The sequence below is a fragment of the Allobosea sp. genome (assembly GCF_017308075.1).
Classification (GTDB): domain Bacteria; phylum Pseudomonadota; class Alphaproteobacteria; order Rhizobiales; family Beijerinckiaceae; genus Allobosea.
On the sequence record NZ_JAFKFX010000033.1, the window covers coordinates 110,288 to 165,749 of the forward strand.

Here is a 55,462-nt window from a genome sequence, read left to right on the forward strand (position 1 = left end):
TACCCGAAACAGGGGAAGAAGCCTGCATGCCGGCGTTCGACGAGATGACGGGGGGAGAAGGCGGATTGCGCTCGGCCTATGTCGAGCTCGACCGCTGGCTGAAGGAAGCGCCGCCCGAGATGCTGGCCCTGCGCCGCTCCCAGGCCGAATTGTTCTTCCGGCGCATCGGCATCACCTTCGCCGTCTATGGCGACGAGGAATCGACCGAGCGGCTGATTCCCTTCGACATCATCCCGCGCGTGCTGACCAAGCCGGAATGGACCAAGCTCGAGAAAGGGCTGCGCCAGCGCGTCACCGCGCTGAACATGTTCCTCGCCGATGTCTACGGCAAGAAGGAGTGCCTGAAGGCCGGCATCATCCCGGCCGATCTGGTCTACCGCAATGCCTGCTACCAGCTGCAGATGGTCGATTTCCAGGTGCCGCACGGCATCTACTGCCACATCGCCGGCATCGACATCGTCCGCGTCGACGCCGACACCTTCTATGTGCTGGAGGATAATGCCCGCACCCCGTCCGGCGTCTCCTACATGATGGAGAACCGCGAGGTGATGCTGCGGCTCTTCCCGGAGCTGTTCGCCACCCACCGCGTCGCGCCGGTCGACAATTACCCCGACCAGCTGCTGGCGACGCTGCGCTCGGTCGCGCCGCGCAGCGCTTCCTCCGACCCGACGATCTGCCTTCTGACGCCGGGCCAGTACAATTCGGCCTTCTACGAGCACTCGTTCCTGGCCGACAAGCTCGGCGTCGAGCTGGTCGAGGGCTCGGACCTGCTGGTCAAGGACGATATCGTCTACATGCGCACGACCCAGGGGCCGAAGCGTGTCGACGTGATCTACCGGCGCATCGACGACGACTTCATCGACCCTCTGGTCTTCCGCGGCGATTCCGTGCTCGGCGTGCCCGGCATCATCGGTGCCTACAAGGCCGGCAACGTCACCCTCGCCAATGCGGTCGGCACCGGCGTCGCCGACGATAAGGCGGTCTACAGCTACATGCCTGAGATCGTGAAGTTCTTCACCGGCGAGGAGCCGATCCTGAAGAACGTCCCGACCCATCGCTGCCGCGAGCCCGAGGCCAACGCCTATGTGCTCGACAATCTCGAAAAGCTGGTGGTCAAGGAGGTCAACGGCTCCGGCGGCTACGGCATGCTGGTCGGCCCCCATGCCAGCAAGGCCCAGATCGAGACCTTCCGGCAGAAGCTCAAGCTCCAGCCCGAGGGCTTCATCGCCCAGCCGACGCTGGCGCTCTCGACCTGCCCGACCTTCGTCGCCTCCGGCGTCGCGCCGCGCCATGTCGACCTGCGGCCTTACGTGCTCTCGGGCGCCAACGGCATTTCCTGCGTGCCCGGCGGGCTGACCCGCGTCGCGCTGCAGGAGGGCTCTCTGGTGGTCAATTCGAGCCAGGGCGGCGGCACCAAGGACACCTGGGTGCTCGACGCATGAGGATGCCCGCTTTCACCTGCCTTCGAATCCTCCCGGAATCCCGGACCTGACCATGCTTTCGCGCACCGCCGACAGCCTCTACTGGGTCTCGCGCTATGTCGAACGGGCCGAGTATCTCGCCCGCATCCTCGACGCCACGACCCGCCTGACCAACCTGCCCTCCGCCTATGGCGGCGCCGGCACCGAATGGCAGAGCGCGGTCGCCACCGCCGGTTGCGAGGATGCCTTCGCCCTCGCCTATGACGAGGCAAACGAGCGCAATGTCTGCGAGTTCCTCACCTTCAACCCGGATAATCCGTCCTCGATCCGCAACTGCTTCGCCCTCGCCCGCTCGAACGCCCGTGCGGTGCGCACCGCGCTGACCTCGGAAATGTGGGACGCACTCAACGGCGCCTGGCTCGAACTCCAGCGCTTCGAACGCAAGCGCATGGACCGCGAGGAGTTCGCCCGCTTCCTCGACTGGGTGAAGAACGTCTCGCTGGTCTTCGACGGCTCAGCCTACCGCACCATGCTGCGCGATGACGGCTACTGGTTCTCGCGACTCGGCGTGCATCTCGAGCGGGCCGACAACACCGCCCGTATCCTCGACGTGAAGTATCATCTGCTTCTGCCGGAGACCGAGCAGGTCGGCGGCTCGCTCGACTATTTCCAGTGGACGACGATGCTGCGCGAGGTCTCGGCGCTGACCGCCTATCATTGGGTCTATCGCGAAGCGGTGAAGCCGGTGCTGATCGCCGATCTCCTGATCCTCAACAAGCGCATGCCGCGCTCGCTGGCGAGCTGCTATGAGAGCATCTCGCGCTTCCTCGACCAGATCGGCGATGCCTATGACCGGCACGGCCCGGCCCAGCGCCAGGCCCGCAAAACCCTGGCCAGCCTGTCGAACATGCCGATCGACGCGGTGATCCGGCGCGGGCTGCACGAGTTCATCGAGGACTTCATCACAGAGAACAACCGCCTTGGTGCGATCATCGTCGACCAATATCTGCAATAGGCCATTGGCCACCGACGGAACCGAGGACCTCAAGCAGCCGCCATGCGTATCCGGATCTCGCACAGCATCGCCTATGCCTATGCCGAGCCGGTGCGCCAGCTCCGGCAGGTGTTGCGGCTGACGCCCCGCGACCATGACGGCCAGCATGTCATGTCCTGGCGGATCACACCGAACATCGACGGCCGGCTGCGTTCCAGCCAGGATCCGTTCGGCAATCTCGTCCATGATTTCTCGGCCGACGGGCCGATCGAGAATTATGCGATCGAAGTCAACGGCATGGTCGAAACCGTCAATCTCGCTGGGGTCATCCGGGGCGTGGTCGAGAAGGTGCCGCCGGCCGTGTTCATGCGCGACACCAGGCTGACCGAGCCGAGCGCCGCTCTGCGCGACCTCGCGACCGAGGCGGCGGCCAGGGGCGGCAGCGAGCTCTCGCGCCTGCACGCATTGATGGAGACGCTACACGAAAGAATCGCCTGCGTGCCGACCGGCGAGCGCCTCGGCATCGGCGCCGGCGCCTGCCTCGAAGCGGGCGAAGGCATCCCGCAGGATGTCGCACATGTCTTCATGACCTGCGCCCGCTCGCTCGGTGCGCCCGCCCGCTATGTCTCCGGCTATGTCGCGGAATCGCAGACGCTGCCGCATGCCGGCGGGGCCCATGCCTGGGCCGAGGCGTATTTGCCGGATTATGGCTGGATCGGCTTCGACTGCGCCAACGGGCTCTGCCCGATCGACACCCATATCCGCGTCGCGACCGGTCTCGACTATGCCGACGCGGCGCCGGTCCGCGGCGCCCGCACCGGCGGCAATGGCGAGAGCCTGCTGGTCGAGGTCCGCGCCCAGGCCGCCCGGCCGCGCCAGCAGGGGCAGTAGCGGCGCGGGGCCCGGCGTCGTCGACCTCCCCCCTCATTCCCGGGCATTGCTGCGCTAGACCCGCGAATGACGGACAACTCATTGTCCTCGCCATGAGCGCCTGATACCAGCCATACGCGCCCCGCTCCGGAGACCCGTCACGTGACCTATTGCGCCGGCATCCTCGTCCAGGACGGTCTCGTGATGATCGCCGACACGCGCACCAATGCCGGGCTCGACGACATCTCGACCTTCCGCAAGCTCCACGTCTTCTCCTGGCCGGGCGAGCGCACGCTGACGCTCGCCACCGCCGGCAACCTCTCCCTCACCCAGTCGGTCGTCAGCCTGCTGCATGAGGGCGTGCCGAATCCGGAGACCGGCGAACCCGAAACGCTGCAGAATGCGCCCTCGATGTTCCGCGCCGCCCAGCTCGTCGGCCGGGCGGTCCGCCGCGTGCGCGAGACCGATGGCGATGCATTGCGCGATGCCGGCGTCAAATACGACATGTCGCTGCTGTTCGGCGGCCAGATCATCGGCCAGCCGATGCGGCTGTTCATGATCTACTCGGCCGGCAACTTCATCGAATGCGGCATGGATTCGCCCTTCCTGCAGATCGGCGAGCACAAATACGGCAAGCCCATCCTCGACCGCGCCGTGACCTTCAGGACCGATCTCTATGACGCATTGAAGGTCGGTCTGATCTCGATGGATTCGACCATGCGCTCGAATCTCGGCGTCGGCCTGCCGATCGACCTGATCATGCTCCGCCGCGACGCGGAAGCACCGGAACTCAACCGCCGGATCGAGGCCGGCGAGCCCTATTTCCACGATCTGCGCGAGCGTTGGTCGGCTGCGCTGCGCGCCGCGCATATGGCGATTCCGCGCCCACCCTACGAACCGACGGAGAGCTGAGCGCGAGCCGCCAGGCGGCTCCGGACGCTCATTCTCGGCAGCGCGACAACGATTTCGTGCACTTCGTCAGCATCGCTGGAAACCGGATGGCAAGATTCGCCTGTCAGGATGGATCATCTGCGCGCCCGGACAGGTGGAGCATTTTGCAGCTTTCTGCTCGTTTGCCCAACATGAATTCGTCGGCTCGGATGCTGACGAGCACGGTGGCAACCCTGGCCTGTGCCTTCGCATTCGTCAGCGCGGCCGCCGTGGGCGTCATCGTCGCGATCATGCTCAATGCGAACCGCGTCGAGGCGGAAAGACAATATGATCGCGTCGAAGCGGCGATCGAAAGCCAGGTTCGGCTGCGCCGCCATCGCCTCGAAAACCTGGCCGATGCCGGGCTGCTTCAGCCGATCTTCGATGCGAGCCTGCCGCGCCCGGCCCTGCAATGGGGTTTCGCGCGATTTGCCAGCCGCTTCCTCGATTTCGACGGCGCCTATCTCGTCACCGCCTCGGGCAAGGTTCTCGCCGGCGTCGAAGGCGGCCAGGCCGCCGGCCAGGCCGGCTATGAAGGCTTGCGCCATTTCGCCGCCGAACTGCCTGGCGCGATGGCCACGACCACGCATGCAGCCCCAACCACGACGAGCGGACCGCTGAACGCCTTTCTCAGGTCTGATGGCCAGGAGACCTTGGGCGTCGTGATCGCTGATCTGAGAGCGGCCAGCATGGCTGGCGCGAGGACCCCCTCCCCTGCCGGTCCCGCCTATCTCGTCGGCTATCGCCGCACCACCGCGTCACTCCTCGAAGATCTGGCCCAGCGCTACCGTGTCCCGAATGTGCGGATCGTCGGCGAGCGTCCTCCCGACCGCTTGACTCGCCGCGATATCGTTTCGGCGGACGGCGCCATCAGAGCATGGCTGACCTGGACGCCGGACCGGCCTGGCGACGCGATGATGCGGCAGTTCTTCTGGGCCCTTGCCGGGGTCGGGCTGCTCTTCATCGCGATCTTCGCCTATGTTTTCCATCGCCTGCGCCATGCGGGTACCCAGATCACCCTTCGAGAGCAGCAAATCCAGCGTCTGGCCGGCCAGGACGAGCTATCTCACCTCCCCAACCGCCGCACCTTCGATCTCAGACTCGACCAGGAACTCGCCCAGCTCGGCCGTACCAAGAGCGGGCTCGCAGTCCTGATGCTCGACCTCGACCGCTTCAAGGCCGTCAACGACACCTATGGCCACAATGCCGGCGACGAGCTGATCCGGCAGGTCGCGAAACGCCTGACCACCATCCTGCGCGTCGGCGACACGGTCGCCCGTCTCGGCGGCGACGAGTTCGGCATCATCCAGACCCATATGAACGAGCCCGGCGCCAGCGCTGCGCTCGGCCAGCGAATCCTCGATTCGCTCACGGAGCCTTTCGAGATCGCCGGCGTCGCCGTCACCATCGGCTGCTCCATCGGAATCGCCCACGGCCCGCAGGACGGCGCTGACCGTGGCACGCTGATGCGCCTCGCCGACACCGCCCTCTACCAGGCCAAGAACGAGGGACGGAACCGCTACTCCTTCTTCGAACCGCAGATGAACCGGGCGCTCCAGGTCAAGCGCATGGTCGAGGAGGACCTGCGCAACGCGATCAACCGCGACGAGCTTCTGCTGCACTACCAGCCTCAGGTCTCGATCGACGGCGCGACCATCATCGGCGTCGAGGCGCTGGTGCGCTGGCCGCACCCGGTGCACGGCATGATCCCGCCCTCGGAGTTCATCGGCATCGCCGAGGAGCGCGGCCTGATCATGCCGCTGAGCGAATGGGTGCTGCGCCGCGCCTGCGAGCAGGCGCTGAAATGGCCGGGGATCAAGCTCGCCGTCAACGTCTCGCCGATCCAGTTCCGCCACAAGGACTTCGTCGCCAGCGTCATCCGCATCCTCGACGAAACCGGTTTCGACCCTGGCCGGCTCGAACTCGAATTGACCGAGGGCGTCGTGGTCGAGGACGCCGACGCCGCCGAGAACGCGATGATGGACCTGCGGGCGCATGGCATCGGCCTGGCGCTCGACGATTTCGGCACCGGCTATTCCAGCCTGATCTATCTGCGCCGCTTCGCCTTCGACAAGATCAAGATCGACCGCTCCTTCCTCGAATACATGGAGACGACCGGGGAATCCGCCATTCTCGTGCATTCCGTCGTGCATCTCGGCCGCGCGCTCGGCCTGCGCGTCTGTGCCGAGGGCGTCGAGACCACCGAGCAGCACCGCTTCCTTCAGGCGGTCGGCTGCCACGAACTGCAGGGCTTCCTGTTCTCCAAGGGCGTCCCGCCCCGCGAGATCGACCGGCTGCTGGCGCTCGACCAGCCCTTCGAGAAGCAGCTTGCCGCCTGAGCGGCGCTCGAGGCTCTCAGAACAGGCTGGCGATCGAGCTCACCAGCGCATAGGCGAACCCTGCCGAGAGTGCGAGGCCGATTGCCCCGACCACGGCTCCGCCGACGATCAGCACGCCGTCACGCTCGACCAGCCCGAGCCCGACCAGGCAGACCGCGAGGCCGAGCGGAATCTGGCCGATGAAGGGCGCCGCGACCACCAGCCCGAGCGCCAGGACGAGCAGCAGCACGCCGAGCAGCGCCAGCGCGAACGGCCCCCTCAGCATCATCAGGCGCGGCTTCGAGAAGCGCTCGAGCCGGATCAGCGGCGGCAGCGCGCGTGAAACCGCCCGCGCCAGATCGGCCTGGGCGATGCTGCGCCGGAGCAGGCGCTGCGGCAGCCAGGGCGTGGTGCGACCCATCAGCATCTGCATCGCGATGAAGGCCAGGACCAGGCCGCAGACCAGCGGGATCGGCGGCGGCATCGGCAGGCAGTTCGGCAGGCCGAGCAGCACGATGAGCAAAGCATAGGCCCGGTCGCGCAGCGCCGCGACGATGTCGCCGACTGCGATGCGCGGGCCGGGAAGGCTCGCGAGCGCATGCAGCAGGCCGGAAGTGCGCAGGGGAGAGGACAAGCTGTATCGCCGGGCGAAGGGCTGGAGCTGCGCCCTAGCATGGCGGGCGCAGGACCAACAACCCCGCCGCGGCGCACGGCGTCAATGCAGGGTCAGCACGCCGTTGACGCTGACGATCTCGGCCGGACGGATCAGGCGCGAATGCGCCACCGTCACCGAATGCAGCGGTCCCTCGAGCTCGCGCCGCCAGAAATCCAGGAAGGCACGCAGCTCGGGGAAGCGTGGCGCCAGATCGTATTCCTGCCAGACGTAACTCTGCAGGAAAGTCGGATGATCCGGCAGGCGGTAGAGGATATTGGCCGTTGTCAGACCGTAGCCGGCGAGCTGGCGGATGAAATCTTTCGATGCCATGACACGATGCGCTCCTCTGCGAGAAGAAGGCTGGCCGATGCCATCAGGCTGCGCCGCCATGGTTAACAAAAACTTGCAAGAATTTCATCTGCTGCCAGACTTCCTCTCCGTAGCGTGATCGGCCGTTTTCAAGAGCCGAGGGGGCGTAGGCGTGGCGTGGGGCGTCGCCGAGCGGGCGAAAGGGCTTGCAGGGTCCGTCATCATTGCGACGGCAGCCCTCGCTTCCGCTCCGGCTTCGGCCGACAGCACCCTGCATGAGCGTACGCCGCTCTCGATGGTGATCTTCGCCTCACTCGACACCGACCGCAGCAAGACGCACGGCTCCGTCGGCTTCAAGCGCGCCTTCGGGCAAGGCGGGCTCGACGCCAGCGGCTTCCGGCTCGGGCTGAAATGGGGCGAGAGCATCGAGCCGGCCGAGCACAGCCCGGCGCGCGGACGCATGGTCAAGACCGAGCTCCACGCGCTGCTCGGCTATGAATGGCGCATCGGCGACCTTTTCCTGGCGCTATCGGCCGGACCGGAGCTGGAGGCAGTCTTCAGCGAGACGAGGGCCCGCACCAGCTTCAGCGACCGCATCGGCGGCCGGCTGCAATTCGATCTCTGGGCGACCCCGCTGGAGAACCTGCTGCTCCAGGCCAATGCCTATGCCGCGACGCTGGACCAGCGCTTCTGGCTCAGGCTCTCGCCGGGCTGGAAGCTCGCCCCCGGCCTCTATCTCGGCCCCGAGATCGAGTTCTACCGGCAGCAGGACTATCACAAGCTCAGACTGGGCCTGCACCTCACCGGTTTCAGGCTGTTCGGCCTGAACTGGCGCCTCGCCGCCGGGGCGCAGCAGACCAGCGACCAGCCGAATGCGGCCTATGCGACGCTCGGAGTCTATTGGAAGCGCTGAAGCGCCTGCAAAACCGCACGAAACGCCTCCGATAGCCTGGCCGGCTCGAGCCTCCCGCGCGTCGAACTAGGAGCGCAGAGGCGCACCGGTCAGGGCCTTCAGCGCCTCGGGCGTATCGACATCGATCGCGATGGCGGGGTCGTCGAGCGGGACCTCCTCGACGGCGTCTCCGGCCTCCTCCAGCAGGCGCCGGGCGCCCTCGTCGCCCGACAGCCGGGCAACCGCGGCGAAGAGCCCCCGCGACAGCAGCACCGGATTGCCGCGATGCCCGAGCAGCGTCGGCACCACCGCGACCGCGTCCGGCCTGTCGGCGAATGCCTGGGCCAGCCGGTCGATCACGCCGGGCGTGACGTTGGGCATGTCGCCGAGCGAGACCACGACGCCCTGCGCATCGGATGGCAGCGCCGCGAGCCCCGCCTTGAGCGAGCTGGAGAGGCCGTCGGCGAAGCCGGGATTGCGGACGAAGCGGACCTCGAGCCCTTCCAGTGCCGCCCGGATTTCAGCCTCCTGATGGCCGACCACGACGAAGACCGGCGCAGCCCGCGAGGCAATCTGTGCCTTGACGGCATGGCGCACCAACGCCTCGCCGCGCACCTGCTGGAGCAGCTTGTTGTCTGCCCCCATACGGGTCGAGCGACCGGCGGCGAGCACCAGCCCGGCGACGGGCGCGACCGCGGCATGGCCCGGCGCGCGCGGCTGCGGCCGCGAGATGATCTCCATCAGCAGCCCGCCGACCCCCATGCCCTGGATCTCGGCACGGCGCACCGGCAGGCCGGCGAGGCAGCGCTGCAGCACCCAGTCGAAGCCGTTCTCCTTCGGCGAGCGGGCGCAACCCGGCGCGCCGATCACCGGCTTGCCGTCGAGCGCGCCGATCAGCATGAGGTTGCCGGGATCGACCGGCATGCCGAGATGCTCGATACGCCCGCCGGCCAGGGCCAGCGCCTGCGGCACCACATCGCGCCGGTCGGTGATCGCCGAAGCGCCGAAGACCACGACGAGCTCGGCCGGCCCGTCGGCGGCCTCGCGGATCGCCGTAGCGAGCGCCGCGCCCTCATGCGGTACACGCCGCTCCAGCACGATCTCGCCGCCCGCCGGCGCCAGGCGTTCGGCCATCACCCGCAAGGTCTTGTCGACGACCGAGGGCTTGAGGCCGGGCAGCAGGGTCGAGACCACGGCCACGGATTTCAGCTTGTATTCGGTGATCGCGATCGGCCGGGCGCTGCCGAGCCGCGTGAGCGCCTCGGCGATCTGGCGTTCCTGCACGGCATAGGGGATGATCTTCACCGTGCCGACCATCTCGCCGGCGACCACCGCCTTCAGCGCCGGCAAGGTCGCGACCGTGATCGCCTCGTCGATGCCGTTCAGCATGTCGATCAGCGCGGTGTCGATGGTCAGCACGCCGGCCGCCGCCGCGAACAGGTTGACCCGCCCGGTGAACGGCGCCTCGGTCACCACCGCCTGCCCGGCCAGCGCCCGCGCCAGCTGTTCGGCTGCGGTGTTCTCGTCGATATCGCCGGGCTCGAGCTGGACGGCGACGATCTCGGTCAGCCCGCCCGCCGCCAGCCGCTCGGCATCCTGCGCGCTGATCGTCGCGCCCTTGCGGACGATGGCGTCGCCGGCACGCACGGTGTGGGCCGCGACGCTGCCCGCCGCTTCGGCGATCGGAATGGGACCGAACTTCATGGGCAGACACTCATACGGGCACTCATGCAGGCTCTGTTGCAGGCTTGCGGCGCGGGCCGCGCAGAGTGGAGACGATCTCGCCGAGGATCGCGAGCGCGATCTCGGCCGGCGAGACCGCGCCGATGTCGAGCCCGATCGGGGCGTGGATGCGCGCGGTCTGCGCCTCGTCGAAACCAGCCGCCGCCAGACGCTCCAGGCGCCGGCCATGCGTCTTCCGGCTGCCGAGCGCGCCGATATAGAAGCAGTCCGAGTTCAGCGCCGCGACGAGCCCGGGATCGTCGATCTTCGGGTCATGCGTCAGCGCGACGAACGCCGTGTAGGCGTCGAGCGGCTGGCGCTTCAGCACCTCGTCCGGCCACTCCGGCAGCAGCGTCACCTCGGGAAAGCGCTCCGGTGTCGCAAAAGCGGTACGCGGATCGATGACGGTGACGTCGAGATCGAGCAGCTTCGCCATCGGCGCCATGGCCTGCGAGATATGCACCGCGCCGGTGACGATCAGGCGCGGCGGCGGCGCCTGCACCGTCAGGAAATAGGCCTTGCCGTCGACCTCGACCGAACCGCTCTTGCCGGTGCGCAACTGCCTGTCGATCAGCTCGGCGAGCGGGTCCTGCTGCAGCTCCGCCGCCTTGACCACTCTTTGCGCAGCCGTACCGATATCGGTGACCAGCACCGCGGCGCGGCGCGCCGCACGCTCGGCATTGAGCGCCGAAAGCAGCGACAGTTCCATGGCCTAGCCCTTGTCCACCGCGAGCTTGACCCCGAGCCCGATCATCATGCCGCCGCCGAGCCAGCGCCCGATGCCGAAACCGGCGCGGCTCGCCTTCATCGTCTTCATCACCAGGGTAGCGCCGAACACGGTGACGAGATCGGCCGAGGAGAAGGAGAAGTTGACGATCGTGCCGAGGATCAGGAACTGCGCCCAGACCGGCAGCGAAGCCGAGGGATCGACGAACTGCGGCAGGAGCGCGATGAAGAACAGCGCGACCTTGGGGTTCAGTATCTCGACGATGAAGGAATCGACCAGCGCCCGCTTCACCGTCTTCGGCGGCGCGACCGGGCGCTCCTCGGACGAGCCGAGCTTGGAACGGATCATGCCGATGCCGAGCCAGACCAGATAGAGCGCGCCGGCGATCTTCACCGCGAAATAGAGCTCGGGCACATGCTTGAACACCGCCGACAGGCCGAAGGCCGCGGCGAAGACATGGACATAGCAGCCGAGATGGATGCCGAGCATCGCCATCAGCCCGGCCTTGCGGCCATGGGCGATGGTCTGCGCCGCCGTGTAGAGCAGCGCCGGACCGGGGAAGTAAGCCACCAGCAAGGTCAGCGTCGCGAAGGCGACGAGGGTTTCCCAGGAGGCCATCAGTTCGTTTCCTTGCCGCGGACCGGCTCTACATAGACTCTGATCCGACCGCCGCAGGAAAGCCCGACCTTCCAGGCGGCCTCGTCGGCGACACCGAATTCGAGCGTACGCGCCCTGCCCTGCGCGATCACCTCGCCGGCCTCCTCGACGACGGCGCCCTCGACGCAGCCGCCCGAGACCGAGCCGAGGAAGTTCCCTTCCCCGTCGATGACGAGATGCGAACCGACCGGACGCGGGGCCGAGCCCCAGGTCTCGATCACGGTGGCGAGCGCGACGCCGCGCCCGGCCTTTGCCCAGGCCTCGGCGGTGGCGAGGATGTCGGTGTCGGTGCTGATCATGACTGTCGCCTCCCTCTCAGCCGTCGCGCAGAGCAGCCGCGCAACGGCGTTGCAAAGGATGGCTCCAGTATACTCTGGAACATCCTTCGAGACGCGATCTGCGATCGCTCCTCAGGATGAGGGCTGGTCTGGAAGACATCATGCCTCAACCCGCCTTCTTCAACCACTGGCGCGGATCGCCTGCCTGCCGTGCATCGGGCGAAAGCGCGGCGCAAAGATCGGCCATCGCCGCGAGATTGTGGATCGGCCGGAACGAATCGACATGGGGCAGCATCGCCCTGATGCCGCTCGCCCGCGCCTCGAAGGCATCATAGCGCAGGAGCGGGTTGAGCCACACCAGCTGGCGGCAGGAGCGCTGCAGCCGGTCCATCTCGAAGCCGAGCTCGTCATCGAGATGACGCTCCAGCCCGTCGGTGAAGAGCAGGACGACGGCGCCGCCGGACAGCACCCGGCGGGACCAGGTCCGGTTGAAGGCATGCAAGGCCGAGGCGATGCGGGTGCCACCCTCCCAGTCCGGCGCTGCCCTGCCGGCCAGCGCCAGCGCCTCGTCGGGATCGCGGGCGCGCAGGCTGCGGGTGACATTGGTCAGGCGCGTGCCGAAGACAAAGGAATGCACGCGTCGGCGCTGCTCGGTGATGGCGTGCAGGAAATGCAGGAAGATCCGCGAGTATTCGGCCATCGAGCCGGAGATGTCGACCAGCGCCACCAAGGGCGGATGCACCTGCGCCCGTTCGCGAAAGGCGAGATCGATCGAAGCGCCGCCGCCCCTCAGCGAGCGGCGGAAAGTACGGCGCGGATCGATCCGCGCCCCGGCACGCGCCGCCTGGAAGCGCCGCGTCGGCACGGCATCATCGGGCAGGCGCAATTCCGCGATGAGCTGGCGCGCTTTTGCGATCTCGGCGGCGCTCATCTGGGCGAAGTCGCGCGATTTCAGGGTCTCGCGTTCCGAAACCGTCAGCCGCGCCGACAATTCCGTCAGCTCGACCGGCGGTGGCTCCTCCTCCGCCGGAGGCGGCGCGAAGGCCTCGGCGACGCGCAAGGCTCCAGCCTCGGGCTTCTGCGGCGGCGCATCGACCCGGGGCGTTACCGGCGACATCTGCGCCATCAATTTCTCGATCAGCCCGCGCCGGCGCCAGAACAGCCTGAAGGCCTGGTCATAGACCGCTGAATCCTCGTGCTTCTTCACGAAGATCGCATGCAGCGCCCAGTAGACGTCCTCGCGCCCACCGAGCGCGCCATCCGCCAGCGCCTCGACCGCCTCGACCACCGCGCCCGGCCCGACGCGCAGACCGGCGATCCGCAGGGCGCGGGCGAAATAGGCGATATTCTCGGGCAGCTTTCCGGTCATGGCACACCGATGCTGAAGCGCGCGACGCGACCTTCCTTCTCCCGGATGGGAGAGGGTGGTGCGGAGCGCCGGATGAGGGCCTGCCGTTTCCGCAGAAGGAGCTGCGGCAGCCGCCTCGCCCCAACACTCGGCGGCGGTCCCTCACCCCTGCCCCTCTCCCATCCGGGAGAGGGGTTCCCCGCGCTCTTTATGACAGGCGGACAGCTCAAGCGGCGGTCTCGGTCATGAACACCTTCTGCGCCACGACCCATTTGCCGTCGACCTTGAGGAAGGAGAGCAGGTCGGTGAAATAGCGCGGCGGCATCTGGCACTTGACCTTGACCAGCGCCATGGACGGCCCGACGAGGTCGATCGCCAGCACATGGTCGCCGCGCTCGAGCCCGGCCGCCTTCGGTGATTTGCGGCCCCGCACCGCCTCGAACCAGCTGTCGCGCGGCACGACCTTGAGTTCGCCGTCGAGCGACTGGGTCAGCGCGCTGGTCGGGTGGAAGACCGAAGCGAGCTTTTCGACATCGCCCTCATAGAGCCCGTCGAGATAGGCCTGCGTCGCCGCCTCGATCGCCTTGATGTCGTCGTTCATCGCTCACTCCGTCATGCTCGGGCTTGTCCCGAGCATCCACGCCTTGCGTCGTGAATGAAGGGAAAGACGTGGATGGTCGGCACGAGGCCGACCATGACGATGCACTACCCCCGTGCCGCCTGCTTGGCCTGGTCGAGCAATTCGCCGACCTTCGAGCCCTGCATCGCCTGGATGTCGTCCTGGTATTTCAGCAGCGCGCCGAGCGTGTCGGAGACGATCGCCGGATCGAGCGCCACCGCGTCGAGCTCGACGAGGGCGCTCGCCCAGTCCAGCGTCTCGGCGACACCCGGCGCCTTGAACAATTCCTCCTTGCGGATCGCCTGCACGAAGGAAACCACCTGCTTCGCCAGCTTGGCCGGCGCCGCCGGAGCCTTGGCCTTCAGGATGGCGAGTTCGCGGGCCGCGTCTGGATAGCCGACCCAATGGTAGAGGCAGCGCCGCTTCAGCGCGTCATGGATCTCGCGCGTGCGGTTCGAAGTCAGGATCACGATCGGCGGCTCGGCGGCCTTAACCGTACCGAGCTCGGGGATCGTCACCTGCGCATCGGCCAGCACTTCCAGAAGGAAGGCTTCGAAGGCCTCGTCGGTGCGATCGAGCTCGTCGATCAGCAGGATCGGCGCCCCGCCCTGCTGCGGCTCCAGCGCCTGGAGCAGCGGGCGCTTGACGAGATAACGCTCGGAGAACAGGTCGCTTTCCAGCCGCTCGCGATCGCCCGCGATACCACCGGCCTCGGCGAGGCGGATCGCCATCATCTGCCCGGCATAGTTCCACTCGTAGACGGCCGAGGCGAGATCGAGCCCCTCATAGCATTGCAGCCGGATCAGCCGGCGCCCGAGTCCGGCAGCCAGAACCTTGGCGATCTCGGTCTTGCCGGTGCCGGCCTCGCCTTCGAGCAGCAGCGGGCGCTTCATCCTGAGCGCCAGGAACAGCACCGTCGCGAGCGCGCGGTCGGCGACATAGCCCTGGGATTGCAGCAGCGCGAGGGTTTCGTCGATCGAGGTCGGCATGGCAGGCGTCATGAGGTCCCGGTCCTGGAAGATGTCGAAGCGTCGCCAGCCCCGCAAGACCGGTTTGACCTGTGGCTTTCCTTAGTCCCTAACAGGTCCGGTTGATAGCGAGCGGAGATTCCGGCGTGCTCGGCGCAATGTACATCGTCGCGATCATCGTCGAAGCCATGTCGGCTGCATTGGCGGCCGGCCGCCGCAGCATGGACTGGGTCGGCGTCTGCATGCTCGGCAGCATCACGGCGCTCGGCGGCGGCTCGGTCCGCGACATGCTGCTCGGGCATTACCCGCTGAGCTGGGTCAAGCATCCGCACTACCTGCTGATCACCGCGGCGGCGGCCCTGTTCACCATCTTCATCGCCCGCTTCATGTACCGGCTGCGCAAGATCTTCCTGCTGCTCGACGCGGTCGGGCTCGTGCTCTTCACCGTGATCGGCTGCAATGTCGCGCTGGAGATGCAACAGCCCTTCATCATCGTGATCACGGCCGGGCTGATCACAGGTTGCGTCGGCGGCGTGCTGCGCGACATGCTCTGCGCCGACATCCCCCTGCTCTTCCGCAGCGAACTCTATGCGACGGTCTCGGTCGTCACCGGGCTGATCTATCTCGGCGGCCTCAGGGTGGAGCTGCCGCACGACCTCGTCACCATCCTCGCCATGGCCGTCGGGCTGGTGCTGCGGATCATGGCGCTGCGCTTCAACTGGAGCATGCCGAAATTCGTCTACACGCGCGATCTGCATTAGCCCCTCACGCAAGGTCATCCTGCTGACAGCTTCTGACCCGAAGCTCGGCAGGATCGCGGGCGGAGGATAAGACCATGACCAGCACAGCCGAGCTCGCCACCGACTTCGTCGCCCTGCTCAAGGATGGCCGGCACGACGAGGCCGCGAGCGCCTACAATGCCGACGAGATCGTCAGCTACGAGAACATGCCCGGCCCGATGGAGGTCTGCCGCGGCAAGGAGGCGGTACGGCAGAAGGGCGAATGGTGGGTCGCCAATCACGAACTGCACGAGTTCACCACCGAAGGGCCCTATCTCAACGGCGAGCAGTTCGCCGTGACCTTCTATGTCGACGTCACCGTCAAGGAGAGCGGCGAGCGCCGCAAGATGCACGAGGTCGGGCTCTACACCGTCAAGGAAGGCAAGATCGTCGAGGAGCGGTTCTTTTATTGAAGGGAAGCTGCCCGAAAGGCGATCCACGACCTGCCCCCTCTCCCCCTGCGGGAGAGGGTTGGGGTGAGGGGTCGCGCGACGCTGGCCACAGGTGCCGCGCAGCATTCCCCAGAGCCTTCAAGACCTGATCGACCCCTCATCCGGCCCTTCGGGCCACCTTCTCCCGCAAGGGGAGAAGGGAGCGGCTGGCCGCTCACGCCTTCCCGGTCGCCTGCGCCACCGCCTGCTTCGCCATCACGCCGATCAGATGGGCACGGTACTCGGCATCGGCATGCATGTCGGCATTGATGCCCTTGGCGGAGTGCTTCAGCACGTCCAGCGACTTCGGCGCGAAACGCGCCTTCAGCGCGGCCTCCGCCTCCGGCCAGCGGAAGACGCCGCCCTCGCCCGCCCCGGTCACCGCGACCGCGATCTCGCTGCCGCGCTTGGCGACGAAGACGCCGACCAGCGCATAGCGCGAGGCCGGGTTGCGGAACTTGGCGTAGCCGGCCTTAGAGGCCAGCGGGAACGAGACCTTGGTGATGATCTCGCCCTCCTCCAGCGCCGTCTCGTAAAGCCCGGTGAAGAACTCGGCTGCCGTCAGCTTACGCTGATTGGTGACGATCGTGGCGCCGAGCGCCAGCAGCGCCGCCGGATAATCGGCGGCAGGGTCGTTATTGGCGACCGAGCCGCCGATCGTGCCGCGATGGCGCACATGCGGATCGCCGATATGGCTGGCGAGATAGGCCAGCGCCGGGATCGCCTCTTGGACGTCCGGCGAGGCCGCAACTTCGGCATGGGTGGTCATCGCGCCGATCACGAGATTGCGGCCCTTGCGGGCGATGCCCTTGAGATCGGCGCAGGAGGAGAGATCGACCAGCGCAGCCGGCGAGGCCAGACGCTGCTTCATCGTCGGCAGCAAAGTGTGCCCGCCGGCGAGCAGCTTGGCATCTTCCTTCTTGGCGAGCAGGCCGGCGGCCTGCCTTGCGCTGGTCGGGCGGTGATAGGTGAAAGCGTACATGGTCGTTCTCCGCTCGGGTTCCGTGAGCGTCATGCTCGGGCCTGTCCCGAGCATCTCTTCCAGGGAGCGCTCGCGGCGCCTCTCCCGGGAGAGATGGCCGGGTCAGGCCCGGCCATGACGCGCTTTGTCTATTCCGCAGCCATACGGCTGAGCGTCTTCTGCGCCGCGCGCCAGACCGCCTGCGGCGTCGCCGGCATGGCGATGTCCTCATGGCCGAGCGCGTCGGTGATGGCGTTGATCACGGCGGGCGGCGAGGCGATCGCGCCCGCTTCGCCGCAGCCCTTGATCCCGAGCGGGTTGGACGGGCATGGCGTCACCGTCATGCCGACCTGGAAGGACGGAAGATCGTCGGCCCGCGGCATGCAGTAGTCCATGAAGCTCGCGGTCACGAGCTGGCCGTCGGCATTGTAGCGGGCGCCTTCGAGCAGCGCCTGGCCGACGCCCTGGGCGATGCCGCCATGGACCTGGCCTTCGACGATCATCGGGTTGATGACATTGCCGAAATCGTCGACCGCGGCCCAGCGCTCGATCCGGGTGACACCGGTGTCGGGATCGATCTCGAGTTCGCAGATATGGACGCCGGCCGGGAAGGTGAAATTGGTCGGGTCGTAGAACGCCCCTTCCTTCAGCCCCGGCTCGAGATCCTGGCCGTTGAATTTGTGAGCGACATAGGCCTGCAGGGCGCAGGAGCCGAAATCGAGCTTCCGGTCTGTGCCCTTGACCAGGAAATTGCCGTCCTTGAAGTCGATATCGGCCTCGTCGGCCTCCAGCACATAGGCAGCGACCTTCTTGCCCTTGGCGATGACCTTGTCGAGCGCCTTGGCGATCGCCGACATGCCGACGGCGCCGGAACGCGAGCCATAGGTGCCCATCCCCATCTGCACCTTGTCGGTGTCGCCATGGACGATCGAGACGTTTTCGAGCGGCACGCCGAGCCGGTCGGAGACGAGCTGGGCGAAGGTCGTCTCGTGGCCCTGGCCATGGCTGTGCGAGCCGGTCAGCACCTCGACGGTGCCGATCGGGTTGACCCGGACCTCCGCCGATTCCCACAGGCCGACGCCGGCGCCGAGCGAGCCGACCGCCGCCGAAGGCGCGATGCCGCAGGCCTCGATATAGGAGGAGAAGCCGAGGCCGCGCAGCTTGCCGTTGCGGCCGGAATCGCGCTTGCGCTTGGCGAAGCCCTTATAGTCGATCAGCTCCAGCGCCTTCTTCATCGAGGCGCCGTAATTGCCGGTGTCGTACATCATGATCACCGGCGTCTGATGCGGGAACTTCTTGATGTAGTTCTGCATCCGGAACTTGGCCGGGTCCTTGCCGAGCTGGCGCGCCGTGACCTCGATCAGGCGCTCGACCACGAAGGTCGCCTCCGGCCGCCCGGCGCCACGATAGGCGTCGACCGGGGCGGTGTTGGTATAGACGGCGTCGACCTCGCAATAGATCGCCGGGATGTCGTACTGGCCCGAGAGCAGCGGCGCGTAGAGATAGGTCGGCACCGAGGAGGAGAAGGTCGAAAGATAGGCGCCGAGATTGGCGGTGGTGTGCACCCTCATCGCCAGGATCTTGCCCTCGGCGTCGGTGGCGAGCTCGGCATGGGTGACGTGATCGCGGCCATGCGCGTCGGAAAGGAAGGCCTCGGTGCGGTCCGAGGTCCATTTCACGGGGCGGCCGACCTTCTTCGCCGCCCAGACGCAAACCGTCTCCTCGGCATAGATGAAGATCTTCGAGCCGAAGCCGCCGCCGACATCCGGCGCGATCACCCTGAGCTTGTTCTCCGGCGCGATGCCGATGAAGGCCGAGAGCACGAGCCGCGCCACGTGCGGGTTCTGGCTCGTCGTATAGAGCGTGAACGCTCCCTCGCCCTGGTCGTAATCGCCGACCGCGGCGCGCGGCTCCATCGCGTTCGGCACCAGCCGGTTGTTGACGAGATCGAGCTTCGTCACATGCTTGGCGGCCTTGAAGGCCTTCTCGGTCTCATCCTTGTTGCCGAGATGCCAGTTGAACACCGTATTGCCCGGCGCCTCGGCATGAACTTGTGTTTTCGTCTGCGCGGCCGTCGCGGTGTCGACCACCGCCGGCAGCACGCCGTAATCGACGTCGATCGCCTCGGCCGCATCGCGCGCCTGCGCCAGTGTCTCGGCGACGACAACCGCGACATGGTCGCCGACATAGCGGACCTTGCCCTGCGCCAGGGCCGGATGCGGCCCGGCCTTCATCGGCGAGCCGTCCTTGTTGTGGATCATCCAGCCGCAGATCAGCCCGCCGATCTTGTCGGCGGCGAGGTCGTCGCCAGTGAAGATGCCGAGCACGCCCGGCATCGCCGCCGCGGCCTTGGTGTCGATCTTCTTCAGCGTCGCATGCGCGTGCGGCGAGCGCAGGAAATAGGCATGCGCCTGGCCCGGCCGGTTGATGTCGTCGGTATAGCGGCCCTGGCCGGTGATGAAGCGATGGTCTTCCTTGCGGCGGACGGGAGCGCCGATTCCGGTGGCGGACATGGATTCCTCCTGGCATGGCGCCTCTTGGCGGGCGCGCTCAGCATGTTTCGGGATCGCATCGGAAGAAGGCCGCGCCGGTCCTGCCGGAGGCGGCCTTCCGGAAAGCGCTATTCGGCGGCCTGGCGGGCCGGGGCCGCGCCCTTGCCCATCGCCTCGGCGCCGGCGGCGACCGCCTTGACGATGTTGTGATAGCCGGTGCAGCGGCAGATATTGCCGTCGAGATCCTCGCGGATCGTCTTCTCGTCGAGTGCGTGGCCACGGCGGTTCACCATGTCGACCGCCGACATGATCATGCCGGGCGTGCAGAAGCCGCATTGCAGGCCGTGATGCTCGCGGAAGGCCTCCTGCATCGGATGCAGCGCGCCGCCATTGGCCAGCCCTTCGATGGTCGTGACCGAGGCCCCCTCGCAGGCGAGCGCAAGCGTGGTGCAGGACTTCACGGCCTTGCCGTCGAGATGCACAACGCAGGCGCCGCACTGGCTGGTGTCGCAGCCGACATGCGTACCGGTGAGCCGGAGATTTTCGCGTAGGAACTGCACCAGGAGGGTGCGCGGATCGACATTCGCGGTGACGGTCTTGCCGTTCACCGTCATGGTCACATTGGCCATGGGGCACTCCCTCCGAAAGCCTGTTTTAGCAGCCCGGCGGAAGACAGCTCGACCGCCGGACCATGCACGTCCCCGGCGCGCTTGCCCCGGAAACGGATTTTTCTTGGAACAACTTCAAATTGAATGTGGACTCGGGATTTTCCGCGGTCAAGCGGGAGGCCACCGATCGAGAAAGCCGTTTTCGCGGCGTTTTGACGCCGTTTGCGAACAGGGGCAGCTTTCGCCGGGCCAATCCGGCACAAGCCGCGCCTTTTGCGCTTTCTTAACCTCCGCCGTGCAGTATCGCCCGTTGAACGACGACTTGAGATCGTCGCCATCATGGGTTGTGCGATTGGCCACGCTTCTCGACCATGTCCAGCGTCGGCTGGGCGCGATCGGCTATGACGAGGCGCAGCGGCAGCGGCTGCGCCGCTATCGCGCCATCGTCGAGCGGGTCATCGCCAAGGTCGTCGAGGACGACTTCGCGCGGGCCTTTGCGATCCATCCGCGCCTGCAAGACGGTGTCGCGCCCATGGCGGCGGAACTCTACGCCGCCGAAGCCGACCATTTCCGCCTGCTCTTCGACGCCGATTTCGATCAGCGCTATTGCGATTCGCTCGAGCAGCTCACCGTGCTCGAGCGCCGTGCCGGCGTCGGGGCCCGCGCCCGCACCTCGATCGCCTTCACCCTGTTCCGGATCTTCCTGGAGGAGAGCCGGACGCGGCTCGTCTTCTCGCGGCGCGACATTCCGCGCGATCTCTTCATCATCGAGCGGGTGCTGACCTATGACGTCAACACGGCCATGTCGCTGGACCGCGAATTCGAGGCCGCGGAGGCGCGGCGTCGCGGCGTGACGCTCGACGAGGTCGCCGCCACGCTGACCTCCCGCATCGGCCAGCTCGACACCAGGATCAGCGGCGCCGTCGAACAATTCATGGCGACCGCCAGCGAGACCGCCGAGGCGAGCAGCTTCATCAAGGACCAGGTCGGCTCGGTCGCCCGGACCTCGATGCTGGTCCGCGAGAAGGCGATGCAGACTGCCGCCGCTTCCGAGGAGATGGCGCTCAACATCGCCGAGATCGGCCAGCGCGCCCGCCAGAGCCTCGACATCGCCAATCGCGCCGTCGCCGATGCCGGCGCGATGAACGAGGCGATCGCCAGGCTGCGCGAGGTCACCGGCAATATCGGCACCGTCGTCGGCATGATCGCCGACATCGCCGCGCAGACCAATCTGCTAGCGCTCAACGCCACGATCGAGGCCGCGCGCGCCGGCGAATCCGGGCGCGGCTTCGCGGTGGTCGCCGCCGAGGTCAAGACCCTCGCGACCCAGACCGCGAGCGCGACGCAGGACATCTCCAGCCAGATCGCAGAGCTCACCGCCAGTGCCGCGGCCTGCAGCGAGCGGGCCGCCTCGATCGGCATGACGATCGGCGAGATCAAGGCCGATTCCGAGGCGATCTCGGAGGCGGTCGCCCAGCAGAGCTACGTCACCACCGGCATCTCGCGCGATGCCGCCGATGTCGCCAGCAGCTCCGACGAGGCGATCGGCAGCGCCAATCGCGTCAATGACAGCCTGGAGACCACCGAGAAGGCGCTCGGCCGGGCCAATGCCGCCGCCGCCGACATCGCCCAGCAGGTCGGCGCCGCCGAGGCCACGGTCAGCGAGGCGCTGGCGGCCCTGCGCAAGGCTTCCTGAGGCGTCCTCGCCATTCGACTCGAACCGCGTCCCGCGTCATTCCCGCTGGAGCGAAGCGGAATGACGGGGAATGTCGGGAGCACGTCCCCTCAGCCCTCGCTCACCGCCTTGGCGAAATTGGCGAAGAACTCGTCGGCCAGCTTCTTCGAGACCGAATCGATCAGGCGCGAGCCGAGCTGCATCAGCTTGCCGCCGACCTGCGCCTCGACCTCGTAGCGCAGCAGCGTCTGGCCGCCCTCGGCATCCTCGAGCGTGACCCTGGCGCCGCCCTTGGCGAAGCCGGCGATGCCGCCCTCGCCTTCGCCGGCGATGCGGTAGCCGTTCGGCGGGTCGAGATCCTGCAATTCGACCTTGCCCTTGAAGGTCGCCTTGACCGGGCCGAGCTTGACCTTGACCACCGCCGAGAAATGCGTGTCGTCGTCCTTGGTGAGCTGCTCGCAGCCGGGAATGGCGGCCTTCAGCACTTCCGGGTCGTTGAGCTTGGCCCAGACCACCGCCTTGGCGGCCGGCAGCAGCGCCTCTCCGTTCATGGTCATCGCCATGGCGTCACTCCCATCCCTCACGGCCCGACCGACGCCCGACAGGTTGCGGCCGCCCTCGCCTCGGGTCTATCCAAGTTCCCCTGTAGCATGCGGATTTCACGCGAAATCAGACTGTCGCCCCGGACAAGCGGCAAAGCCGCGCAGATCCGGAATCCATCATGAGGCACCGAACCCTATGATGGATCCCGGGACGCCCTTTGAGCGCCCAGGATGACGGTGATGGTTCCGTGTAAAATCGGCACGCTCTCATCCATGGCCGGAAAGCACCGGCGCGCACAAGAGGACGAAGCTGGGATGTGGGTTGCACCGACTGCTCCGCACGAAGGCCCATCCGGGCATGGCTGAGCTCGCCGGACTTCATGGCGAGCTTTTCGCAGATCACGAATTCGCGGCCCTGTTCGAAGACCAGGCGAGCCTGCAGGGCATGCTCGACTTCGAGGCGGCGCTCGCCAAGGCGCAGGCCGAGACCGGCGTCATTCCCGCCGCCGCGGCCGAGGCGATAGCGAGAGTCTGCGAGGCCGGGCTCTACGACATCCCCGCCATCGGCAGGGCCGCGACGCTCGCCGGCAATCCTGCGATCCCGCTGGTCAAGGCACTGACCGCCCGCGTCGCCGCGACCGATCCGGAAGCGGCGAAATGGGTGCATTTCGGCGCCACCAGCCAGGACGTGATCGATTCCGGCCAGGCCCAGCAATATCGCGCGGCCTGGGAACTGCTGCTGGAGCGCTCGGCCCGTCTCGCCCACGCGCTCGCCGGGCTCGTCCGCGAGCATCGCCGCACGCCGATGATCGGCCGCACCTTCCTGCAGCATGCAGTGCCGATCGCCTTCGGGCTCAAGGCCGCCAACTGGCTGGGTCCGGTCGTCGCCTTCCACGACGACTTCATGATCTGGGGCCAGTCGGCGCATCAGCTCGGCGGCGCCGCCGGCAGCCTCGCCGCGCTCGGCGACAAGGCCGACGCGGTCTCGGAAGCCTTCGCCCGCATCATGCCCTCGATCGGCGCCGTCCGCGTGCCCTGGCACAGCGAGCGCCGGCGTCCCGCCCGGATCGCGACCGAACTCGGCCTGCTTCTCGGCCATCTCGGCAAGATGGCCGGGGATATCGCCCTGATGGCGCAGACCGAGATCGGCGAGCTCGCCGAGCCGGAAGCGCCCGGCAAGGGCGGCTCCTCGGCGATGCCGCACAAGCGCAACCCGGTGCTGTGCACGCTGATCCTCGCCGCCGCCAAGCGCGCGCCCGGCCTGGTCTCGACCATGCTCGCCGCGATGCCGCAGGAGCATGAGCGCGCCATGGGCGGCTGGCATGCGGAATGGCTGACATTGCGCGAGCTCTTCCTGATCGCCGGCGCGGCCCTGAACCAGGCCGTCACGCTGATCGAGGGGCTCCAGGTCTTCCCCGAGCAGATGCAGTACAATCTCGATCTCACCAACGGGCTCGTCATGGCCGAACGCGTCTCGCTCGCGCTCGCGCAGAGCATCGGCCGCGGCGAAGCCCATCATCTTCTCGAGGAGGCCAGCCGCGACTGCATCGCCAGCGGCCGCCATCTCAAGGACGTCCTCGCCGATCACCCGGCGCTCGCCGGCAGGCTCTCGCCCGAAGCGCTGGACGACCTATTCGATCCCACGACCTATCGCGGCGCCACCGACGCCATCATCGACCGTGTCCTGGTGCTCTATGAGGAGGAGCGGGAATATATGAGCGGCAATGGCTGAGCTCTCGCCGCAGGAGCGCGAAATCGCCGCCAGCGCCAAAGGCGACGGCGCTGCGATGGCGATGCGCATCGTCGCCGAGGCGGCCCGGCTGATGGGCGCGCCCAGGCTGATCCCGGTCGCCTCGGCCCATATCGATGGCGCGCTCTACCACGGCGATTCCGGCACGCTCTTCGCCGAAAAGCTGGTCGCGGGCGGGGCCCGCGTCGCGGTGCGCGCCACCCTCAATGTCGGCGCGCTGACCCCGCATGGCTGCGTCGCGACCCGCCTGCCGGCGGACCAGCACGCCATGGCGGCGCGGATGATGCGCGCCTATGAGGCGATGGGCTGCGAGCCGAGCTGGACCTGCGCGCCCTATCAGGCCGGTCACCGGCCGAGACAGGGCACGGATGTCGCCTGGGGCGAATCCAATGCCGTCGTCTTTTGCAATTCGGTGCTCGGTGCCCGCACCAACCGCTATGGCGATTTCCTCGACATCGCCTGCGCCATTGCCGGACGCGCGCCCGATTACGGCCTGCACCGAGAGGAAAACCGGCGCGCGACGCTGGTCATCGATGTCGCCGGCCTGTCGCAGGCGCTGCGCGGCGCGGAGGTGTTCTATCCCGTGCTCGGCGCCCTGCTCGGCCGCGAGGCCGGCAGCGAGATCGCGGTGATCGATGGGCTGCAGGGACTTCCCGACGAGGACAGGCTGAAGGCCCTCGGCGCGGCGGCGGCCTCGGCCGGGGGCGTCGGCCTCTTCCATGTCGCCGGCATGACGCCGGAAGCGCCTGACCTTGCGACCGCGCTCGGGAAGCTCGCCCCGGCCCGTACGCTGCGCGTCACCCCGGAGCGCATCGCGGCCGAGCTGGCGCGGCTTTCGACATCCGGCACGAGCGACCAGGTCGACGCCGTCGCGATCGGTTCGCCGCATCTCTCGCTCGCCGAGATCGACGCGCTCGAACGGCGCCTCGCCGGGCGCAAGCTGGCACGGCCGCTCTATGCCAATACCGGCCGCCATGTCCTGAAGCCGCTGGAGGAACAGGGCCGGCGCAGCGCCCTCGAACAGGCGGGGGTCGTCTTCGTCGTCGACACCTGCGTGGTGGTGACGCCGATCCTGCCGGAGCTGAAGGGCGGGGTGCTGATGACCAATTCCGGCAAGTTCGCTCATTATGCGCCCGGCAATACCGGCTATGCCGTGACCTATGGCTCGCTCGCCGAATGCGTCGAGAGCGCCGTCGCCGGCCGGCTGGTCAGGGAGCCGAGAACATGGGCCTGACGAACATGGGCGTGAGCGCAGAGATCCTCCTGCCCGGCGAGGCGGTCACCGCCCCCTGCCTCGCCCTGACTGCCCCGATAAGCTTCTGGGGCGGCGTCGATCCGCGCAGCGGCGAGATCATCGACGCCCGCCATCCTCAGCGCGGCCAGAGCGTCGCCGGCATGGTGCTGGCCCTGCCCGGTACGATCGGCTCCTCCTCCGCCTCGGCCGTGCTGCTCGAGCTCGTCCATGCCGGCAAGGCGCCGGCCGCGATCCTGATCGCCGAGCCGGATGCGATCCTGCTGCTCGGCCTCGTCGTCGCCCGCGAGATGGGCTGGCCAACGCCCCTTGCCCTGAAGCTTCCCGCCGCGATCCAGGCCGGTCTCGCCGGCAAGCGGCTTTCGATTGCCAAAGATGGTGCGATCAGCACCGCAACTCCCTAGGAGAGGAACGCCGATGCCGATGCTGAAGGTCAGGGGCGAGGACTTCCATATCAGGATCGATGGCGACGAGCGCGCGCCCGTACTGCTGCTCTCCAATTCGCTCGGCACCAATCTTTCGATGTGGGATCCGCAAATCCCGGAATGGAGCAAGCATTTCCGCGTCGTGCGCTATGACAGCCGCGGGCACGGCCTCTCTACGGCGCCGGACAAGCCCTATTCCATCGCCATGCTCGCCGATGACGCGCTCGCCATCCTCGATACGCTCGGCATCGACAAGGCGCATTGGTGCGGCCTCTCCAAGGGCGGCATGGTCGGCCAGTGGCTGGCGACGCATCATGGCGACCGGCTCGGGCGCGTCGTGCTCGCCAACACCGCCGCCCATATGGGCCCGCCCGAACTCTGGGACGGCCGCATCCGCACCGTCCGCACGCAGGGCATGAGCGTGCTGGTGCAGCCGACGCTGGAGCGCTGGTTCACGCCGGAGTTCCGCGAAACCGCCAAGGAGACCGTCGCCAAGGTCAGCGAAATGCTCGCGACCACCCCGCCGCTCGGCTACGCCAATTGCTGCGGCGCGATCCGCGACATGGACCAGCGCGAGACGATCCGCGCCGTCCGCAATCCCGTCCTGGTGGTCATCGGTCAGCGCGACCCGGCGACGCCGCCCGCGGCCGGCCACAAAATCGCCGATGCTATCCCCGGTGCGCAGCGCATCGAGCTCGCCGCCGCCCATCTCTCCAATCTCGAGCAGCCCGAAGCCTTCGGCCGGGCGGTGACCGACTTCCTGAAAGGCTGAACCATGGACGACAAGACCCGCTACGAGAACGGCCTGAAGACCCGCCGCGCCGTGCTCGGCGACGCCCATGTCGACCGCGCCACCGCCGGAATCACCGATTTCAACCGGGATTTCCAGGAGTTCATCACCCGCACCGCCTGGAACGACATCTGGAACCGCCCCGGCCTCTCCCGCCGCGAGCGCTCGCTGATCGTGCTCTCGATCACGGTCGCACTCGGCGCCTGGGGCGAGTTCCGCCTGCATGTCCGCGCCGCCTTCAACAACGGGCTGAGCCAGGAGGACATCAAGGAGCTGCTGATCCAGGCCGCCGTCTATGCCGGCGTCCCCGCCGCCAACCACGCATTCAAGGAGGCGGCGAGCGTCATCGCCGAGATCGAGGCGGAGAAGGCGAAGGGCTGAAACCGAGGACGCCCGACACCAAAACCGGGTCCTCACCCCGAGGAGGTCCGTAGGGCCGTCTCGAAGGATGTTCCAGATGTCTCCGGCGCCTCCTGAAGCATCCTTCGAGACGCCATTCCCTTCGGAATGGCTCCTCGGGATGAGGGCTCAGGGAATCAGCGGCAGACCTTCAGAAGCCGCCGAAGCGGCGCCTGCGATAGACCAGCCCCTCACCGGCACCGCCGCCGCCGAGCGCCACGACCTCGCCGATCAGGATCTTGTGCGTCGCGACCGGGTGGGCCGCGACCAGCCGGCAGTCGAAGGAAACGAGCGCGCTCTTCAGCACCGGGGCACCGGTCGCCAGCGTCGTCCATTCGCCCCGGTCAAAACGGGCCTCGCCCGAAATGCCGGCGCGGCCGGAGAAGACCCCCGCAAGCTCGTAATCCAGCGCCGACAGCGTGTTGACGCAGAAGAAGCCGCTCGCCTCGATCGCGGCGAGCGTGCGGCTGCCGGCCTCGATGCAGGCGAGCAGGGTCGGCGGCGCATCGGATACCGAGGCAATGGCGGTCGCCGTCATCCCGGCCCGTCCGGACGGGCCGGTGGTGGTGACGAGATGGGCAGCGCTCGCGACCTCGGCCATCGCATCGCGAAAGGCCGCCGCTTCGGGCACGGCGGCAGAAAGCGCCGCCTCAAGAGTTTTGATCATCGGCCCGTATCTGGCGAAGAAGCGTTCATGCCGCTCATTTACGGACTTTGCCGCGCCATGGCCAGATCGCTCCCGGCAAAGTGCGAGGCAGCGGAGGCAAGGTCAGATATATCAACCCGGCTTCGCTCGCCTGTGCGGCGTAACTCACTCGCGCCCGAGCGTCGCCAGTAGGCCGGCACGCAGATGGCGCATCAGCGCGTCACAGGCCTCCAGCGCCGCCTCGGGCCGGCCGGATGCCAGCACCTGCGCCAGAGCGACATGGTGACCCGCCGCCGGCACGAGATCGTCCTGCCTCTCGAAGAAATACCAGGCCCGGCGGAGCAGCGCCTGCAGCGGCTCGGCCGCCCGCACCGCATAGGGGCTGCGCGCCGCCGCGGCGATCAGCGCATCGAACTCCTTGTCGAGCCGCATATAGGCGTTGACGTCGCCGCCTTCCGCCGCCCGCCGCATCGCCTTGGCCTTGCTCAGGATCGCGATGCGCTCGCCCGGCCCGGCGCGCCGCGCCGCCTCTGCGGCGATCAGGCGCTCGAGCACCTCGCGCGCATCGAGAGCAGCCATCACGTCGATCGCGTCGATATCGGTGATCGCGATGCCCTTGCGCGGCAGGATCTCGACCAGCCCCTGCTGCGCCAGCCGGATCAGCGCCTCGCGCACCGGCGTGCGCCCGAGATCGACGAGAGCGATCATCTGCGCCTCGTTCAGGATCGCGCCGGGGCGCAGCGACAGCGTCACGATCGCCTCTTCGAGACGGCGATAGGCGAGATCGGCGAGGCTCTCCGGAGCCGAGCGCTCCGCCGCCTCCCCGCCATCCGCCGCAACGACGCCGGACCGGTTCACATCGACGCTCCAGCCCGCCGGAAACCGAGGTTTGACGCTGCTCGCCTCATTGATATATCAAACCTCGAAATCCTGTCGAAAGGGTGATCGGCGGCTATCTGCCGCCGAAAGCCGCCCGCGCGCAAGGAAGATCGCCGAGCAAGACCGACGGCGCCCGGCGCATTGCCGGCCCCCGCCCCGCGATCTCGACGCCTTCGTGCCGCTGGGCCAACTTCTGGCGGTCGAACCGCATGCGCCGGCCGGCGCGCGAGGACGACAAGGCCTGCCAGTCGAATTGGAGGAGACATGGCTTTCACCTGCACCATCCCTGCCGTCGCCACGGTGCAGCAGGATGACGAAGCGATCCGGATCACGCGCTGGGACTTCGAGCCCGGCGCCGTCACCGGCTGGCACAGCCATGGCTGGCCCTATTTCGTGATCATGCTGGTCGACGGCACGCTGCGCATCCATGACGGGCAGCACGCGACCGACGTGCCGCTCGTCCAGGGCCAGTCCTATATGCGCCAGGCCGGCATCCAGCACGACGTCATGAACGGCTCGCCCCACCCGATCGCCTTCATCGAGATCGAGGTCAAACAGCCGTCAGCCCTCAAGCAGCTCGCTGCCGCATGAAGGTCGCGATCGTCGGAGCGGGCATTGTCGGCGTGGCCACCGCCCATGCCTTGCTGGACGAAGGCCACGAGGTCCTGATCCTCGACAGGGAGGGGCCGGCCTTCGGCCCCTCGCGCGGCAATGCCGGCATCATCGCCCATACCGACATCCTGCCGATCGCCAGCCCGGGCATGCTGCGCAAGGTGCCGGGCTTCCTGCTCGATCCGCTCGGGCCACTGGCGATCCGCCTCGGCTATCTCCCGCAATTGCTGCCCTGGCTGGCGCGCTTCCTGCTCGCGGCGCGCCCGGCCGCCTATGAGCGCTCGATCACCGGCCTCGTCGCCCTGCAGCAGCTCGCGCTGCCGGCCTGGCTGGCGCGCGCCGAGAAGGCCGGGCTCGGCGGGCACATCCACCGCCGCGGCGCGCTCTACGCCTATCGCGATGCGCGCGACACCGCCGATCTCGAAGCCCTCGCCCGGCGCCAGCGCGCCGCCTGCATCGCGGTCGACATGCTGGCGCCGCAGGAGCTGCGCCAGATGGAGCCGGCCCTGAAGGACCGCTTCGCCGGCGCCTCCTTCCACCCCGACGCCGCCCATATCAGCGACCCGCTTAGCCTGACCCTGGCGCTCTACGAGGCCGCGCTCGCCCGCGGCTCAACCTTCGAGAAGGCCGAGATCAGCAACATCTCCCAGGGCGAGCGCCCTGCTTTGATCGGACCCGAAGGCTGGCAGCGCGTGGTCGATCGCGTCGTCATCGCCGCCGGTGCCTGGTCGAAGCCGCTGGCCGCCGCGATGGGCGACAGCATCCCGCTCGAGACCGAGCGCGGCTATAATGTCAGCTTTCCCGGCGTCACCGGGCTGACCAGCCGGCCGATCGGCTTCAAGGATGACGGCTTCGTCATGACCCCACTCGAAAGCGGCCTGCGCATCGGTGGCGCCGTCGAGTTCGGCGGCCTGCAAGCCGCCCCGAACCATGCCCGCACCAGGGCGCTCTACGACAAGGCCGCAACGCTGGTCGACGGGCTGCCCGCCTTCGACAGCGGCCAGCTCTGGATGGGCTTTCGGCCCTCGCTGCCGGATTCGCTGCCGGTCATCGGAAGGGCGAGCCGCAACCGAAACGTGCTCTACGCCTTCGGTCACGGCCATTACGGCATGACCCAGTCGACCGCGACCGCAGGCCTGATCGCCGATCTCATCGCCGACCGGGAGCCGGCGATCGATCTTGACCATTTCAGCCCGCAGCGCTTCTGAACGACAATGGCGAGCGGCGGCCCGATCATCCTCATCAATGGCTGGCCGGGCCGCGGCAAGCTCTGCATGGCGCGCAAGCCGGCCGGGTTTCGGTTCCGGCGCGCACCGGTTGAATCAACGGATCAAGCGACTGAATCGATACGCGAACCGCAGGTCGCAAGACCATGAGCCGACTCGCCTTTCCCAGCCTCGCCGCGATCATTCTGGCCGCGATCATCCTGGCCGGCTGCGCCAGCCTGCCTCCCCAGACCTGCCGCCCCGGCCAGGAGGCGATGCTCACCGCCGAGCTGCTCTTCGGCCGCAAGGTCGGCGACCGTCTCGGCGTCAGCAAAACCGCCTTCAGCCGCTTCGTCGATGAGGAGGTGACGCCGCGCTTTCCGGACGGGCTGACCGTCCTCGACGCCAGCGGACAGTACCGCGACACCGCCAGCGGCGCCCTGATCCGCGAGCCGAGCAAGCTCCTGCTCATCGCGCTGAAGGACGAACCGGAAGGCCGCGCCCGGCTCGCCGCCGTCGCCCAGGCCTACAAGACCCGCTTCCACCAGCAATCGGTCGGCACCATCCTGCGCCCGGCCTGTATTTCGTTCTGAGGATCAGCCATGGCGACCCACACCTTCTTCTGCGTCGACGGCCATACCTGCGGCAATCCGGTGCGGCTCGTCGCCGGCGGCGGCCCGCGGCTCGAAGGTGCCAACATGGTCGAGAAGCGGGCGCATTTCCTGGCCGAGTTCGACTGGATCCGCACCGGGCTGATGTTCGAGCCCCGCGGCCATGACATGATGTCCGGCGCGATCCTCTACCCGCCGACGCGCCCCGACGCCGACATCGCCTTCCTGTTCATCGAGACCTCCGGCTGCCTGCCGATGTGCGGCCATGGCACGATCGGCACCGTCACCATGGCGCTCGAGCGCGGGCTGGTGACGCCGAAGACACCGGGCGTCCTGAAGATCGACACGCCCGCCGGGCTGGTCACCGCGACCTATGTCCAGAACGGCCCCTATGTCGACAGCGTCCGCATCACCAATATCGCCTCCTATCTGCACGCGACCGGGCTGAGCGCCGAGGTCGACGGCCTCGGCGAGGTCACGGTCGACGTCGCCTATGGCGGCAATTTCTACGCGATCGTCGACCCGCAGGCGGCGATCCGCGACATCGCCGAGGTCAATCCGTCCGACCTCTTGCGCTGGAGCCCGAAGCTGCGCGCCGCGCTCAACGCAAAATACCAGTTCGTCCATCCGGAGAACCCGGCGATCAACGGCCTCAGCCACATCCTCTGGACGGGTGCGCCGACCAAGCCGGATGCCCATGCCCGCAATGCCGTGTTCTACGGCGACAAGGCGCTCGACCGCTCGCCCTGCGGCACCGGGACCTCCTCGCGCATGGCGCAATGGGCGGCGAAGGGACGGCTCAAGGTCGGCGACGACTTCGTGCATGAGAGCATCATCGGCACGCTGTTCCGCGGCCGGGTCGAGGCGGCCGCCAAGGTCGGCCCGCATGATGCGATCATTCCCTCGATCGAAGGCTGGGCGAGGATGACCGGCTACAACACCATCTTCATCGACGATCGCGACCCGCTCGCCCATGGTTTCCAGCTCGCGGACAAGAATTAAGGATTTCGTAACGCTTCGGATCTCCGCCTGGCGCCACCTTGCCGTGTAGTTTGAGCGAAACGGAACAATTGATCTGTGGCGTAATTTCGATTTTACATTGTAGCGTGACCTCAAGGCGCCAAACGCCGAAAGGGGGGAACGTATTATGCAGGCTTCGATCCTGACGGATCTGCTTTTGCCGCTTTCTATCGGCATCATCATGTTCGGCCTTGGACTGAGCCTGACCCTCGACGATTTCCGTCGTGTCGCGCGCTATCCGCTGGCCGTCGGCTCGGGCCTGGCGCTGCAGGTGGTCCTGCTTCCGCTCGGCGCGCTCGCGATCGCCATTGCGCTCAGGCTCTCGCCCGATCATGCGGTCGGGCTGATGCTGCTCGCTGCCGCACCGGGCGGCGCCACCGCCAACATCTACAGCCATCTCGCGCGCGGCGATGTCGCCCTCAACATCACCCTGACCGCGGTCAACAGCCTGCTTTGTCTGGTGACGCTGCCGATCGTGCTCGACCTCTCGCTCGGCTTTTTCCTGGGAACGGAACAATATGTCCCGCCGCCGCATCGCAAGGTCATCGAGGTCGGCGCCATCATCCTGATCCCGGTGGCGCTCGGCATGCTGGTGCGCGCCCGGGCCGAGCGTTTCGCCCTGCGGGCCGAGAAGCCGATCAAGCTGTTCGCGATCCTGGTGCTGGCGGCACTGATCGCCATCGCGATCTACATGGAGCGCAAGGCTCTGCTGCCGAGCCTCGTCGCGGTCGGCAGCGCCTGCCTCGCCTTCAACCTGCTCAGCATGTTCTCGGGCTATCTTGCGCCGCTCGCCTTGCGCCTGCCGCGCAGCCAGGCCGTGGCGATCTCGATGGAGATCGGCATCCACAATGCGGCCCTGGCGATCTATATCGCGCTCAACGTGCTGAAGAACCCCGCCGCCGCCGTCGTGCCGGGCATCTACAGCCTGGTCATGTATGTCACCGCGACGCTCTTCGTGCTGTTCCTGCTGCGCAGGCAGCGCGCGGTAGCGGTCGGCTGAGGCTGAACGGCGAACACGGAGCCCTCATCCTTCGAGACGCGGACCTGCGGCCCGCTCCTCAAGATGAGATCTCCGGAGAATCCGGGAGAACTACCCGAACCGTGCCGGCGCGAAGGGCGTCGGGTCGACGAAGACCTTCTGGCCCGTCACCATCTCGGCGATCATCCGGCCGGTGACGGCGGCGAGCGTCAACCCGTGATGGGCGTGGCCGAAGGAGAACCAGAGATTCCGGTGCTTCGGCGCCGGCCCGATGATCGGCATCATGTCCGGCGTGCAGGGTCGGCAGCCCATCCAGGGCTCGGGATCGAGCCGCTCGCCGAGCGGGAACAGCGTCTTGGCGATCGGTTCGGCCCGGGCGAGCTGCACCGGCGTCTTCGGCGCATCGCGGTTGGCGAATTCGGCGCCGGTGGTCAGCCGGACCCCCTGGCGCATCGGCGCCAGGAAATAGCCGCGCTCGGTATCGAGCACCGGATGGTTGAGCACTGCGTTACCGAGCGGCTTGTAATGCATGTGATAGCCGCGCTTCACCGCGAGCGGCAGGCGATAGCCCAGCCGGTTGGTCAGCACGTCGGCCCAGGGCCCGAGCGCCACCACCGCGTCGCGCGCCTCGGCCTTGCCGCCATCGGCCAGCGTCACGCTCCAGAGCTCGCCATTCTGGCTTAGCGTGCCGGCATCGCCCTGCGCGACCCGGCCACCGAGCGTCTCGAACAGCGCGACATAGGCCTTGGAGAGACCGAGCGGATCGATCACCGTCACCGGGTCGGTCCATTGCAGGCCGCCGATCAGGCTCTGGTCGAGATGCGGCTCCTCGGCGCGCAGCGCGGCCGCATCGAGAGCGCGATGGTTCAGACCGTAATCGCGCTTCCAGCGCGCCGCCTCGGCCAGCCGCGTCTCCTGCTCGCGCACCGTGCGGAAGACCTTCATCCAGCCCTTGCGGCGTAGGAGATCGGTCGCGCCGGCTTCCTGCGCCAGCGCATCGTGCTCGCTGACGCAATGCTCGATCAGGGTCGCGTATTTGTGGGCGATGGCCTCGTGCTGCGACGCCCGCGAATGCATCCAGTAGGACCACAGGAAGGGCGCGAGCTTGGGCATCGCGTTCCAGTGGTAATGCGCGTCGATGGTGTTGTTCATCGCATAGCGGATCAGCGCCCCGAAATCATGCGGGAAGCCATAAGGGTAGACGCCCTCGCGCTGGATCAGGCCGGCATTGCCGTAGCTGGTCTCGCCGCCGGGCTGGCCGCGATCGACCAGCAGCACCGAACGGCCTGCCTTCTGCAGATGCAGCGCGACCGCAATCCCGACGATTCCTGCCCCGAGAACGATAGTATCCGTGCGCATCGCGCCAACTCCGCCAGCCCTTCCCAGCCGCCCACAATAGCGCCCGAACCGGCGCTGTCAGCCGGCGTGCGCAATTTTGCGCAGATTGCCACGAACTTTCGCAAATTTTGCGCCATCCTGGAGAAAGAGCTTATTTTTTCCGAGAACTACCGACAAAGCCTGCAATTTTCTGCCTCGCGCAAGGCAGCGATGCGCGCCCACGAGATGACGCAGGCGCGCGGATCGGCCAGTGTGCCCCACCTTCCTGCTGTCCCGGCTATCGATGCTCTCCGTTTTTGCTTCCGCCCTCGCCCTTCTCGGCCGCTACGGCACACAGGGCTTTGCCCTCTCGATCCTGCTCGGCCTGGCCCTGCCGCAATTTTCCGCCGCGGCGCGTCCGCTGCTGCCGATCACGATCTTCTGCTTCACCACGGTCGTCTTCATGCGGGCCGATTTCGCCGTGATCGCCGGGCTGGTGCGCCGGCCGGCGAAGCTTGTCGCAACCTGTCTCTGGCTGATGGCAGCGCCCGCCTTGCTGATCGGCGCCGCCCTGCTTCTGATCGGGCGTGAGGCGCTCGACCCCGGCCTGCTGCTCGGCATCGCCCTGCTCGGCTCCGCGCCGCCGATCATGTCCTCGCCCGCGGTCGCCATCCTCTATGGCTTCGAGCCCTCGCTGATCATCGCCGGCGTCATCGTCACGACCATCGTCAGCCCGCTGGTCGCGCCGTTCCTGGTCGACTGGCTGGCCGGTGCCGCCGTGCCGCTCGACCGACTGGCATTGACCTTCCGGCTCGTCCTGTTCATCGGCGGCGGCATCGTGGTCGCCGCAGCGATCAGGCGCTGGCTCGGCGCCGCGCGCATCCGCGAGCTGAAGCCCAATCTCGATGGCTTCGGCGTGCTGATGTATTTCATCTTCGCCATCGCCGCGATGGATGGCGTGACCGACGCCGCCCTTGCCCGGCCGGGTCAGGTCGCTCTCTTCGCCGCAGTCGCCTTCCTGGTTTCGGCGGTCGGCCTCGCCAGTGCCTGTCTGCTGCTCTGGCGCTTCCCCGTCTCGGAACGCTTCATGATCGGCTACGGTACCGGACAGCGCAATATGGGGCTGCTGGTCGCTGCGCTCGGCGCCGGCGTGCCGCCGACGACCTATCTCTTCTTCGCCGTCGCCCAGTTTCCGATCTATCTGCTGCCCTGGCTCCTGCGCGGTATCGCGGCTCGGATCAGGCGGCGGGAGGCGCCTGCTGACTCGCCCTGACTGGAAGTAATGGGACGCTCGCTCCAAGAAAACCTGGAGCGACGACCATGATCACCCTCTATTCAGGGCCGCTGAGTCTGTTTTCGCGCAAGGTCGAGATCGCATTGCGCGAGAAGGCCTTGCCGTTCGAGCGGATCATGGTGCCGTTCAACCAGACCACCGGCTACGACCCCAAGCATCCCGAAGTCGTCGCCATCAACCCCAAGCAGCAGGTCCCGGTGCTGAACGACGACGGGATCGTGCTCTACGATTCGACGGTGATCCTCGAATACCTCGAAGACGCTTACCCCGAGCCGCCACTCTTTCCGCTTTGTCCCGGCGCCCGGGCCCGCTGCCGGCTCGACGAGCTCTATGCCGACGAGATCATGCTGCAGGCGTTGAAGCCGCTGATGCACCGCACCAGCCCACCGAACACAGACCAGATCCGGCGACTTGCGCAGGAGGCCGACGCGCTGATCGCCGAACAGGCGCTGGAAAAGCACTATGCCGGACTCGAGGACCGGCTCGCCGGCCGTGAATTCTTCGGCGACGCCGTTTCTGTCGCCGACATCGCCCTGTTCATGGGCGTGCTGTTCTCGCTTCGCCTGGGCGGCCCCTCGCTCGCCCCTTTCGACGGCCTGTCGCGCTGGTTCGAGCGGCTGAAGCTGCGGCCGGCTTTCGCGCAGGCCACGGTCGAGATCGCCGAAGCCGACCGGCGCCTGTCGTTTCCGCTGAAGCGGGCGTGAATTCAGTCGGTATTGGGCGCTCTCTATTTCCGTGCATGGCCGCGATCATCCCAGGCGGAGCGAAGCGCAGACCCGGGACTCATGCCTGGACCTCTTTCGGAAAAGCTCCGAAATGGATCCCGGATCGGCGCCGCTGACGCAACTTGTCCGGGATGACACCGGAATGGTTTCGCGATCGAACGAAACAGGCTAAACGCCGCGCATGAAAAACACGATCCGCATCGCACCCTCCATCCTTTCCGCCGACTTCGCCAAGCTCGGCGAGGAAGTCCGCGCCATCGATGAAGCCGGCGCCGACTGGATCCATTGTGACGTGATGGACGGGCATTTCGTGCCCAACATCACCTTCGGGCCCGATGTGCTGAAGGCGATCCGACCGCATACGAAGAAGTTCTTCGACGTCCATTTGATGATCGCCCCGGTCGATCCTTACGTCGAGGCCTTCGCCAAGGCCGGCGCCGACCTGATCTCCTTCCATGTCGAGGCCGGGCCGCATCCGCACCGCACGATCCAGGCGATCAAGGCGCAGGGCAAGCAGGCCGGCCTCGTGCTCAATCCCGGTACGCCCGCAAGCGCCGTCGAGCCCCTGCTCGACGACCTCGATCTCATCCTCTTGATGACGGTGAATCCCGGCTTCGGCGGCCAGAGCTTCATCCATTCGGTGGTCGACAAGATCGCGCGGGTCCGCGCCCTGATCGGCGAACGGCCGATCGCGCTCGAGATCGACGGCGGCGCGACACCCGAGACGGCACCGCTCGCGGCGAAGGCCGGCGCCAATGTGCTGGTCGCCGGCTCGGCCGTGTTCAAGGGCGGCCCCTCGGCCTATGCCGGCAACATCGCCGCGATCCGCAAGGCGGCCGAAGCGGCGCGCGGCGACTGGGTCTGAGGCGCAACCGAAGGCCATTAGACCCTCATTCCGGGGCGCAGCGTCAGCGGCGAGCCCGGAATCCATAATCGCGACCGGGCTCGGTAGTCCGCGGCACCGACACAGTCAGTTTCAGCCCGTGTTCATGGGTTCCGGGACCGGGCCTGCGGCCCGCCCCGGAATGACGGCACAGCGATCGATCGAACCTCGAACGTTCAAAGTTCGATCTGCGCGAAGCCGCCATAGATCAGGCGCTTGCCGTCGAAAGGCATCGGATTGGCGCCGGGCTGCATGCGCGGATCGGCCATGATCTTCTCCCAGCCGGCATCGCGCGCCGCCTTGCTCGGCCATTCCACCCAGGAGAAGACGACGACCTCGTCCTCCTTCGCCTCGACGGCCCGGAAGAAATCGGTCTGCTTGCCGCGCGGGACATCGTCGCCCCAGTACTCGGCGACCTTCGTCGCGCCATATTCCCTGAACAGCGGCGCAGCCTTGCGGGCATGTTCGGCATAGGCCTCGCGATTGGCGGCCGGCACGGCCGCGACGAAACCATCGACATAGGACATCGCGTTTTCCTCCTTTGGGTCTGCCGGCACTCTCGGGAGAAAGAGCACCGCCCCCAGCCGGCGCGGACGCTAGGCAAGGCGATGGTCCGAAGCTGTCAGCAGCGGCCCCGGCATTTCCGTCCACGGCCCGCACGTGCTAGCGAGCGCGCAAGGAAACCTCTGTCCAGTTGCGAGCCCGCCGATGATCCCCCGCTATTCCCGCCCCGAAATGGTCGCGATCTGGGAGCCGCAGGCGCGCTTCCGCATCTGGTTCGAGATCGAGGCCCACGCCACCGATAAACTCGCCGAGCTCGGCGTCGTTCCCAGGGAGGCCGCGGCGACGATCTGGGCCAAGGCCAGGGACGCGGTCTTCGATGTCGCCCGCATCGACGAGATCGAGCGCGTCACCAAGCATGACGTCATCGCCTTCCTGACCCATCTCGCCGAGATCGTCGGCCCCGAGGCGCGCTTCGTCCACCAGGGCATGACCTCCTCGGACGTGCTCGACACCACGCTCGCCGTGCAGCTCGCCCGCGCCGCCGACATCCTGATCGCCGATGTCGACGCGCTGCTCGCCGCCATCAAGCGCCGCGCCTTCGAGCACAAGCTGACCCCGACCATCGGCCGCTCGCACGGCATCCACGCCGAGCCGGTGACCTTCGGCCTGAAGCTCGCCCAGGCCTATGCCGAGTTCGACCGCTGCCGCGCCCGCCTCGTCGCCGCGAAGGCCGAGATCGCGACCTGCGCCATCTCCGGCGCCGTCGGCACCTTCGCCAATATCGACCCGCGGGTCGAGGAGCATGTCGCGGCCAAGATGGGGCTGACCGTCGAGCCGGTCTCGACCCAGGTGATTCCGCGCGACCGCCACGCCATGTTCTTCGCCACGCTCGGCGTCGTCGCCTCCTGCGTCGAGCGCCTCGCAACCGAGATCCGCCATCTCCAGCGCACCGAGGTCTACGAGGCCGAGGAGTATTTCTCGCCGGGCCAGAAGGGCTCCTCGGCGATGCCGCACAAGCGCAACCCGGTGCTGACCGAGAACCTGACCGGCCTCGCCCGGCTGGTGCGCGGCATGGTCACCCCGGCGCTGGAGAACGTCGCTCTCTGGCATGAGCGCGACATCTCGCACTCCTCGGTCGAGCGCATGATCGGCCCCGACGCCACGGTGACGCTCGATTTCGCGCTCGCCCGCCTGACCGGCGTCGTCGACAAGCTGCTGATCTATCCGCAGAACATGAGGAAGAACCTCGACCAGCTCGGCGGCCTGCACAATTCGCAGCGCGTCCTGCTCGCTCTGACCCAGGCCGGCGCCAGCCGCGAGGAGAGCTACAGCCTGGTCCAGCGCAATGCGATGCGCACCTGGGAGCATGGCGAGGACTTCCTCACCAATCTCAAGGCCGACAAGGACGTCACCGCGCGGCTCTCAGCAGCTGATCTCGAGGCGATGTTCGACGAGGGCTATCACTTCAAGCACGTCGACACGATCTTCCGGCGCGTGTTCGGCAAGGCTTGATGGCTGCGTCTATGGACATCGGCGTCTTCATGGCTATCTAGCGGCCATGAAGACCTCCGACGCCGACATCCTCATCATCCCCGGCTGGTCCGGCTCCGGGCCGGACCATTGGCAGAGCCGCTGGGTCGCCAAGCTCTCCAGCGCCCGCCTCGTCGAGCAGGAGGACTGGTACAAGCCGGCCCGCGACGCCTGGGCGAACCGCATCGTCGCGGCGGTGCGCGCCGCGACCAAGCCCGTCGTCCTCGTCGCCCATTCCTGCGGGGTCAGCACCGTCGCGCATGCGGCCGAGCACCTGAAGCCGGGAGAGGTCGCCGGCGCTTTCCTGGTCGCTCCGGCCGCCGAGCGGGCCAAGCGCTCCATCCCGGGCATGGGCGCCGACTTCATCGAGCACCGGCGCGAGCCCCTGCCCTTCCGCTCGGTGCTGATCGCCAGCACCAATGACAGCTACTGCACGCCCGAGGAAGCGAAGGCGCTGGCCGAAGCCTGGGGCTCCGAATTCGTCGATGCCGGCGAGAGCGGGCATCTCAACGCGGAATCCGGCCACGGCCCCTGGCCGGACGGGCTGCTGCGCTTCGCCGGCTTCATGCGCAGCCTCAGCGTCCTGCGGCACTGACGGACGCCAGCACGATCCCGCCCCGAGCCATTCCGGGTCGGGCTCGTGCCCTGCACACGGCCCCTCGCATCGCGCTTCGGCCGCGTGCCGCGGATCACGTCAGTTCGCAGCGAAGCAGTAGAGCAGTCCGGCTCCACCAGTGCTCCTCAGAGCATCCTGGCTGCAGCCGCGCGACAGATGCGACATGTTCCAGGATTTCGCGGCCGCCGAATCGTCCAGTCCCGAGCGGTCATGGTGGCCGAGCATCACGACGCCCTCGGTTCCGCTCCTGGTGTAGTTGCCGCAGGTCCGGTCCTCGCCCGGGCCGAAGGCCGTGCCGTCGGCTTGCGAGCCCGTCAGGATGTCGTGCTGATTGGGCGTGTCGCCGCGGCCATTGACGATCTCGCCCTTCTCAGTGAGCGCGGTCTGCTTGGTGAGGTTCGCCGCGGCGCCATGCAGCTCGGCGAGGCTGCTCGCGATCACCGCCCCCTTGGCGTTGCGCCAGGGTCCGGCGCCGATCCGGTCGCGCGCATTCACCGCCGCCGCCCCGTCCGCCGCCTGCGTCGAGAGATAGGCCCGCCAGGCCTTGCCGCCGGCGCCGACCACCTGGGCGAGACGCTGGCAGATCGCATCGGCGCCGGCGAGCCCACCGAGATCGGCTCCCTTGCCGGAGCCGGCGCTCGTCACGAAGAAGCTCATCTCGGCAGTCTGGGCCTGGCCGGCGCTCGCCGTCAGCACCAGCAGACCAGCGGCGGCGGCAAGTTCAGTCCATCCGACACGCATCGCTCGACCCTCCCGTCCTGTTCCGCGTTCCGGGACGCGTCGCACCGGTTGGCCTGTCCAAATTCGGAGACGGGCAAGGCGACCGACCCGCTGCCAGTTTAGCATGGCCTTGGCCTCGGTGCGGAATCGCCCCCGGCTCGGCAAGCTCGCACCGTTTCCCGACGGGCGGCACGAAGCCGGCGCGATAGGTCACCTGTTGCGAAGAGGTCCGATACCCGTCAACGAAAACCCGCCCCGGATCGCTCCGGAGCGGGCTCGTTTCAGGCCTGAGAAAGTTCAGCCGCCGAGATCAGTTCTCGACATAGGTGATCTTGCCGTCGGCGCCCTTCTTCCAGGTGTAGATCGTGTAGTCCGGGCGGGTGATGTCGCCCTTCTTGTCGAAGCCGAGCTTGCCGATCACCGTGTCGACCGGCGCGCCGCCCTGCAGGGCCGCAGCGATCTTCTTCGGATCGGTCGAGTTCGCGCGCTTGGCGCCTTCGGCCATGATCTGCACCGCCGCATAGCTGTACAGGGTGTAGGCTTCCGGCTTGAACTTGCGGGCCTCGAACTTCTTCAGGACGGCGGCCGCCTCCGGACGCTTCTGCGGATCCGGCGGGAAGGTCATCAGCGTGCCCTCGACGCCCGGCCCGCCGATCGTGGCGAACTCGTCGGTGGTGATGCCGTCGCCCGAGATCAGCACGGTCTTGAGGCCCTGGTCGCGCATCTGGCGCACGATCAGGCCGCCTTCGGTGTGCAGGCCGCCCCAGTAGAGATAGTCCGCGCCCGTCGACTTCAGCTTCGAGATCAGCGCCGAGAAGTCCTTCTCGCCGGCGTTGACGCCTTCATAGAGCACGTCCTTGACGCCCGCCTTGGTCAGGCCCTTGCGGGTCTCGTCGGCGAGGCCCTGGCCATAGGTCGTCTTGTCGTGGACGATCGCGATCTTCTTGCCCTTCAGGGTCTTGGCGATGTACTCGGCCGCGACGCCGCCCTGCTGGTCGTCACGTCCGCAGGTGCGGAAGACGTTCCACAGACCGCGCTCGGTGATCTTCGGGTTGGTCGCCGACGGGCTGATCATCAGGATGCCGTTCTCGGCATAGACTTCCGATGCCGGCATGGTGACGCCGGAATTGAAGTGGCCGAGCACCCATTTCACGCCGTCGCCGACGAACTTGTTGGCGACCGAGACGCCCTGCTTCGGATCCGAGACGTCGTCGCCGAGCGAGATCGTGATCTTCTGGCCGAGCACGCCGCCGGCCGCGTTGATGTCCTCCACCGCCTGCTCGGCGCCGTTCTTGAGCTGCGCCCCGAAGGCCGCGTTCGGGCCGGTCAGCGGGCCGCCGACGCCGAGCTTGATCTGTGCATTGGCCACGCCGGAAAAGGCGAGGACCGCGCCAAGGGCGATTCCGCCCAAGAGCAGCTTCTTCATGTCTCGTGACTCCCCTGTCTTTCATTGAACGGGTCGGCCAGGAGCCGGCCCGTCTCGGCGCGTGGTGCCACCGTGGAGCGCAGTCTTGCGCTTTTTCAGGATGCTGTCACGCGGCAAGGACGTGAACTTTCGTGGTGTTTTTCGCCCCTTTCAGGCGCTTTCCCGAGCCTTCCAGGTGAAGGGGCCGGTGCGCTCGTAGAGCCAGCGATACTGGGTCGTCATCTGCCGCGTACGGTTGTACCGCCAGCCCGCCAGGCCGAAGGCGAACAGCACCAGCGTGTCGACCAGGTAGTAGTGGAGGGTCAGCAAGGTCGCCTCGAACAGGGCGAAATGGATGAAGCGGATGACCAGGCCGAGCACCAGCGTATAGGCGACGAGCTGCAGGAAGGGCCGCCAGGTGATCGCCACCGCCCGGCCCGTCATCCAGGCGGCCCAGCCGCCGATCACCACCGTGACGAGAAGGAACAGCCAGATCGTCGGCTCTTCGTAGAGGATGCCCTGCATCACCGTGCTCCCATCCGGCCTGCGCCGCTCCGAACCGACGCCTTCAATGCCGCCCGCCTTCGAGATAGGCGGCACGCACCTGCGGATTGGCGAGGAGTTCCTTGCCCGAACCGCTCATGGTGATGAGGCCGTTGACCATGACATAGCCGCGATGGGCGAGCTTCAGCGCATGGAAGGCGTTCTGCTCGACCAGGAAGACGGTCAGCCCCTGGCTGCGGTTGAGCTCGGCGATCGCCTCGAAGATCTGCTTGACGATCAGCGGCGCGAGGCCGAGCGAAGGCTCGTCGAGCAGGAGCAGCTTCGGCCGCGCCATCAGCGCGCGCGCGATCGCCACCATCTGCTGCTCGCCGCCGGACAGGGTGCCCCCGCGCTGCTGCAGCCGCTCCTTCACCCGCGGAAAGAGCGTGCACATCTTCTCGAGGTCTTCGTCGAAATACTGCAGCCCCGCGACGGCCGCGCCCATCTGCAGGTTCTCCAGCACGGTCATGCGCGGGAAGATCCGGCGCCCTTCCGGTGACTGGGCGATGCCGATGCGGGCGATCTCGTGGCTCGGCATCCGCGTGATGTCGCGTCCGTCATAGGTGACGGTGCCTTCACGGGCCTGCGGATTGCCGAAGATCGTCATCATCAGCGTCGACTTGCCGGCACCGTTGGCACCGATCATCGTGACGATCTCGCCCTGGTTGACGTCGATATCGACCCCTTTCAGCGCGATGATCTTGCCGTAGAAGGTCTTGACGCCGCGAACGCGCAGCAGCGGCTGTGCCTCGCTCATAGGCCGACCTCCGCTTCCACGGCCGCGACCTCTTCGTCGTCGACGCCGAGATAGGCGGCGATGACCTTCGGGTCCGCCTGAATCTCCTTCGGCGTCCCGTCGGCGATCTTGGTGCCGTAGTCGAGCACCACGACATGGTCCGAAATTTCCATCACCACCGACATGTCGTGTTCGATCAGCAGCAGCGCCGTGCCGAGATCCTTGCGGATCGACAGGAGCAGGGTGTTGAGTTCGAGGCTCTCGCGCGGGTTGAGGCCGGCGGCCGGCTCGTCGAGGCAAAGCAGCACCGGGTCGGTGCACATCGCGCGGGCGATCTCGAGCCGGCGCTGATCGCCATAGGGCAGATCACCGGCCGGGTCGTCGGCCCGGTGGATCAGGTTGATCTTCTCGAGCCAGAACTTGGCCTTCTCGATCGCCTGCTTTTCCCGCACCTTGTAGCTGCGGGCGCCGAGCACCCCGAGAAAGGTGAACCCCGAGGCGATCATCAGCGGGTTGTGCTGCGCGACCAGGAGGTTCTCCAGCACCGTCATGCCGCTGAACAGGCGGATGTTCTGGAAGGTGCGGCCGATCTTCGCTTCCCAGGCGATGCGGAAATCCGGCATCCGCTCGAGCAGATGGACGGAGGCCCGGTTGATCGAGGAGACGCCGCGCTGGGTCGTGTCGGCGATCAGCTGGTCGGTGTCCGGCAGCGGATGGATCAGCGCCATCCGCCCCTCGGTCGGCTTGTAGAAGCCGGTGATGCAGTTGAACACCGTGGTCTTGCCCGCGCCATTGGGCCCGATCAGCGCGGTGATCTCGCCGGTGCGTGCCTCGAAGGAGAGATCGTTCACGGCGGTGAGGCCGCCGAAGCGCATCGTCAGATGCTCGACCTTGAGCAGGGTGATCGCATCGCTCATCAGCCGTGCCCTTCCTGGACCATGTCGGCCGAGATCGCCTTCTTCTCCTTGAGGAAGGCCGAAGGCTCGCGGGTCGAGATCAGCCCGCGCGGCTTCCAGATCATGATCACCACCATGGCGAAGCCGAAGATCAGCATCCGGTACTTGGTCGGGTCGAAATCATTGCCGAAGACCTGCTTCAGGAAGTCGAGTTCGCGCAAAAGCTCGGTGCCGCCGATCATCGCGATCGCCGCGATGGCGCAGCCCCAGAGCGAGCCCATGCCGCCGAGCACGACGATGGCGAGGATGATCGCCGATTCCATGAAGACGAAGGATTCGGGTGAGATGAAGCCCTGCCGCGCCGCGAAGAACGAGCCGGCGAAGCCGCCGAACATCGCTCCGAGCGAGAACGCCGTCAGCTTGGTGTTGGTGGTGTTGATGCCGAGCGAGCGGCAGGCGATCTCGTCCTCGCGCAGCGCCTCCCAGGCGCGCCCGACCGGCAGGCGCCGGAGCCTCAGGCTGACGAAGGCGGTGAGCAGCGCCAGGGAGAGAATGACGTAATAGAGGAAGATCGTCCGGTAGAGCGGTGTGAACTCCAGCCCGAACACAGCGGCGAAGCCGTTATCCGCGGCGGTGAACGGGATGCCGAAGAAGGTCGGCCGCGGAATGCCGGAGATGCCGGCATAGCCGTTCGAGAAATCCGTCCAGTTGACCAGCACGAGGCGAATGATCTCGCCAAAGGCGAGCGTCACGATGGCGAGATAGTCGCCGCGCAGGCGCAGGACGGGGAAGCCGAGCAGCATGCCCCAGAAGGCGGCAAGGATCCCCGAGAGCGGCAGCAGGATCCAGAAGGACAGGCCGAAATTCTTGGCCAGCAGCGCGTAGGAATAGGCGCCGACCGCGTAGAAGGCGACATAGCCGAGATCGAGCAGGCCGGCGAGACCGACGACGATGTTCAGCCCCCAGCCGAGCATCACATAGATCAGGATCTGGACGCCGAAATTGTCGATCCATTTCAGCGCTCCGCCCCAGCCGGCGAGCGTGATCGCGATGATCGGGAAGACGATCAGGAAGCCGAGGCCGAACAGCGAGAACAGGCCGGAATGGCGCTGGAAGAAGCCGATCGTGCCATGCGGCAGGAGCCGGACCGCCGGCTTGTTCGGATCGCGCGTCTGCTTGCGCAGCGCCATCAGGAAGCGCCCGACGAAGACGATCGCCACCGCCCAGGCGACCGTGTCCCAGCGCGGATCGAGGACGAGCTGGTTCTCGATGTTCTGGCGCGTGCCCCAGGAGATGATCGGGATGCACAGGCCGAGGGTGATCAGGCCGGCGAAGGCTGCTTCCTTCAGGGCCGCCATCATGTCGGCCTGGCGCTTAGCCGGCGTCGTTGCGTCGATGGCCATCGCGTCAGACCTTCTCGACTTCGGGCCGGCCAAGGATGCCGGAAGGCATGAACACGAGCACCACCGCCAGGATGCAGAAGGCCGCGACATCCTTGTAGTCGATGGTGAAATAGGCCGACCACATCACCTCGATCAGGCCGATCAGCAGCCCGCCGAGCACGGCACCGGGCAGCGAGCCGATGCCGCCGAGCACCGCCGCGGTGAAGGCCTTCACGCCGGGCACGAAGCCGTCATGGAAGGAGACCACGCCGTAGAGCACGAGGTACATCACGCCAGCGACGGCTGCGAGCGCGGCGCCCATCACGAAGGTGATCGAGATCGTGCGGTCGACGTCGATGCCGAGCAGGGACGCCATCTTGCGGTCCTGCTCGCAGGCCCGCTGGGCCCGGCCGAGCGAGGTCTTCTGCACGATGAACCAGAAGGCGGCCAGCAGCACGACCGTCGAGACGATGATGATGATCTGCTTGTAGGAGATCGAGACCGGGTAGGTCGCGCTGTCGATCAGCAGGATCGACTTGTTCAGCATCGGCGGCGTCGGCTTGTTGCGCGGCCCCTGCACGACCTGGACGAAGTTCATCAGGAAGATCGACATGCCGATCGCCGAGATCAGCGGCGCGAGGCGGAACGAACCGCGCAGCGGCCGGTAGGCGACCCGCTCGATCGTCCAGTTCCACAGCGAGGTGAAGAACATCGCCAGGATCAGCACGAAGAACAGCGACAGCACGATCAGCCCGGCTCCGAGCCAGGCCGAGATCAGCATGAAGAAGATCAGCGCAATGAAGGCCGAGAGCATGAAGACGTCGCCATGGGCGAAATTCACCATGCCGATGATGCCGAAGACCATCGTGTAGCCGATGGCGATGAGGCCGTAGATCGACCCCAGGGTCAGCCCATTGATGAGCTGCTGGACGAAGACTTCCATTGACGACGCCTGTCCCCTCGAATCAGCCCGTTCTTGTGAGTCGACATGACGTCGACGCATGCGGGATGCGATTGCGACGCAGAGCTAGCAACGGTCTGCGCCGCCGACAATCCACCCGCGCCACATTTCTGTCAAAAGCAATCTGCGCCTCTTTGCATATGCAATTGACGGACAAAATTGCCGCCCTGCAAGCTTCTTTCGCAAGATAATTGCGCACCCTTCACGGAAAAATACGACCATGGTTGGGGCATACGAAACGCTCGAAACCGCATAGCGCGCGAAAACCTCGCGAAACCGATGGCGGCCAGACGGTTTTCGCACTCGCGCAGCAGGTCGGCTCCTGCCACCATCGGGCCTCGCGATTCCTGCCTTCGAAGGTAAGCCATGGCCCTCGCCTCGCCCCCCATCACCGACGCCGCGCAGGCGCGGGCGCTCACGCTCCTGGAGCATGTCGCCCTGATCGACGGGCATAACGACATGCCCTATGTCCTGCGGCTTGACGCCGCGGCCAAGGGCGATGTCGCCGCCTATGATCTCGGTCGGGTCCACCCCGAAACAGATACCGACATTCCCCGGATGCGCGCCGGCCGGCTCGCCGGCCAGTTCTTCGCGGCCTATGTCCCGCCGAACCAGAAGAACCCGGCCGGCTTCGCCCTGGCGCAGATCGCGCTGATGCGCGCGGTCACCGCCCGCCATGCCGACGTCTTCCGCGCCGGCCTGGCGGCCGATGACGTCGCTGCCGCCAAGGCCGAGGGCAAGATCGCCCTGTTCATGACGATCGAGAACGGCTCGGCGCTCGACGGCGAGCTCGACGCGCTCGACGCCTATTACGGGCTCGGCGTCCGCCTGATGACGCTCTGCCACAACGGCACGCATGACTGGTGCGATTCGGCGACCGACGCGCCGCGCCATAACGGGCTTTCGGCCTTCGGCAAGGCGGTGATCGGCCGGATGAACCGGCTCGGCATGGTCGTCGACCTCGCCCATGTCGCGCCGAAGGCGATGCATGACGTGCTCGACGTCACCAGCGCGCCGGTGGTCTGGTCGCACTCCAACGCCTTCTCGCTCTGCGACCACCCGCGCAACGTGCCCGACGACGTGCTCGACCGCGTCGCCGGCAATGGCGGCGTGGTGATGGCGACCTTCGTGCCGGACTTCATCAGCCAGGCCTCGCGCGACTGGCACCGGCCGGCCAAGGACCAGTACGGCAAGACGCCGGACGGGCTCGACTACAAGGCGGCGGAGGCCGAGATCGTCAGGAAGTCCGGTCCGCGCCCCAAGGCGACGCTCGCCGAATATTGCGACCATCTCGACTATCTCGCGCAGCGCATCGGCCATGACCATGTCGGCATCGGCTCGGACTTCTTCGGCGGCGCCGTGCCCGAAGGGCTCGAGGATGTCTCGACCTTCCCGAACGTGATCGCCGAACTGCTGCGTCGCGGCTGGTCGGAAGCGAACCTCGCCAAGCTCGCCTCCGACAACACGCTGCGGGTGATGCGGGCGGTGGAGCAGGCTGCCGGCTGAGTCGCCGGACAGCGACGGGCGCGCAGAAAACAGGGGAAACGCCGGTGATTTCCGGCTCCCCGATGCCCTCTGACCGGTTGACGGCGCGCGGGCGGCAGGCGCAAAGCTGCGCCCGCTTCAGGAAACTCCGCGCATGACCGGCTCCGGTACCGACCGCACCCGCCCTCCCGTCACGGGGCAGGCTCCCATCGTCATCCTGGTCGAGCCCCAGCTCGCCGAGAACATCGGCATGTGCGCCCGCGCCATGGCCAATTTCGGCCTCTCCGAGATGCGGCTCGTCGCGCCGCGCGACGGCTGGCCGACCGGCGGCGGGCTGAAAAAGGGCGCGACCTCGGCCGCCTCGGGCGCGACCCATATCCTCGACAATGCCAGGCTCTATCCGGACACCGCCTCGGCCATCGCCGACCTCAACCATGTGCTGGCGACGACGGCGCGCGAGCGCGGCCAGATGAAGCGGGTCTTCACCCCGGCCGAGGCGATGCCCGGCCTCGGCGAGCGGATCGGCGGCGGCGAGCGGGTCGGCATCCTGTTCGGGCGCGAGCGCATCGGCCTGACCAATGAGGAGATCAGCTTCGCCGACGCGATCCTGACCTTCCCGGTCAACCCCGCCTTCGCCTCGCTCAACCTCGCCCAGGCGGTGCTGCTCTGTGGCTATGAATGGCTCAAGACATCGGGCGGCGAGCCGAGCTTCCGCGAGAACACCCCCTCCCCGCCGGCGACGCGGGCGACGGTGCTCTCGATGTTCGACTATGTCGAGGCCGAGCTCGACCAGTGCGGCTTCTTCCCGCCGGGCAAGAAGGCGATCATGAGCGCCAATCTGCGCGACATTCTGCACCGCCTCGCAATGACCGAGCAGGAAGCCCGCACGCTGCGCGGCGTCTTCAAGTCCCTGACGGAAGGCCCGCGCCGGCGACGCCCTGAGGAGCCTGCGGCGTAGATCGCCGCGCGCTACGACGGATCCTGGGGCAAACCCGGGCTGGTGCCCGGTTCCGAGAGCATGCCGCACAGGCTAAGCTCGCTCCCGGCATGGCGGCTTTTGCTGCCCCAGCTCCAGGAGAACCGCATGACGCTTCGGCTGCACACCATCATCGCCAGCACCCGCCCCGGCCGCGTCGGCCCGGCGGTCGCCAACTGGTTTCACGGGGTCGCGCAGGCCCACCCCGGCTTCGATGCCCATCTCGTCGACCTCGCCGACTTCGCGCTGCCGGTCTATGACGAGCCGAAGCACCCCGTCATGCGCGACTACATCCACGAGCACACCAGGCGCTGGAGCGCTAGCGTCGAGGCCGCGGACGCCTATGTCTTCGTCACGCCGGAATATAATTTCGGCCCAACGCCAGCCCTCGTGAATGCGCTGAACTATGTCTATGGCGAGTGGACCTACAAGCCCTGCGCCTTCGTCAGCTATGGCGGCGTTTCCGGCGGGCTGCGCGCCGTCCAGCTGACCAAGCAGATCGTCACCACCCTGAAGATGATGCCGATCATGGAAGCCGTCACGGTTCCGATGGTCGGCCAGTCGATCAAGGACGGGGTCTTCGCCGCCAACGACCTGCACCGCAAGAGCGCCGCCGACCTGCTCACAGAGCTCGGCAAATGGGCTGGCGCGCTGAAGCCGCTGCGCGGCTAGATCACCGCGCGTCCGTTCGGACGCGATCACGGTGATCTATCTCAGTGTTATCGCATCGGAGTTTTCCGAAAAGCGGAGTCCACTTTTCGGTCCGATGGATAGGACAGGTTCGCAAACGCCGAGAGGCCGGCGTCAAGGACGCCGGCCTCTTTCTGTTCAAGGCGCGCCGGCGCTCAGAACTGGTATTTCAGCGTCGCCTTCACGGTACGGCCGGGCTCGCTGTAATAGTCGCGCGCCTGGGCGAGCACGCCGGTCGGCACATTGACCGCGTCCCAGTACTTGCGGTCGAAGATGTTGTAGACGCCGACCTGCAATTCGAGATCGGCGATCTGCGGCATCGGCCGCCACCAGGCCGAGGCGTTGAAGATCGCGTAGCCCGGCGCCTGGAAGCCCTGCGAGGTACCGGTCGTAGCCGCGACATCCTTGCGCGCCCCGGCCAATTTGGCCGACACCTCCGCCCCCCAGTTATCCGTGCCATAGGCGACCGCGACGATGCCCTGCACCGGCGGGATCGAGTTGAGATGCGTATTGTTGTCCTTGTTCTTGCCCTGGACATAGGAGAACGAGCCGCGCACCAGCCAGTTCGGCGCGAAGGCATATTGCATATTGGCCTCGAAGCCGGAGATCTGGGCCCGCGCGACGTTCTGATAGGCGGTGATGCCGCCCTGCGGGTAGAGCCCGCCGGGTGCGGCGATCTGCGTCTGCTCGATGAAATTGCGATAATCGGTGTGGAAATAGGTCAGCGTGCCGCCGAGGGCCTTGTCGCCGAAGCGGACGCCGACATCGATGCCGTTGCTGGTCTCCGGCCGCAGGTCGGGATTGCCGGTGCGAAGATAGGTACCGACGGCGCCGAAGGTCGCGTAGAGCTCGCTGGCGGTCGGAGCGCGGAAGCCCTTCGACCACTGCGCGAACAGCGTCACATCCTTCACATAGGGCGCATTCTTGAGGATGTCGTATTCGAGGCGGATGCGCGGCGACCAGGCGTCGTCGCTCGAACTGGCCGGCATTCTGCCGCTATAGGCTGCGCTGCCGATATAGCTCGCCGTCGCCTTCGGAGCCTCCTCATACCAGTCGAAGCGGACGCCGGGCGTCAGGCGCAGCGTGTCGTTGAGGAAACCGAACTGGTGATGCGCATAGAAGGCAACCAGCTTGCCCTCGACGCGAGGCGTGTCGGACTGGTTGCTGTGCAGGTTGTTGCAGGCGGCGAAGGCGCCCGTATAGGGCCTGCGGCAGCTGTCCAGGCCGGCCGAATACTGATCGAGCGTCGATGACCTCAGCTCCGTACCGAGCAGGAGCCGATGCGACACCGGGCCGGTGATGAAGCTCTTGATCAGGTGCCCGTTGAAGCCGAAGGCCTTTTCCTCGACCTCGTTGTTGCGGGCATAGGGCCCGATCACGCTGGTGAAGCGGTAGGCATTGAGGATCGAGTTCCGCGTCACGCCCTGCCAGTAGAGATTGGCATGGGCCTCGTCGATGAGGCCGCCCGGCAGCTTGTAGTCATAGGTCAGCGAGACGCGCTTGCGCTCGACATCCTCCTGGGTCGCGTGTCGACCCGGGCGATAATTGCCGGTGAGCGAGACGGCACTGGTGCGCGTCTGGATCTCGTCGGAGCGCTTGAAGATCTCGCCGGTCAGCCCGAAACGGTGCACCTCGTTCACATACTGATGCAGCTTGGCGAGGAAGCTGTACTGGTTGAAGTCGACCGGGTTCGGCTCGGTGCGGGTCGCGCCGATGCTCGGATTGTTCCCGCGGTTTTCCGTTTCGTGCCCGCGGCGCAGCCCGCCCTGGATCATCAGCCAGGTATCCTTGAACCGGCCAGCGACGGCGCCGCTGCCGAACCAGGCCTTGTCGGTCGTGTCAAAGCCCGTCTTGGCGAGCCCCCCGAAGGTCTTGCCGGGCCGGATGAGGTCCTCGGGATCGAGCGTTCGCACCGCGAGCGCGCCGCCGAGCGCGCCCGAGCCGAGCGTGCTGGCACCGCTTCCGCCGCGCAGCAGATCAAGCGTCGACAGCGAATCGAAGTCGAAGGCCGTACCGATGCTGCGGTCGATGCGGTTGTCCTGGATGAAGGGCTGACGGATGCCATCGACCGTCGTCAGCACGCGGGCGCCGTCGAGGCCGCGAATGTTCACCGAACCATTGTTGCGGTTGAAGGTGATGCCGGCCTCCAGCCGCTGCGACAACTCCTGGATGCTCTGGACCTGCGCCCGGTCGAGCTCCGCACGTGTCGTCGTCGTCGTCGTCGGGCCAGCGACCAACGGGGCCGCCGTCGCCGCCTCGCCCTGCACGACGATCGCGTCGAGCGTCACGGCCGGCTCGCCGACGCTGCGTTCCGCCTGCCGCTGTTGCTGCGCTGCCGCCGGCGCCGCCATCGCCAGCACCAAAGCCCCAAGCGCCACGCCATGTCGCAGCCCACCGGAGTAATCGCCCATAGCCCCAATCCCGTCCTAGCCGAAGACTTCCGAAGTGAAGTCACTTGATAGTTTGCAATCGTTTTAAACTAAGGACCCTGCCTTAATTTCAGCATCAGCGAATAGGAAAATCAATTTTGACTGTCAAATGATTCTCTTTACTGGGAAGAACTACGTATTTATTATAATTCTAATCTGCAGCCAGATCGATATCCCTGTTTCCGGAAGGCAGGTGGAGACGCCCACCGCGGAGCCAGTGCCCGGACAGCCCCCCGGGGAGGGTCGCCTTGCGCGCATCTCGCACCGGCGCCGGACCTGGTTCGGGCCCGCGCCTTGAGCTCGGCGCACCGCCTCCCCATCTCGTGAACGCACCGGCACCGGGCATCGCGCTTTGCGCCTTGCAGCCTCGGCTTCGGGTGGCATGATGCAGTGCAAGATGCGGAGGGAAGCTCACGCCATGCTCGACCGCCGGAAACTGCTGCTGGGCTCTGCGGCCATGGCCGCGGCCTCGGCCGGTTCCGGTCGAGCACAGGCCCGTGACCATGACGTCGTGGTCATCGGCGCCGGCGCGGCCGGCATCGCCGCCGCCCGGCAATTGCAGGCGGCGGGACGCGCCGTGATCGTGCTCGAGGGCCGCGATCGCCTGGGCGGGCGCACCTTCACCGATTCCTCGCTCGGACCTTCCTATGACGCCGGCGCGATGTTCATCCACTGGGCCGAGCGCAACCCCTGGACCACCATCGCCCAGGAACTCGGCATCGCCACGCCGAATGAAAGCTGGGGCGGCGGCTTCCAGCTCTTCCAGAACGGCCAGCCGATGTCGCAGGGCGATCGCCAGCGCCGCCGCGGCGCCTTCGGACAGATCGACCGCCGGCTCGAAACCGCAGACCTCAAGACGCGCGACCTGTCGATCGCCGAACTGCTGGGCGATCTCGGTCCCGAGCTCGCGCCGATCGCCTCCTCCGGCCTGCTGCTCTCGATCGGCGAGGAAGCATCCCGGATCTCGGCCCGCGACTATCAGCGCCTCTGGGCCGGCGAGGACTATGTCGTGCCGAGCGGCTACGGCAATCTGGTGGCGCGCTATGGCGCCGGGCTCGACATCCGCCTGAACCAGACCGTCACCGCGATCCGCTGGGACGGCCCCGGCGTCGCGATCACCACGGCTTCAGGCACGCTCAACGCCCGCGCCTGCATCGTCACCGTGCCGGTCGGCGTGCTCAAGGCCGGCGCGATCCGCTTCACCCCGGCACTGCCAGCCCGCACACAGGGCGCGCTTTCCGGCATCGGCATGGGCGCTCTGACCAAGATCGCGCTCAAGGTCGACGGCAACCGCTTCGGCATCGCGCCCGGCACCAGCTATTTCGAGGCCGGTGCCAATGGCCGGCTGATGAACTTCGACCTGTTCCCCGGCGATCAGGACCTGGTTGTCGGCTTCTGCGGCGGCGACTATGCCCGCGAGCTCTCGCATTCCGGGCCCGAAGCCGCCCGCGCACATGTCGTCGACCTGCTCGCCAACATGATCGGGCCGGAGTTCCGCAAGGCTGCCGGGCCGGTCTCCTTCCCGGCCTGGTGGACCGATCCTTTCGCGCGCGGCTCCTATTCGGTCTGCCTGCCCGGCCATGCCGGCGCCCGCGACATCCTGGCGGAGCCGATCGCCGGGCGCCTCTGGCTCGCCGGCGAGGCAACTGCGGGGGGCGGCGCCATGACGGCCGGCGGCGCGACGCTGGCCGGGCGCATGGCGGCGGCCGCGGTGGCGCGGCTCAAGGCCTGAGCGCGGCCGGCGGCAGATATGCTAGAGGTCGAGCTCCCAGTTCTGCCCAACCAGATCCTGGCCGAAGGAATGATGCTTCTCCTCGGCCACCAACCGAAACCCCTCGGCGAGATAGATCGCCCGCGCCGCATGCAGGATGTCGTTGGTCCACAGCACCATCCGGCGATAGCCGGCGGCACGGGCGAAACCGACCGCCTCGCGCACCAGCTTCTTGCCGAGGCCGAGGCCCTGCGCGCGCTTCTCGACCAGCACCAGCCGCAGCTTCGCGGCCTCCTCGCTTTCGCGCACCACGAAGGCCGAGCCGACCGGCGCGCCGTCCAGCTCGGCGATGAAGCAGCGCTCCCGTCCAGGCTGGAATTCGCGCAGGAATTTCGCGGCGATCTCGGCGACCAGCGCCTCGAAGCTGATGTCCCAGCCATAATCCTGCGCATAGAGCCGGCCATGGGCCGAGATCACCCAGCCGATATCGCCGGGCCGGTGCTCGCGGATCGTCACCGCACGCCGCGCCGCGCTGTCCCCGGAGAGCAGCCCCTGCGCCAGCTCGAGTGCACCCACAAGCGCCGCCTGCCCGGCCGGATCGAGCCGAGACAGGATCGCACGCGCCTGCTCGCATGAAGCCTTGTCCAGCGGCCGGAATGCGGCCTGCCCGGCCTCCGTCAGCTGCAATTTCAGCGCCCGCGCGTCGCCTTCCGCCTTTTCACGCGCGAGCCAGCCCAGCGTCACGAAACGCTTCAGCAGCCGCGAGAGATAGGCGGGATCGAGGCCGAGCTCGCGGGCCAGCTCGCCGGCGCGCCAGCCGTCGCGCTGCGCCAGCTCGTAGAGCACCCGCGCCTCCGTCAGGCCGAAGCCGGAGCCATGGAGATCACCGCCCAATGCCCCGACCCAGCGGGTGTGAAAACGATTGAAGCGGCGGATCGCATCGATGGCATGAGGAGCGATGGCTGGCATGATGGCCTCCTGCTTCCGAGAAATGAGTTTTAATGGACAAAGTCAACTAAATTATCCCCAGCGCGCTCTCGCCACATTCATCCTCCCTTAACGGACCAGGGCCCCAATCGGGCTTTGCGGACCCCGGTCGGTACCAACCCCATGCAAGTCGATCTCCTCGCCGGAAACTGCCATCGCAGCGCGGTGATGCCGCAACGCCGCCCGACCATCCTCCTGTTCGATTCCGGTCTCGGCGGCCTGACCGTGCTGAGCGAAGTCGTCGCCAGCCGCCCCGATGCCGACATCGTCTACGCCGCCGACGACGCCGCCTTTCCCTATGGAAGGCTGAGCGAGGCGGCGCTGGTCGCCCGCGTGCTCACGGTGATGGAGCGGCTGGTCGCGCGCTTCCATCCCGACCTCGTCGTCATCGCCTGCAACACGGCCTCTACGCTGGTGCTGCCGGCGCTGCGGGCCCGTTTCTCCATCCCCTTCGTCGGCACCGTTCCGGCGGTGAAGCCGGCCGCCGCGCGCAGCCGCAGCGGCCTCGTCTCGGTTCTGGCGACGCCGGGAACCGTGGCGCGCGACTACACACGCGGGCTGATCGAGCATTATGCCGGCGGCTGCGAGGTGACGCTGGTCGGCGCGACCCGGCTTGCCGGCCTCGCCGAGGCGGCCCTGAAGGGCGAGACGATCGCCGACAGCGACGTGCTGGCCGAGATCGCCCCCTGCTTCGTCGCGCGCGACGGCAGGCGCACCGATGTGGTGGCGCTCGCCTGCACGCATTACCCGCTGCTGCTGGCACGCTATCGCCGCCTCGCACCCTGGCCGGTGGAGTGGATCGATCCCGCCCCCGCCGTCGCGCGGCGCGTCACGCAACTGCTCGGCCCGGCCGGCGACTGGCGCGACGCCGGCGAAGCCTGCGCCGTCTTCACCGCCGGCACTCGGCT

The 55,462-nt window shown here is 67.2% G+C and carries 54 protein-coding genes and 1 pseudogene (1 of these 55 only partly in view); 29 read left to right on the forward strand and 26 right to left on the reverse strand.

What is annotated here, in order from left to right; translation table 11 throughout:
* Window positions 1-26: 26 nt before the first annotated feature.
* From J0J10_RS16220 to J0J10_RS16240, 5 genes are all read left to right on the forward strand, one after another.
* On the forward strand, window positions 27-1,442 hold the full coding sequence (locus J0J10_RS16220; protein ID WP_291640866.1) for a circularly permuted type 2 ATP-grasp protein: 1,416 nt from the start codon (window positions 27-29) through the stop codon (window positions 1,440-1,442).
* Between the two features lie 52 nt (window positions 1,443-1,494).
* The gene (locus J0J10_RS16225) at window positions 1,495-2,436 is read left to right on the forward strand and encodes an alpha-E domain-containing protein (RefSeq protein WP_291640868.1); all 942 of its coding nucleotides are present in this window, start codon (window positions 1,495-1,497) and stop codon (window positions 2,434-2,436) included.
* A 42-nt stretch (window positions 2,437-2,478) separates the two neighbouring features.
* Window positions 2,479-3,306, forward strand: coding sequence for a transglutaminase family protein (locus tag J0J10_RS16230; RefSeq protein ID WP_291647434.1), 828 nt, complete (start codon window positions 2,479-2,481; stop codon window positions 3,304-3,306).
* A gap of 141 nt (window positions 3,307-3,447) precedes the next feature.
* A complete protein-coding gene (locus J0J10_RS16235; RefSeq protein ID WP_291647435.1) occupies window positions 3,448-4,197 on the forward strand; it encodes a proteasome-type protease in 750 nt (249 codons plus the stop codon).
* A 188-nt stretch (window positions 4,198-4,385) separates the two neighbouring features.
* Window positions 4,386-6,554: a putative bifunctional diguanylate cyclase/phosphodiesterase gene (locus J0J10_RS16240; protein WP_291647436.1), complete on the forward strand. Its 2,169-nt coding sequence runs from the start codon at window positions 4,386-4,388 to the stop codon at window positions 6,552-6,554.
* A gap of 16 nt (window positions 6,555-6,570) precedes the next feature.
* Here the strand turns inward: J0J10_RS16240 and J0J10_RS16245 are convergent, their stop codons facing one another.
* Together J0J10_RS16245 and J0J10_RS16250 are read right to left on the reverse strand one after the other, a co-directional pair.
* Window positions 6,571-7,167: an exopolysaccharide biosynthesis protein gene (locus tag J0J10_RS16245; protein WP_291640877.1), complete on the reverse strand. Its 597-nt coding sequence runs from the start codon at window positions 7,165-7,167 to the stop codon at window positions 6,571-6,573.
* Between the two features lie 81 nt (window positions 7,168-7,248).
* On the reverse strand, window positions 7,249-7,518 hold the full coding sequence (locus tag J0J10_RS16250; protein ID WP_291647437.1) for an usg protein: 270 nt from the start codon (window positions 7,516-7,518) through the stop codon (window positions 7,249-7,251).
* 151 nt (window positions 7,519-7,669) lie between these two features.
* Here J0J10_RS16250 and bcsS point away from each other — a divergent pair, with 151 nt between their 5' ends.
* Window positions 7,670-8,410, forward strand: coding sequence for a cellulose biosynthesis protein BcsS (gene bcsS, locus J0J10_RS16255; protein ID WP_291647438.1), 741 nt, complete (start codon window positions 7,670-7,672; stop codon window positions 8,408-8,410).
* Window positions 8,411-8,476: 66 nt separating this feature from the next.
* Here the strand turns inward: bcsS and J0J10_RS16260 are convergent, their stop codons facing one another.
* The 7 genes from J0J10_RS16260 to J0J10_RS16290 form a co-directional block, all read right to left on the reverse strand.
* Window positions 8,477-10,093 (reverse strand): molybdopterin-binding/glycosyltransferase family 2 protein, encoded by a 1,617-nt coding sequence (locus J0J10_RS16260; RefSeq protein WP_291647439.1) that lies wholly within the window; start codon window positions 10,091-10,093, stop codon window positions 8,477-8,479.
* Between the two features lie 22 nt (window positions 10,094-10,115).
* Entirely contained in the window at window positions 10,116-10,820 is a 705-nt protein-coding gene (locus J0J10_RS16265) for an XdhC family protein (RefSeq protein ID WP_291647440.1), read from the reverse strand.
* 3 nt (window positions 10,821-10,823) lie between these two features.
* Window positions 10,824-11,456 carry a LysE family translocator gene (locus J0J10_RS16270; RefSeq protein ID WP_291640886.1) on the reverse strand — a complete coding sequence of 211 codons (633 nt, stop codon included), beginning with the start codon at window positions 11,454-11,456 and terminating at the stop codon, window positions 10,824-10,826.
* Window positions 11,456-11,794 carry an XdhC family protein gene (locus J0J10_RS16275; RefSeq protein ID WP_291647441.1) on the reverse strand — a complete coding sequence of 113 codons (339 nt, stop codon included), beginning with the start codon at window positions 11,792-11,794 and terminating at the stop codon, window positions 11,456-11,458. The genes J0J10_RS16270 and J0J10_RS16275 overlap by 1 nt, the downstream gene beginning before the upstream one ends.
* A 145-nt stretch (window positions 11,795-11,939) precedes the next feature.
* On the reverse strand, window positions 11,940-13,142 hold the full coding sequence (locus J0J10_RS16280) for a vWA domain-containing protein (RefSeq protein WP_291647442.1): 1,203 nt from the start codon (window positions 13,140-13,142) through the stop codon (window positions 11,940-11,942).
* Between the two features lie 205 nt (window positions 13,143-13,347).
* The gene (locus J0J10_RS16285) at window positions 13,348-13,722 is read right to left on the reverse strand and encodes a nuclear transport factor 2 family protein (protein ID WP_291647443.1); all 375 of its coding nucleotides are present in this window, start codon (window positions 13,720-13,722) and stop codon (window positions 13,348-13,350) included.
* A gap of 104 nt (window positions 13,723-13,826) precedes the next feature.
* Window positions 13,827-14,741 carry an AAA family ATPase gene (locus J0J10_RS16290; RefSeq protein WP_291640893.1) on the reverse strand — a complete coding sequence of 305 codons (915 nt, stop codon included), beginning with the start codon at window positions 14,739-14,741 and terminating at the stop codon, window positions 13,827-13,829.
* Window positions 14,742-14,866: 125 nt separating this feature from the next.
* Between J0J10_RS16290 and J0J10_RS16295 the strand changes: the two genes are divergently transcribed.
* Together J0J10_RS16295 and J0J10_RS16300 are read left to right on the forward strand one after the other, a co-directional pair.
* Window positions 14,867-15,469 (forward strand): trimeric intracellular cation channel family protein, encoded by a 603-nt coding sequence (locus tag J0J10_RS16295; protein ID WP_291647515.1) that lies wholly within the window; start codon window positions 14,867-14,869, stop codon window positions 15,467-15,469.
* Between the two features lie 74 nt (window positions 15,470-15,543).
* The gene (locus tag J0J10_RS16300) at window positions 15,544-15,900 is read left to right on the forward strand and encodes a nuclear transport factor 2 family protein (RefSeq protein WP_291647444.1); all 357 of its coding nucleotides are present in this window, start codon (window positions 15,544-15,546) and stop codon (window positions 15,898-15,900) included.
* 193 nt (window positions 15,901-16,093) lie between these two features.
* On the opposite strand, the gene J0J10_RS16305 is transcribed toward J0J10_RS16300, so the two are convergent.
* The 3 genes from J0J10_RS16305 to J0J10_RS16315 all read right to left on the reverse strand — a co-directional run bounded on the left by J0J10_RS16305 (window position 16,094) and on the right by J0J10_RS16315 (window position 20,000).
* Window positions 16,094-16,900, reverse strand: a complete 807-nt coding sequence (locus J0J10_RS16305; protein ID WP_291647445.1) for an FAD binding domain-containing protein — start codon at window positions 16,898-16,900, stop codon at window positions 16,094-16,096.
* Between the two features lie 128 nt (window positions 16,901-17,028).
* Window positions 17,029-19,392: a xanthine dehydrogenase family protein molybdopterin-binding subunit gene (locus J0J10_RS16310; RefSeq protein WP_291647447.1), complete on the reverse strand. Its 2,364-nt coding sequence runs from the start codon at window positions 19,390-19,392 to the stop codon at window positions 17,029-17,031.
* A gap of 107 nt (window positions 19,393-19,499) precedes the next feature.
* A complete protein-coding gene (locus tag J0J10_RS16315; protein WP_291638742.1) occupies window positions 19,500-20,000 on the reverse strand; it encodes a (2Fe-2S)-binding protein in 501 nt (166 codons plus the stop codon).
* Window positions 20,001-20,331: 331 nt separating this feature from the next.
* Here J0J10_RS16315 and J0J10_RS16320 point away from each other — a divergent pair, with 331 nt between their 5' ends.
* The gene (locus J0J10_RS16320) at window positions 20,332-21,675 is read left to right on the forward strand and encodes a methyl-accepting chemotaxis protein (protein ID WP_291647449.1); all 1,344 of its coding nucleotides are present in this window, start codon (window positions 20,332-20,334) and stop codon (window positions 21,673-21,675) included.
* Between the two features lie 89 nt (window positions 21,676-21,764).
* Here the strand turns inward: J0J10_RS16320 and J0J10_RS16325 are convergent, their stop codons facing one another.
* Window positions 21,765-22,217, reverse strand: a complete 453-nt coding sequence (locus J0J10_RS16325; RefSeq protein WP_291638744.1) for an SRPBCC family protein — start codon at window positions 22,215-22,217, stop codon at window positions 21,765-21,767.
* A 337-nt stretch (window positions 22,218-22,554) separates the two neighbouring features.
* On the opposite strand from J0J10_RS16325, the gene pcaB reads away from it, so the two are divergent.
* Genes pcaB through pcaC form a run of 5 tightly spaced genes read left to right on the forward strand, consistent with a single transcriptional unit; the run spans window position 22,555 to window position 26,794 of the window.
* Window positions 22,555-23,928 (forward strand): 3-carboxy-cis,cis-muconate cycloisomerase, encoded by a 1,374-nt coding sequence (gene pcaB / locus J0J10_RS16330; RefSeq protein WP_291647451.1) that lies wholly within the window; start codon window positions 22,555-22,557, stop codon window positions 23,926-23,928.
* Window positions 23,921-25,180, forward strand: a complete 1,260-nt coding sequence (locus J0J10_RS16335) for an aconitase X catalytic domain-containing protein (protein ID WP_291647452.1) — start codon at window positions 23,921-23,923, stop codon at window positions 25,178-25,180. The genes pcaB and J0J10_RS16335 overlap by 8 nt, the downstream gene beginning before the upstream one ends.
* A complete protein-coding gene (locus J0J10_RS16340; protein WP_291647454.1) occupies window positions 25,171-25,602 on the forward strand; it encodes an aconitase X swivel domain-containing protein in 432 nt (143 codons plus the stop codon). Before J0J10_RS16335 ends, J0J10_RS16340 begins: the two co-directional genes overlap by 10 nt.
* A 13-nt stretch (window positions 25,603-25,615) precedes the next feature.
* Complete coding sequence (gene pcaD / locus J0J10_RS16345; protein WP_291647456.1) at window positions 25,616-26,395, forward strand: 3-oxoadipate enol-lactonase; 780 nt, start codon at window positions 25,616-25,618, stop codon at window positions 26,393-26,395.
* Between the two features lie 3 nt (window positions 26,396-26,398).
* Window positions 26,399-26,794: a 4-carboxymuconolactone decarboxylase gene (pcaC, locus tag J0J10_RS16350; protein ID WP_291647458.1), complete on the forward strand. Its 396-nt coding sequence runs from the start codon at window positions 26,399-26,401 to the stop codon at window positions 26,792-26,794.
* A 169-nt stretch (window positions 26,795-26,963) separates the two neighbouring features.
* Here the strand turns inward: pcaC and J0J10_RS16355 are convergent, their stop codons facing one another.
* Both J0J10_RS16355 and J0J10_RS16360 read right to left on the reverse strand, forming a co-directional pair.
* Window positions 26,964-27,479 carry a flavin reductase gene (locus J0J10_RS16355; RefSeq protein ID WP_291647460.1) on the reverse strand — a complete coding sequence of 172 codons (516 nt, stop codon included), beginning with the start codon at window positions 27,477-27,479 and terminating at the stop codon, window positions 26,964-26,966.
* Between the two features lie 144 nt (window positions 27,480-27,623).
* The gene (locus J0J10_RS16360) at window positions 27,624-28,316 is read right to left on the reverse strand and encodes a GntR family transcriptional regulator (RefSeq protein WP_291647462.1); all 693 of its coding nucleotides are present in this window, start codon (window positions 28,314-28,316) and stop codon (window positions 27,624-27,626) included.
* A gap of 285 nt (window positions 28,317-28,601) precedes the next feature.
* Between J0J10_RS16360 and J0J10_RS16365 the strand changes: the two genes are divergently transcribed.
* The 5 genes from J0J10_RS16365 (at window position 28,602) to J0J10_RS16385 (ending at window position 32,785) form a co-directional block, all read left to right on the forward strand.
* Complete coding sequence (locus J0J10_RS16365) at window positions 28,602-28,928, forward strand: cupin domain-containing protein (RefSeq protein ID WP_291647463.1); 327 nt, start codon at window positions 28,602-28,604, stop codon at window positions 28,926-28,928.
* On the forward strand, window positions 28,925-30,157 hold the full coding sequence (locus J0J10_RS16370) for an FAD-binding oxidoreductase (protein WP_291647464.1): 1,233 nt from the start codon (window positions 28,925-28,927) through the stop codon (window positions 30,155-30,157). The genes J0J10_RS16365 and J0J10_RS16370 overlap by 4 nt, the downstream gene beginning before the upstream one ends.
* A gap of 164 nt (window positions 30,158-30,321) precedes the next feature.
* Window positions 30,322-30,747: a DUF3574 domain-containing protein gene (locus J0J10_RS16375; protein WP_291647465.1), complete on the forward strand. Its 426-nt coding sequence runs from the start codon at window positions 30,322-30,324 to the stop codon at window positions 30,745-30,747.
* 9 nt (window positions 30,748-30,756) lie between these two features.
* Window positions 30,757-31,767 carry a 4-hydroxyproline epimerase gene (locus J0J10_RS16380; RefSeq protein ID WP_291647466.1) on the forward strand — a complete coding sequence of 337 codons (1,011 nt, stop codon included), beginning with the start codon at window positions 30,757-30,759 and terminating at the stop codon, window positions 31,765-31,767.
* Between the two features lie 145 nt (window positions 31,768-31,912).
* Window positions 31,913-32,785 carry a bile acid:sodium symporter family protein gene (locus J0J10_RS16385; RefSeq protein ID WP_291647467.1) on the forward strand — a complete coding sequence of 291 codons (873 nt, stop codon included), beginning with the start codon at window positions 31,913-31,915 and terminating at the stop codon, window positions 32,783-32,785.
* Between the two features lie 90 nt (window positions 32,786-32,875).
* Here J0J10_RS16385 and J0J10_RS16390 read toward each other — a convergent pair whose 3' ends face one another.
* On the reverse strand, window positions 32,876-34,123 hold the full coding sequence (locus J0J10_RS16390; protein ID WP_291647468.1) for an NAD(P)/FAD-dependent oxidoreductase: 1,248 nt from the start codon (window positions 34,121-34,123) through the stop codon (window positions 32,876-32,878).
* 262 nt (window positions 34,124-34,385) lie between these two features.
* Here J0J10_RS16390 and J0J10_RS16395 point away from each other — a divergent pair, with 262 nt between their 5' ends.
* From J0J10_RS16395 to rpe, 3 genes are all read left to right on the forward strand, one after another.
* Window positions 34,386-35,354 (forward strand): Na+-dependent transporter, encoded by a 969-nt coding sequence (locus tag J0J10_RS16395; RefSeq protein WP_291638758.1) that lies wholly within the window; start codon window positions 34,386-34,388, stop codon window positions 35,352-35,354.
* A 47-nt stretch (window positions 35,355-35,401) separates the two neighbouring features.
* Window positions 35,402-36,079: a glutathione S-transferase family protein gene (locus J0J10_RS16400; RefSeq protein ID WP_291647469.1), complete on the forward strand. Its 678-nt coding sequence runs from the start codon at window positions 35,402-35,404 to the stop codon at window positions 36,077-36,079.
* 202 nt (window positions 36,080-36,281) lie between these two features.
* Window positions 36,282-36,965, forward strand: coding sequence for a ribulose-phosphate 3-epimerase (gene rpe, locus J0J10_RS16405; RefSeq protein WP_291647470.1), 684 nt, complete (start codon window positions 36,282-36,284; stop codon window positions 36,963-36,965).
* 194 nt (window positions 36,966-37,159) lie between these two features.
* Here the strand turns inward: rpe and J0J10_RS16410 are convergent, their stop codons facing one another.
* Complete coding sequence (locus J0J10_RS16410; protein ID WP_291638761.1) at window positions 37,160-37,510, reverse strand: DUF1428 domain-containing protein; 351 nt, start codon at window positions 37,508-37,510, stop codon at window positions 37,160-37,162.
* 181 nt (window positions 37,511-37,691) lie between these two features.
* Here J0J10_RS16410 and purB point away from each other — a divergent pair, with 181 nt between their 5' ends.
* Together purB and J0J10_RS16420 are read left to right on the forward strand one after the other, a co-directional pair.
* Window positions 37,692-38,999 (forward strand): adenylosuccinate lyase, encoded by a 1,308-nt coding sequence (gene purB / locus J0J10_RS16415; protein WP_291647471.1) that lies wholly within the window; start codon window positions 37,692-37,694, stop codon window positions 38,997-38,999.
* Window positions 39,000-39,045: 46 nt separating this feature from the next.
* On the forward strand, window positions 39,046-39,612 hold the full coding sequence (locus J0J10_RS16420; RefSeq protein ID WP_291647473.1) for an RBBP9/YdeN family alpha/beta hydrolase: 567 nt from the start codon (window positions 39,046-39,048) through the stop codon (window positions 39,610-39,612).
* A 99-nt stretch (window positions 39,613-39,711) separates the two neighbouring features.
* On the opposite strand, the gene J0J10_RS16425 is transcribed toward J0J10_RS16420, so the two are convergent.
* The 7 genes and pseudogenes from J0J10_RS16425 to J0J10_RS16455 all read right to left on the reverse strand — a co-directional run bounded on the left by J0J10_RS16425 (window position 39,712) and on the right by J0J10_RS16455 (window position 46,258).
* Entirely contained in the window at window positions 39,712-40,374 is a 663-nt protein-coding gene (locus J0J10_RS16425) for a hypothetical protein (RefSeq protein WP_291647475.1), read from the reverse strand.
* 289 nt (window positions 40,375-40,663) lie between these two features.
* Window positions 40,664-41,779 carry a branched-chain amino acid ABC transporter substrate-binding protein gene (locus J0J10_RS16430; protein ID WP_291647477.1) on the reverse strand — a complete coding sequence of 372 codons (1,116 nt, stop codon included), beginning with the start codon at window positions 41,777-41,779 and terminating at the stop codon, window positions 40,664-40,666.
* Window positions 41,780-41,929: 150 nt separating this feature from the next.
* Window positions 41,930-42,283: a DUF6867 family protein gene (locus tag J0J10_RS16435; protein WP_291638766.1), complete on the reverse strand. Its 354-nt coding sequence runs from the start codon at window positions 42,281-42,283 to the stop codon at window positions 41,930-41,932.
* A 43-nt stretch (window positions 42,284-42,326) separates the two neighbouring features.
* The gene (locus J0J10_RS16440) at window positions 42,327-43,058 is read right to left on the reverse strand and encodes an ABC transporter ATP-binding protein (protein ID WP_291638767.1); all 732 of its coding nucleotides are present in this window, start codon (window positions 43,056-43,058) and stop codon (window positions 42,327-42,329) included.
* 23 nt (window positions 43,059-43,081) lie between these two features.
* Window positions 43,082-43,954: pseudogene (locus tag J0J10_RS16445) on the reverse strand (ABC transporter ATP-binding protein); the annotation flags it as partial.
* A complete protein-coding gene (gene livM / locus J0J10_RS16450) occupies window positions 43,954-45,336 on the reverse strand; it encodes a high-affinity branched-chain amino acid ABC transporter permease LivM (protein WP_291647479.1) in 1,383 nt (460 codons plus the stop codon). The pseudogene J0J10_RS16445 and the gene livM, both read right to left, overlap by 1 nt.
* Window positions 45,337-45,340: 4 nt before the next feature.
* Window positions 45,341-46,258, reverse strand: coding sequence for a branched-chain amino acid ABC transporter permease (locus J0J10_RS16455; protein ID WP_291638770.1), 918 nt, complete (start codon window positions 46,256-46,258; stop codon window positions 45,341-45,343).
* A gap of 384 nt (window positions 46,259-46,642) precedes the next feature.
* Between J0J10_RS16455 and J0J10_RS16460 the strand changes: the two genes are divergently transcribed.
* The 3 genes from J0J10_RS16460 (at window position 46,643) to J0J10_RS16470 (ending at window position 49,409) form a co-directional block, all read left to right on the forward strand.
* Window positions 46,643-47,782 carry a dipeptidase gene (locus tag J0J10_RS16460; RefSeq protein WP_291647481.1) on the forward strand — a complete coding sequence of 380 codons (1,140 nt, stop codon included), beginning with the start codon at window positions 46,643-46,645 and terminating at the stop codon, window positions 47,780-47,782.
* A gap of 133 nt (window positions 47,783-47,915) precedes the next feature.
* Complete coding sequence (locus J0J10_RS16465) at window positions 47,916-48,719, forward strand: RNA methyltransferase (protein ID WP_291647483.1); 804 nt, start codon at window positions 47,916-47,918, stop codon at window positions 48,717-48,719.
* Between the two features lie 126 nt (window positions 48,720-48,845).
* Window positions 48,846-49,409, forward strand: a complete 564-nt coding sequence (locus tag J0J10_RS16470; protein ID WP_291638773.1) for an NADPH-dependent FMN reductase — start codon at window positions 48,846-48,848, stop codon at window positions 49,407-49,409.
* 173 nt (window positions 49,410-49,582) lie between these two features.
* Here J0J10_RS16470 and J0J10_RS16475 read toward each other — a convergent pair whose 3' ends face one another.
* Entirely contained in the window at window positions 49,583-51,838 is a 2,256-nt protein-coding gene (locus J0J10_RS16475; protein ID WP_291647485.1) for a TonB-dependent hemoglobin/transferrin/lactoferrin family receptor, read from the reverse strand.
* Between the two features lie 436 nt (window positions 51,839-52,274).
* Between J0J10_RS16475 and J0J10_RS16480 the strand changes: the two genes are divergently transcribed.
* Complete coding sequence (locus J0J10_RS16480; protein ID WP_291647487.1) at window positions 52,275-53,588, forward strand: flavin monoamine oxidase family protein; 1,314 nt, start codon at window positions 52,275-52,277, stop codon at window positions 53,586-53,588.
* A gap of 21 nt (window positions 53,589-53,609) precedes the next feature.
* Here the strand turns inward: J0J10_RS16480 and J0J10_RS16485 are convergent, their stop codons facing one another.
* Window positions 53,610-54,536, reverse strand: a complete 927-nt coding sequence (locus J0J10_RS16485; RefSeq protein WP_291647489.1) for a bifunctional helix-turn-helix transcriptional regulator/GNAT family N-acetyltransferase — start codon at window positions 54,534-54,536, stop codon at window positions 53,610-53,612.
* A 141-nt stretch (window positions 54,537-54,677) separates the two neighbouring features.
* Between J0J10_RS16485 and murI the strand changes: the two genes are divergently transcribed.
* Window positions 54,678-55,462, forward strand: partial view of a glutamate racemase gene (gene murI / locus J0J10_RS16490; protein ID WP_291647491.1) — the 5' portion only. The gene runs 73 nt beyond the window's last position; 785 of the gene's 858 nt are visible here — the first part of the coding sequence; its start codon is at window positions 54,678-54,680; its stop codon lies off the right edge, out of view.

Coding starts and splice junctions, on each gene's coding strand:
- J0J10_RS16220 (WP_291640866.1), top strand. CDS start 27: ATGCCGGCGTTCGACGAGATGACGGGGGGAGAAGGCGGATTGCGCTCG.
- J0J10_RS16225 (WP_291640868.1), top strand. CDS start 1,495: ATGCTTTCGCGCACCGCCGACAGCCTCTACTGGGTCTCGCGCTATGTC.
- J0J10_RS16230 (WP_291647434.1), top strand. CDS start 2,479: ATGCGTATCCGGATCTCGCACAGCATCGCCTATGCCTATGCCGAGCCG.
- J0J10_RS16240 (WP_291647436.1), top strand. CDS start 4,386: ATGCTGACGAGCACGGTGGCAACCCTGGCCTGTGCCTTCGCATTCGTC.
- J0J10_RS16250 (WP_291647437.1), bottom strand. CDS start 7,518: ATGGCATCGAAAGATTTCATCCGCCAGCTCGCCGGCTACGGTCTGACA.
- J0J10_RS16260 (WP_291647439.1), bottom strand. CDS start 10,093: ATGAAGTTCGGTCCCATTCCGATCGCCGAAGCGGCGGGCAGCGTCGCG.
- J0J10_RS16265 (WP_291647440.1), bottom strand. CDS start 10,820: ATGGAACTGTCGCTGCTTTCGGCGCTCAATGCCGAGCGTGCGGCGCGC.
- J0J10_RS16270 (WP_291640886.1), bottom strand. CDS start 11,456: ATGGCCTCCTGGGAAACCCTCGTCGCCTTCGCGACGCTGACCTTGCTG.
- J0J10_RS16275 (WP_291647441.1), bottom strand. CDS start 11,794: ATGATCAGCACCGACACCGACATCCTCGCCACCGCCGAGGCCTGGGCA.
- J0J10_RS16280 (WP_291647442.1), bottom strand. CDS start 13,142: ATGACCGGAAAGCTGCCCGAGAATATCGCCTATTTCGCCCGCGCCCTG.
- J0J10_RS16285 (WP_291647443.1), bottom strand. CDS start 13,722: ATGAACGACGACATCAAGGCGATCGAGGCGGCGACGCAGGCCTATCTC.
- J0J10_RS16290 (WP_291640893.1), bottom strand. CDS start 14,741: ATGACGCCTGCCATGCCGACCTCGATCGACGAAACCCTCGCGCTGCTG.
- J0J10_RS16295 (WP_291647515.1), top strand. CDS start 14,867: ATGTACATCGTCGCGATCATCGTCGAAGCCATGTCGGCTGCATTGGCG.
- J0J10_RS16300 (WP_291647444.1), top strand. CDS start 15,544: ATGACCAGCACAGCCGAGCTCGCCACCGACTTCGTCGCCCTGCTCAAG.
- J0J10_RS16305 (WP_291647445.1), bottom strand. CDS start 16,900: ATGTACGCTTTCACCTATCACCGCCCGACCAGCGCAAGGCAGGCCGCC.
- J0J10_RS16310 (WP_291647447.1), bottom strand. CDS start 19,392: ATGTCCGCCACCGGAATCGGCGCTCCCGTCCGCCGCAAGGAAGACCAT.
- J0J10_RS16315 (WP_291638742.1), bottom strand. CDS start 20,000: ATGGCCAATGTGACCATGACGGTGAACGGCAAGACCGTCACCGCGAAT.
- J0J10_RS16325 (WP_291638744.1), bottom strand. CDS start 22,217: ATGGCGATGACCATGAACGGAGAGGCGCTGCTGCCGGCCGCCAAGGCG.
- pcaB (WP_291647451.1), top strand. CDS start 22,555: ATGGCTGAGCTCGCCGGACTTCATGGCGAGCTTTTCGCAGATCACGAA.
- J0J10_RS16335 (WP_291647452.1), top strand. CDS start 23,921: ATGGCTGAGCTCTCGCCGCAGGAGCGCGAAATCGCCGCCAGCGCCAAA.
- J0J10_RS16340 (WP_291647454.1), top strand. CDS start 25,171: ATGGGCCTGACGAACATGGGCGTGAGCGCAGAGATCCTCCTGCCCGGC.
- pcaD (WP_291647456.1), top strand. CDS start 25,616: ATGCCGATGCTGAAGGTCAGGGGCGAGGACTTCCATATCAGGATCGAT.
- pcaC (WP_291647458.1), top strand. CDS start 26,399: ATGGACGACAAGACCCGCTACGAGAACGGCCTGAAGACCCGCCGCGCC.
- J0J10_RS16355 (WP_291647460.1), bottom strand. CDS start 27,479: ATGATCAAAACTCTTGAGGCGGCGCTTTCTGCCGCCGTGCCCGAAGCG.
- J0J10_RS16365 (WP_291647463.1), top strand. CDS start 28,602: ATGGCTTTCACCTGCACCATCCCTGCCGTCGCCACGGTGCAGCAGGAT.
- J0J10_RS16370 (WP_291647464.1), top strand. CDS start 28,925: ATGAAGGTCGCGATCGTCGGAGCGGGCATTGTCGGCGTGGCCACCGCC.
- J0J10_RS16375 (WP_291647465.1), top strand. CDS start 30,322: ATGAGCCGACTCGCCTTTCCCAGCCTCGCCGCGATCATTCTGGCCGCG.
- J0J10_RS16380 (WP_291647466.1), top strand. CDS start 30,757: ATGGCGACCCACACCTTCTTCTGCGTCGACGGCCATACCTGCGGCAAT.
- J0J10_RS16385 (WP_291647467.1), top strand. CDS start 31,913: ATGCAGGCTTCGATCCTGACGGATCTGCTTTTGCCGCTTTCTATCGGC.
- J0J10_RS16390 (WP_291647468.1), bottom strand. CDS start 34,123: ATGCGCACGGATACTATCGTTCTCGGGGCAGGAATCGTCGGGATTGCG.
- J0J10_RS16395 (WP_291638758.1), top strand. CDS start 34,386: ATGCTCTCCGTTTTTGCTTCCGCCCTCGCCCTTCTCGGCCGCTACGGC.
- J0J10_RS16400 (WP_291647469.1), top strand. CDS start 35,402: ATGATCACCCTCTATTCAGGGCCGCTGAGTCTGTTTTCGCGCAAGGTC.
- rpe (WP_291647470.1), top strand. CDS start 36,282: ATGAAAAACACGATCCGCATCGCACCCTCCATCCTTTCCGCCGACTTC.
- J0J10_RS16410 (WP_291638761.1), bottom strand. CDS start 37,510: ATGTCCTATGTCGATGGTTTCGTCGCGGCCGTGCCGGCCGCCAATCGC.
- purB (WP_291647471.1), top strand. CDS start 37,692: ATGATCCCCCGCTATTCCCGCCCCGAAATGGTCGCGATCTGGGAGCCG.
- J0J10_RS16420 (WP_291647473.1), top strand. CDS start 39,046: ATGAAGACCTCCGACGCCGACATCCTCATCATCCCCGGCTGGTCCGGC.
- J0J10_RS16425 (WP_291647475.1), bottom strand. CDS start 40,374: ATGCGTGTCGGATGGACTGAACTTGCCGCCGCCGCTGGTCTGCTGGTG.
- J0J10_RS16430 (WP_291647477.1), bottom strand. CDS start 41,779: ATGAAGAAGCTGCTCTTGGGCGGAATCGCCCTTGGCGCGGTCCTCGCC.
- J0J10_RS16435 (WP_291638766.1), bottom strand. CDS start 42,283: ATGCAGGGCATCCTCTACGAAGAGCCGACGATCTGGCTGTTCCTTCTC.
- J0J10_RS16440 (WP_291638767.1), bottom strand. CDS start 43,058: ATGAGCGAGGCACAGCCGCTGCTGCGCGTTCGCGGCGTCAAGACCTTC.
- livM (WP_291647479.1), bottom strand. CDS start 45,336: ATGGCCATCGACGCAACGACGCCGGCTAAGCGCCAGGCCGACATGATG.
- J0J10_RS16455 (WP_291638770.1), bottom strand. CDS start 46,258: ATGGAAGTCTTCGTCCAGCAGCTCATCAATGGGCTGACCCTGGGGTCG.
- J0J10_RS16460 (WP_291647481.1), top strand. CDS start 46,643: ATGGCCCTCGCCTCGCCCCCCATCACCGACGCCGCGCAGGCGCGGGCG.
- J0J10_RS16465 (WP_291647483.1), top strand. CDS start 47,916: ATGACCGGCTCCGGTACCGACCGCACCCGCCCTCCCGTCACGGGGCAG.
- J0J10_RS16470 (WP_291638773.1), top strand. CDS start 48,846: ATGACGCTTCGGCTGCACACCATCATCGCCAGCACCCGCCCCGGCCGC.
- J0J10_RS16475 (WP_291647485.1), bottom strand. CDS start 51,838: ATGGGCGATTACTCCGGTGGGCTGCGACATGGCGTGGCGCTTGGGGCT.
- J0J10_RS16480 (WP_291647487.1), top strand. CDS start 52,275: ATGCTCGACCGCCGGAAACTGCTGCTGGGCTCTGCGGCCATGGCCGCG.
- J0J10_RS16485 (WP_291647489.1), bottom strand. CDS start 54,536: ATGCCAGCCATCGCTCCTCATGCCATCGATGCGATCCGCCGCTTCAAT.